The organism is Siccirubricoccus phaeus (assembly GCF_008360935.1).
Lineage (GTDB): Bacteria > Pseudomonadota > Alphaproteobacteria > Acetobacterales > Acetobacteraceae > Siccirubricoccus > Siccirubricoccus phaeus.
Map to the genome: position 1 here is coordinate 1 of NZ_SRXO01000013.1, position 56,968 is coordinate 56,968.

Genomic DNA, 56,968 nt, shown 5'->3' on the forward strand with positions numbered 1-56,968 from the left:
GCCTCGCCTGACCCCGATCCGCCTCGCCCACCGAACAACTCCAACCCGCATCACATTGGAACGGCTACCAAGCCCAGACGAATCGCGCCTATAGACCACGCAACGAAAAATGAGGGGATTCCTGAGGGAGTGAGCTTCCTCCTGCTCGACAGCTACCTGCTGCTCTGGGCGGCGCTGGATGACCCGAAGCTGTCCGCGGAAGCCAGGGAGCTGATCGAGGACCCGACCAATGCCCTCGCCTTCAGCGCCGCCTCGATCTGGGAATTGGCGATCAAGCACCGGGTGCGGCCGGAGGAGGGGCGGGTGGAGCCGCGGCGGCTGCGGCAGCAGCTCCGGCAGGCGGGCTACCAGGAATTGCCCATCACCTCCGAACACGGCCTCGCCGTGATGCGCCTGCCCCTGCTGCACCGCGACCCGTTCGACCGCATGCTGCTGGCCCAGGCCGCGGCAGAGGGCGCCATCCTGCTGACCGCCGATGCCCGGCTCGCCCGCTACCGCGGCCCGGTGCGGCTGGTGGCCTGAGTGCCGCCGGCGGCGCGACGCTGGACAGCCCCCTTCCTCCACGCCACATGCCGCCCGATGGCGCCAGAGCGTGAGGCGGCCGCCTTCGCTCACGCCTCACGCTCCGGCTCATAGTTTCATCGCGTGATTCACGCCGTTCGGGGAGCGCATCTCAGGCGATCACGCTCCGGCCAGGCAATTCGGGACCACAGGCATGAAGATCGACGGCAAGCCCTATCGCAGCGTCTGGGTGGATGAGGATGGCTGGTCGGTCCGCATCTTCGACCAGACGAAGCTCCCCTGGCAGCTCGACATTCTCCGCCTGACGGGGATGGAGGCGGTGGCGCAGGCCATCCGCACCATGCAGGTGCGCGGGGCGCCGCTGATCGGCGCCGTCGCCGCCTATGGCGTGGCGCTGGCGCTGCGCGAGGATGCCTCCACCGCCAGCCTGGAACGGGCGGTGGCGGCACTGGGGGAAACCCGCCCCACCGCCATCAACCTGCGCTGGGCGCTGGACCGGATGCGGGCCGCGCTGCACAACCTGCCCGCCGCGGATCGCGTCGCCGCCGCCTATGCGGAGGCGCTGGCGATTGCCGATGACGATGCCGAGACCTGCCGCCGCATCGGCCAGCATGGCCTGCCCCTGCTGCGGGAGATCGCGGCGAGGAAGGGCCAGGTGAAGGTGCTCACCCATTGCAATGCCGGCTGGCTGGCGACGGTGGATTACGGCACCGCCCTTTCCCCCATCTACCAGGCGCATGACGAGGGCATCCCGATCGAGGTCTGGGTGGACGAGACCCGGCCGCGCAACCAGGGCGCCGCGCTGACCGCCTTCGAACTCGGCAAGCACGGGGTGAAGCATGCCGTCATCGCCGACAATGCCGGCGGCCATCTGATGCAGCATGGCGAGGTGGACATCGTCATCGTCGGCACGGATCGCGTCACCCGCACCGGCGATGTGGCGAACAAGATCGGCACCTATCTGAAGGCGCTGGCGGCGAGGGACAATGGCGTGCCCTTCTGGGTGGCCCTGCCGCATTCCACCATCGATTGGCGCGTCGCGGATGGCGTGGCGGAGATCCCGATCGAGGAGCGCTCCGCCGCCGAGGTGACGGATCTCACCGGCCTGACCGCCGATGGCCGGATCGAGACCATCCGCGTCGCCGCCGCCGGCAGCCCCGCCGCCAACCCGGCCTTCGATGTGACCCCGGCGCGGCTGGTCACCGGCCTCATCACCGAGCGCGGCCGCTGCGAGGCCAGCGAGGCGGGGCTGCGGGGGCTTTACCCGGAAGCCGGCTGACGCCGGCTTCCGCCGGAGAGCGCGGCGGTTCAGCCCACGGGGCCAAAACTCAGACCGGGGGTCCGGGGCCAGGTCCTCGGCGGGGATCGAACGCATGCGTTCGATGGGGGCAGCGCCCCCTGCCTGGGAGTCGGGGGGCAAAGCCCCCGACCTCACGGCCGCGGCGTTTCGCGCGCCGGCTGGCTTTTCAGGTAGCGCGCGATCGCCGCCCGGTCCGCCTCCGGCAGCGATGCGGTGTTCAGCACCACATCCGCCATGGAGGACCGCGCCACCCGCCCCTCCGGCGAGCGCCCGGTAGTGAGCAGCGCGACGAAATCCGCCTCGCTCCAGTGCTCCAGCCGCGCCGGGGTGATGTTGGGCACGAAGCCCGTCCCCTCCTGGTCCGGCCCGCCGGCGAGCCGGGTCGTCTCCTTCACCGCCAGCAGCATATTCCGCGTGCCGTGGCATTCGGCGCAATGCGCCACCGCCTCCACCAGATAGCGGCCGCGATTCCAGGCCGCGTCCTGCGCCGGGTCGGGCGCCAGCGGCGTCTCCTCCAGATAGATCAGCTTCCACAGCCCGATCGGCCGCCGGATGGTCAGCGGGAAGGCCAGGTCATGCGACGGCGCCTGCCCGGGCACCGGCGGCAGGGTGCGGAGATAGGCCCAGAGATCCGCCACATCCTCCGGCCGCATCCGCGCATAGCCGATATAGGGCAGCGCCGGGTAGTAATGCCGCCCATCCGGCGAGACCCCCGCCATCAGCGCATTGGCGAACTCCACCCCGCTCCACCGCCCGATCCCATCCACCGGATCCGGCGAGATATTCGGCGGCCGGAAGGTGCCGAGCGGCGAGGCCAGCGCCATGCCGCCGCCAAGGCGCAGCCGGTCCGGCTGGCCCGGCGAGGCGTGGCAGGAGGCGCAGTCGCCAGCGGCGAAGAGGCGGCGGCCGCGGGCCGCATCCCCCTGCTCGAACATCGCCGCCGCCTCCGGCCCGAAGCGCGGGCGCGGGGCGCTGAGCCACCACAGCGCGGCGCCGGCGGCCAGCCCCGCCGCCAGCAGCAGCCAGGGCCAGCGCCGGCGCATTCAGCCCTCCGGGTGGAGCCGCACCGGGATGGATTTCGCCGCCGGCACATGGCTGCCCTTGGCATGGTGCCAGAGCGGCAGCAGCGGGTTGCATTCCGGGTAATAGGCGGCGGCGCTGCCGCGCGGCAGGTCGAAGGGCACCACCTGCAGCCCGCCGACCCGCCGCTCCACCCCGTCCTTCGCCACCGTCTCCAGCGCCACGCTCTGGCCGGCGGTCAGGCCCAGCGCCTCGATATCCGCCGGATTCAGGAAGACGATGTCGCGGCTGCCATGTACGCCGCGGAAGCGGTCCTCATAGCCATAGATGGTGGTGTTGAACTGGTCGTTGCTGCGCACCGTCATCAGCCGGAAGGTGCCGGGCCCGTCCTCCAGCGGCATGTCTGGATCCATCTCCAGGCTTTCCAGCGCCAGGAAATTCGCCTTCTTCGTCTCGGTCCGCCATTCCCGCTTCCGCGCCGGGTTGCTGCGGACGAAGCCGCCCGGGCGGCGCATCCGCGCATCGTAGTCGGAGAACCATTCGGGATGGCACTCCGCGATGGCGTGCCGGATGCGCGTGTAGTCGTCCACCCAGCCACCCCAGTCCAGCTTCGGATTGGGCGGCAGCGTGGCTTTGGCCAGCCCGGCGATGATGGCGGGTTCGGAGAGGAGATGCGGGCTCGCCGGCTCCCGCTGACCGTGCGAGGGGTGAATGCCGGAGGTGCTGTCCTCCATGGAGACGATCTGCGGTCCGCTCGCCTGGCGGTCGATCTCGATGCGGCTGAGGCAGGGCAGCAGCCAGGCGCTCCGCCCATGCACCAGATGGCTGCGGTTCAGCTTGGTGGTGATCATCACCGTCAGCGGCAGGCGGCGCCAGGCGGGCTCCAGTAACCCACGCTCGGGCAGGGAGCGGGTGAGGTTGCCGCCGAGCTGCAGCACCGCCTTCACCTTCCCCTCGATGACGCCCTTCGCGGCCTCCACCGAATCCAGCCCTTTCCCCCGCGGCGGCTCGAAGGCGAACAGCGCCTTGAAGCGGTCGAGCGGCGCCAGCTCCGGCTTCTCGGTGATCCAGACGGCGCGCTGGCCCTGCACGTTGGAATGGCCGCGCACCGGGCAGATGCCGCCGCCCGGCTTGCCGATATTGCCGCGCAGCAGCAGCAGGTTGGTCAGCATGCGCACCGCCTCCACCCCCTGGCGATGCTGGGTGAGGCCCATCCCATAGACGCCCATGGCGCTATCCGCCGCCACATAGGTCCGCGCCACCTGCTCCAGCGCGGCGCGGGAAAGGCCGCTGCGGGCCTCGATCTCCGGCCAGGGGAAACGCCGCATGGACGCGGCGAATGCCTGGAAGCCATGGGTCTCCTCGGCGATGAAGTGGTCATCCAGCACCGCCTCCCCCGCCGCATCCCATTCCAGCAGCAGCTTGCACAGCCCGGTCATCGCCGCGAGGTCGCCGCCCGGCAAGGGCTGCAGGAATTGCGCGGCGATCTGCCGGGACTGCGTCACCAGCATGCGCGAGGGGCTCTGCGGGTTGGTGAAGCGCTCGATGCCATGCTCGCGCAGCGGGTTGAAGACGATGATCGGCACGCCGCGCTTCACCGCGTCCTCGAGCTGGTGCAGCATGCGCGGGCTGTTCACCGCGGTGTTCTGGCCGAAGATCAGGATGCAGCCGGTGTGGGAGAAATCCTCCAGCGTCGTGGTGCCGACCGGCACGCCGATCGCCTCCGGCAGCGCCACGGAGGTGCTCTCGTGGCACATATTGGAGCTGTCCGGCAGGTTGTTGGTGCCGTAGGCGCGGGCGAAGAGCTGCCAGAGAAAGGCCGCCTCGTTGCTGGCGCGGCCGGAGGCATAGAACACCACCTCCTTAGGGTCGAAGCCGCGCAGCGCCCCGCCGATGCCGGCGAAGGCTTCGTCCCAGGAGGTGGGCACGTAGCGGTCGGTGGCGGCGTCCCAGCGCATCGGCTCGGTCAGGCGGCCGGCCTGTTCCAGCGCGTGGTCGGTCCAGCCTTCCAGCTCCGCCACCGTGTGGCTGGCGAAGAACTCCGGCGCGATGCGGTGGCTGGTCAGGTCCCAGGCGGTGGCCTTGGCGCCGTTCTCGCAGAATTCCGCCAGGTGCGGCGGCTCCGGCTTCGCCCAGGCGCAGGAGACGCACATATAGCCGTCATGCTTGTTCTGCTTGCGCAGCAGCGCGGCGGTGGAGAGGGCATGGCCCTCCCGGCCCAGGATGGTCGCGACTCCCTCGAGCGAGCCCCAGCCGCCCGAGGCCGGGGTGGGGTCGGTGATGTGCAGATCCTGCTCGGGCATGGCGCCTCCTCGCCCCGATCCTTGGCGGGGCCATGCGGCAAAAGCGGCCGGCATGGGCCGCGGTTCCGGCCCGGCAACCGGAGGCCGCGCCGGGCGCTGAAACGGCGCCAGCCGGAGCCTCCCGATGGACCTGCCCGCAAGCCCGCTGCCCGAGCCGCTCCACGCTGTCGCCACAAGCACGCCGGCGGGGCCGGAGGCGCGGCTGGTGGCGGAGGAGGTGGCCGTCGCCATCACCTGCGCCGGCGCCACCTGCGCGGTGATGATGGCGACGCCGACGGCGCTGGAGGATTTCGCCCTCGGCTTCTGCCTGACCGAAGGCATCGTCCGGCAGCCCGGAGAGCTGGAGGGACTCACCGTCATCCCCCGCCCGCGCGGGATCGAGCTGCGGCTGGAGCTGGCGGAGCCCTGCCTTGCCGCCTTCCGCGCCCGGCAGCGCCGCTTGGCCGGGGCGCTGGGGTGCGGCCTGTGCGGGGTGGAAAGCCTGGAAGCGGCGCTGCGCCCCCTGCCGCCGGCGGCCGGCACGCTGCGCCTGCCGCCCGGCGACGTGCCCGCCGCCCTCGCCGCCCTGGCCGACTCCCAGGCGCTGCACCGGCTGACCCATGGGCTGCACGCCGCCGGCTTCTGGCAGCCGGGCAGGGGCCTGGTCGCGGCGCGGGAGGATGTCGGCCGGCACAATGCGCTCGACAAGCTGGCGGGCGCCCTGTGGCGCGCCGGGGCGGCGCCGGGCATGGGGGCGGTGGTGCTGACCAGCCGCGTCTCGGTGGAGCTGGTGCAGAAAGCGGCAATGCTGGGCGCGCCGGCGCTGATCGCCGTCTCGGCGCCGACCGCGCTGGCCATCCGCACTGCCGAGGCATGCGGCCTCACCCTCATCGCCTGCGTGCGCGGCGAGCGCTGGGAGGCCTTCACCCATCCCGGTCGCCTGGGCTGACGGGGCTCTCCCGCCTCAAGGGCAGGGTTTGCGCCCCTCGGGTCGCTGGCTGACGGGGCTCTCCCGTCTCAAGGGCAGGGCTTGCGCCCCTCTGGCCGCCGGCTGACGGGGCTCTCCCGTCTCAAGGGCAGGGTTTGCGCCCCCCGGGCCGCTGGCTGATACGGCCTTCCATGATCAGGTCGCGGCTGCGCCGGATAGCCTCCCAGGCCCGCCGCACCAGCGGGGGATGCCGGTTGGCCCGCGGCACGCCCGCCCCGCTCGCCGCCGGCCCCGCCGCCACCGCCGCCGCCAGCCCCTGCAGCAGGCGCTGCTCATTGAAGGGCTTTTCCAGCAGCATCGCCCCGGGCCAGGGCGCCGGCAGGGCCAGCCGGCCATAGCCGGTCACGAAGAGGCAGGGCACCCGGTGTTGCAGCAAGGCCTCCTCCAGCGGGAAGACCTGCTCGCCCTGCAGGTCGATGTCGAGCACCGCCGCGCCCAGCGCATTGCCCTCCCGCCGCACCGCCGCCAGCCCCGCGGCGAGCGTCGCCACCGGGCCGGTGACGCGGCACCCGGCCTGGGCCAGGGTTTGCGCCATCCAGCCGGCGATGACGGGCCGGTCCTCGGCGACCAGCACGGCGAGGCCACCGAGCGAGGCCGGGACGGAGGAATCTGCGAATCGGTCGTGCTGCATATTCGGGGCAGGTTAACGCAGAAGCGGCCGGGAAGCTGCGCGGCCGCGCCGCAGGCGGTGGGCGCGGCTGCCTGTCTCGCCGCGGGCAATCTGCTGCAGCAAGAGCCGTTCGGGGATGCATCCGGACCGCTGGCCTGCACTGGAACCATGCTGTCCGCGACGGCGTGACCGGGTGCCGCTCCCTGGCCGCGTGCCACGGAGGATGTCACATGACCACCGGCACGGACGGCCCCGAACCCGAAGCCCTGATCCGCCGCATCCTGGATTTCCGCAGCTACAAGCGCCGGGAGCACCCGCCCATCCTGAGCGCGATGGTGCGAGACATCTCCGAGGGGGCCCGCCTGGAGGTGGCGGAGTGAGCGCCGCGCCGCTCAACGCTCCGGCGGCTTTTTGCCCTTCGCTTCCTGCGCCGCCGCCGCGGGCGGCAGCAGCAATCGTCCAGCCGCAGAGCGATGAGGTCGGCGGCCCGCCCCGCCTCCTCGGCAGCGCGGGCAGCGCGGCGCCAGCGCTGCGCGCCATGCCGCCATCCAGCACCAGCTGAGGACCATGGCGACAAGGCGCGGGCCGCGGGCGATGGCGGCGGCGCGGAACAGCGCGTCGATCGCCGGCCCGCACCAGGCTCTCCTGCGGGCCCTGCCGCAGCAGCAGGCGCCGGCAATCCCGACTCACGAGAAGGTGACGCCCGGGAGGGGACAACGTAGATATGCCGAGGAATGAACTTTGCGCCATCGTCGGCCGGGATGGCCGGAAGCGGCCCAGCGCGGTCGAGGATGGCCGGCAGCAGGCTGCGCGCGGCAGGCGCCAGGCGCTGCATGGCCGGAATCGCCGCGGGCGGGTCCGGCGGCGGTCGCGGCACAGCTTTGCCGGAGTGTGGTCGGTTGAGGACGAATCGACCGGCCATGCGACCAAACGAAGAGCTGGAGCGGGATGGGTAAGCGAAGCTCAACCGATCCCGCTCCAATGTCCCGCTTCCGAAGTCCTGCGGACTTCGTTCTCGGGCCGCTAGCTTGTTTTCAGTGGCCTGCTTGTCCGCTGCGTTCACTGGAATCCAGCGAACTTCGCGGGCAGGACGCTGGGATGTCCATGCCCCCTGCGGGGTGCCGAGAAGGAGAAGATCGTGCTGCACCCGGCTTCCCTTCGCCTGCGCCACGGGTCGGCCGCGACTCCGCCGGATGCAGAACGGACCGCGCCGGCCCACCCGCCAGAGGAACGCGGGCAGACTCGATCCGTTTGGTTTGGCAAGGCGCACGCACCGGCTTCCGGCGACCGGGGCTGCGCGGCAGGGATACGGGACCTATGAGCGATGCCACCCGGTTGCGCCGGCTTGAAAGCGAAATTGAGCGATGGCGCGGGGCGGCGGAGGACGCCCAGGCGGAAGCGGAGAGGCTGGCGGCGGAGCGCGACGCCCTCCGCGCCGAGCTGGAGCGGCGCAGCCGGCAATTGCGGGAGTCCGACGCCCTGCTGCGGGAGGCGAGGGCGGATGGCGAGGCCCGCGCCGAGGCGGCGCAGGCCCTGGCGCTGCGCCTGCCCGCGGCCAGGGAGGGCGCGCCCGAGGAGGAGCTGCGCGTCACGATGGAGGAGCTGCAGGCCCTCGCCGAGGAGCTGGAGACCGTCAATCGGGCGCTGGCCGAGAGCAATGAGGTGCTGGAGGCCCGCGTCGCCGAGCGGACGGTGGCGCTGGCCCGGGCCAATGCGCAGCTCCGCGACAGCGAGGAAAGGCTGCGCATGGCGCAGCGCCATGCCGGCGCCGGCACCTGGGACTGGGATATCCGCAACGCCGCTGTGGTCTGGTCGGAAGAATTCTTCGAGCTCTGCGGCCTCGACCGGGGCAAGGTGACGCCGAGCCACGAGGCCTGGCTGGAGCTGGTGCTGCCGGAGGACCGGGAGGCGGCGGCAGCGGCCATCGCGGACGCGCTGCGGCGGCGCGACCCGGATTTCCGGATGGAATACCGAATCGGCCATCCCCGCCGCGGCGAGCGCTGGCTCGCCTCCCGCGGCCGGCTGGTCTGCGATGCCGCGGGCGATCCCGTCCGCCTTCTCGGCCTCGACATCGACATCACCGACCGCAAGCGCGCCGAGCTGACGGTGGCGGAGGCGAATGAGAAGCTGCGGCGGGACGTGGCGGAGGAGGTGAAGGCGCGGGAGGCGGCGCAGGCCCGGCTGTTCCAGACCCTGAAGCTGGAAGCGCTCGGCCAGCTCACCGGCGGCGTCGCGCATGATTTCAACAACCTGCTCTCGGTCATCGTCAGCGGCACCTCGCTGCTGCGGCGGGACCAGGACCAGGCGAAGCGCGAGCGGCTGATGGACGCCATCGAGCAGGCGGCGCGGCGGGGCGCCGACCTGACCAGGCGGCTGCTGACCTTTGCCCGCCGCCAGGCGCTGCGCCCGGCGCCGCTCGACCTGCGGCACTGGCTGCCGGACATGCGGGAGCTGCTGGCGCGGTCGCTGCGCGGTGACATCGCCGTCGAGATCGAGGCGGAAGCGGGGCTCTGGCCGGTCCTCGTCGATGCCGGGGAGCTGGAGCTCGCGGTGCTGAACCTCGCCGTGAATGCGCGGGACGCCATGCCGCGCGGCGGCCGCCTGCGGCTGCGGGCGGAGAATGCCGAGCTGCGGCGCGGCGCCGACCCGGACGGGCTGGAGGGGCGCTTCGTCCGGCTGGCCGTGCAGGATGATGGCACCGGCATGCCGCCCGAGGTGCTGGCGCATGCCTTCGAGCCCTTCTTCTCGACCAAGGAGGTCGGCCGCGGCACCGGGCTCGGTCTTGCCCAGGTCTATGGCTTCGCCCGGCAAAGCGGCGGCGCGGCGCGGATCACCAGCATCGCCGGCCAGGGCACGGCGGTGACGCTGCTGCTGCCGCGCAGCGAGGCCGCGCCCGAGGCGGCGGCGGAAGAGGCACCCGCCGCCGCTACCGCCAGGCCTGCGGCCACGGCGCCGAGGCGCGGGCCGGGGCTGAACATCCTGCTGGTCGAGGATGACGACGATGTCGCGGTGCTGACGGCGGAGATGCTGCACCATCTGGGCCATACCGTGTCCCGGGTCGAAAGCGGGGCGGCGGCGCTGAAGGCGCTTGCCGGCGGGGTGGCGGCGCAGCTCGTGCTCTCGGATGTGGTCATGCCCGGCGGCTGGGATGGCCTCGATCTCGCCCAGGCGATGCGGGAGGAGGGGTGGCCGATCCCGGTGCTGCTCTACAGCGGCTATGGCGGGGCGCCGGCGCGGGTCGCGGCGGCCGGCCTGCCGCTGCTGCGCAAGCCCTTCTCCCTGCCGGAGCTGGAGCGCGCCGTGCTCCTCGCCTTCCGCGAGCGGCAGGGGGAGGAGAAGCGGGCGGCCGGCTGAGCCCCGCCCGAGCCGGCCCGGCGCCGGCGGCGCCCTGCGTTTTCCTTTGACAGCCCCGCCCCGCCGGGGCCGACTGTTCGGATAACGACAAGGCTGCGGCCGCGGCGCTGGCGCCAGCGGCGGCTGGAGGAAACGCCGATGCCCGAGGACCGCCATTGGACCCCCGTGCCCAGGCCCGCGGGGCGGCGGCCGCGCCTGCGGCCCGCACGGCGCCGCCTGCTGCTGATGGGGCCTGGCCTGGCCCTGGCGGCGGTGGCGCCGGGCCTGGCCCAGCCCCGCTATCCCGCCCGCCCGGTCCAGCTCGTCGTGCCCTGGGCGGCCGGCGGCGGCACCGATGCGGTGGCGCGGATGATCGCCTCCCTGCTGGAACGCGATCTGGGCCAGCCCTTCGTCGTGGTGAACCGCACCGGCGGCGCCGGCGTGGTCGGCCATGCCGCCACCGCCACGGCGCGGCCGGATGGCCATACCATCGGCATGCTGACGCTCGAGATCGCCATGCTGCACTGGATCGGCCTGACCGAGCTGACGCCGCGCAGCTACACCCCGATCGCGCTGATGAACCAGGACCCTGCCGGGGTGCTGGTCAACGCATCCTCGCCCTATGAGGACGTCGCCGGCCTGGCGAAGGCGTTGCAGGCGGCGCCGCCGCGTCGCTTCAAGGGCAGCGGCTCCGGCCGGGGCGGGAGTTGGCACCTCGCCTTCGTCGGCTGGTTGCGGACGCTTGGCCTCGGCGCCGACCATGTGCTCTGGGTGCCGGTGGAGGGCGCCTCGCTCGGCATGCAGGAGCTGGCGGCGGGGGGCGTCGATCTCGCCGCCTGCTCGCTGCCGGAGGGCAAGGCGATGATCGATGCCCGCCGCGTCCGGCCGCTGGCGGTCATGGCGCCGGAGCGGATCGGCGCCTTCGCCGAGGTGCCGACGCTGAAGGAGGCGCTGGGCGTGGATTACGCCGCCGGGCTGTGGCGCGGCATTGCCGGCCCGCCGGGCCTGCCGGAGGAGGTGCGGCAGGTGCTGGGCGCCGCACTCGCCCGCGTGGCGCGCGCCGAGGAATTCACCGCCTTCATGGCCGCCCGCGGCTTCGGCACCAGCTTCGCCGATGCCGCGGGCTTCGCCGCCTTCATGGATCGCTCGGACGCGGCGATGGGCCAGGCGCTGCGGGATGTGGGGCTGGCGAAGGGCTGAGCCCGGCCTCCGGCGGCGCTTCCGGCGCCGCCGCGCCGGGCGGCGGCACGGCGGCGGCCTGCAACGCGGCGAATTCCCGCCTGGCGTCGCAGATCCAGCACATGCTCAGCCGCCCTGCGGGAACAGCCGGGCGGAGGCCAGCCGTGCCCCCTCCGCCATGCTGCGGAACTTGGCCCAGACCACGTCAGGGGTGATCCGGCCGCGCCCCGCCGAGGTATCGAAGCCGCAATCCGTGCCGGCCAGCACCCGGCGCGGATCGCCCACCGCCTGCGCCACGCGGATGAGGCGCTCGGCGATCACCTCCGGGTGCTCGACGAAATTGGTCAGGGTGTCGATGACCCCGGCGACCATGAGCTGGTCCTCGGCGAGCGGCGTGCGTTCGAGGCAGCGCACCTCATGCGCATGGCGCGGATTGGCGAAGGGCAGCACCAGCCCGCCGACATTGGCCCGCAGCAGGATGGGCAGGATGTCCTCCAGCGGCACGTCCTGGTCGTGCGGCGCCTCGTAATTGCCCCAGCAGACATGTAGCCGCACCTGGTCGCGCGGGATGCCGGCAAGGGCGGCGTTGATCGCCGTCACCACCCGTTCGACGAAGCCGAGGAAATCCGCGAGCGGCCGGTCGCGGTAGGAGCAGTGCCGCTCCAGCGCCAGGTCGGGGCAGTCGAGCTGCAGCACGAAGCCATGGTCGATGATGGCGCGGTATTCCACCGCCAGCGCCTGGGCCAGGGCCGCCAGATAGGCCTCCTCCGTGTCGTAGTGCCGGTTCTGCACGATGGAGGCGACGATGCCGGGGGAGGGGGCGGTGAGGAAGGCTTCGGTATACTGCCCGGCCAGGGGCTGCAGGGTGGCGGCGAAATCCGTGCATTCCGCGGTGATGACGCTGGGGTCGGCATAGGCGACAGGCCCGATGGCGGCGGGCAGCAGGGCGGTGTTGCTGACCGCTTCCTTGGTGCCGGCCTGGCGGGTGAATTCCGCCTTGAACTCCGGATAGGCGTCGATATCGGCGAAGGTGGCGCGCTGGCTCTCGCCGCCGATGCCGGTGAGGCGGTGGCGGAGATAGAGGGCGAAGGAATCCCGCTGCTGCTCCCCGTTGTTGATGACGTCGAGCCCGGCCTCGAGCTGCGCCGGGACGATGCGGTGCAGCGCCTCCCGCCCCGCCGCTTCCATCGCCGCCATGTCCACCGCCTCCCCCCGCACCCGCCTGGCGTAGAGCTGGGTCAGCGCGGGCGGCCGGGGCAGGCTGCCGGTATGGGTGGTGAGGATGCGGGTCTCCGAGGCTTGCATGGGTTCCCTCCGATGCCGCTCCGGCAGGGCTGCGGAGCGCTTGCCCGCCACCCTAGAGCAGATCGCCGGAGGGCGGCATCGCCCGGAGGCGTGAATCTGCTCTACCATCCATAAGCTAGAGCGGTTTCGCGCTGCACAGTCAGCGTGAAACCGCTCTAGCCCGGACCTTCCGCCACATCGACCTCCGAGGGGGGGGCTGCGGGCGCTCACCCGGCCTGGGCGACGACCTCCGCCATCACCGCCTCGAACATCTCCGGGGTCAGGCGCCGGGTGGAGGTGTTGTAGCGGCTGACATGGTAGCTATCCGCCAGCTTCACCCCGCCCGGCAGCGCATGCACCGCGCCATGGCCGAAGGGGATGCGGCTGGGCTTCAGCCCCAGCGCCCGCAGCAGCGCCGCATGCGCCAGCACGCCGAGGGCCAGCACCACGCGGAGCCGGGGCATCGCCTGCAGCTCCCCGGCCAGGAACTGGTTGCAGGCCTTCACCTCCGCCGGCTCCGGCAGGTTGGCCGGCGGCACGCAGCGCACCGCATTGGTGACGCGGCAGCCGGTCAGCACCATGCCGTCATCCGGCCTTTCCTGGTACTCGCCCTGGGCCAGGCCGAATTTCAGCAAGGTGGCGTAGAGCAGCTTGCCGGCATGGTCGCCAGTGAAGGGGCGGCCGGTGCGGTTGGCGCCGCGCTGGCCGGGGGCCATGCCCAGCACCAGGATGCGCGCCTCGGCCGGGCCCCAGCTCGGCACCGGGGCGTTGTGCCATTCCGGGAAGGCGGTGCGGTTGGCGCTGCGCAGCGCGACGAGGCGGGGGCAGAGCGGGCAGTCGCGCCCGGGCGCGGGCGCGGTGCCCATGCCGGCCGCCTTCGCTCCGGCCATGCTCATTCCGGCAGGTCCGGCAGCTCCCGGTAAGGGTCGGCCGGGGTGGCGCGGGCCGGCACCGGCTGGCGCGGCGCGGCGGCGGGGCTGCGCGGCCGCGGTTCCACCTGGCGGCGGGTGATGAACTCGGCCAGCTCCGCCAGATCCAGGAAGGCATCGGCCTGGCGCCGCAGCTCATCGGCGATCATCGCCGGCTGGGTGCGGATGGTGGAGACCACCGTCACCCGGACGCCGCGGCGCTGCACCGCCTCCACCAGCCGGCGCAGGTCGCCATCGCCGGAGAAGATCACCACATGGTCGAGATGCGGGCAAAGGTCGAGCACATCGACGGCCATTTCGATGTCGACGCTGCCCTTCACCCGGCGGCGGCCATGCGTGTCGGTGAACTCCTTGGCCGGCTTGGTGACGACGGCATAGCCGTTATAGCCCAGCCAGTCGACCAGCGGCCGCAGCGGGGAGTATTCCTCGGTCTCCAGCAGCGCCGTGTAGTAGTAGGCCCGGACCAGATACGCCCGCTGGCGGAAATGGCCCAATAGGTTCTTGTAATCCACATCGAAGCCAAGAGTCCGAGAGGCGGCATAGAGGTTCGCGCCATCGATGAAGAGGGCGACTCGTTCGATACGTTCAGGCGACAAGCGAGGGCTCGTGGGGTTCTGGGGCGGGCCGAATTGGCAATTGGGGATACTAGGCCGGTGACGAGGATTAGGAAGCACGAAAATGTGACCCTGATCGCGCTTGGGGCGAATTTGTCGGGACTGCGGAATGAGGCCCCGATCGAGACCTGCCGGGCCGCGGCGGCGGCGCTGGACCGGCTGCCAGGGCTGCGGCTGCGGGCGGTTTCCCGCTGGTACCGTACCCTGCCGGTGGAGTCCCCGCCAGGGGCCCCGCTCTTCGTCAATGGCGTGGCGCGGCTGGAGGGGGAGGTGCCGGACCCGGCGGCGCTGCTGGCCGCGCTGCACGCCATTGAGGCAGCGGCGGGGCGGGAGCGGCCCTTTCCCAATGCGCCGCGGCGGCTGGACCTGGACCTGATTGCGGTGGGCGATCTGGTGCGGGCGGCGCCCGACCCCATCCTGCCGCACCCGAAGGCGCATCTCCGCCGCTTCGTGCTGGACCCCCTGGCGGATGTGGCGCCGGACTGGGTGCATCCGGCGCTGGGGCGGAGCCTGGCCGAGCTTCGCGCTGCCCTGGCGGGCGACCCGGCCCCGGAACCGATCCCAGACTAGGGGTCCTGGCGTTCGGCACGGGGCGGCTGGTTCGCCGGCGGGGCAAGCTCGGGCCGGGGGCCGGGGCCAACCCCTGGCGCCGGGCGGGTGGCGGCGCTGCCGCCAACGGGCAGAGCCCCGACCCTTGGCCATGCCGCGCTGCGGCATGGCGCTTGCACTTCAGCCCCGCCCTGTCTATCTGGAAGGTTCACCGAATCGCAGGCTGCCCCTCCCCCAGGGGCGGCGCCTGCCCATTCAACCGAGATGAGGCCGGCATGGCGCGCGTCACCGTCGAAGACTGCATCATCAAGATCCCGAACCGGTTCGAGCTGGTGCTGCTGGCCGCCCAGCGCGCCCGCAACATCAGCCGGGGCGAGGAGCTGACGATCGACCGGGACAACGACAAGAACCCGGTCGTCGCCCTGCGCGAGATCGCCGACGAGACCATCCCGCTCGATGCCATCGAGGCGGATCTCATCAAGTCGCTGCAGCGTGCCCCGGAGCCGGAGCCGGCGGAGGAGGAGGTGCTCGACCTCATCGCCACCGACGAGAACATCTTCGGCGTCATGGATGTCAACGAGGAGCTACCGGCCGAAGGCCAGGGCCTCGACGATTTGTCGCCCGACGACATCGAAGCGGCCATCGCTGCCGAGCTGGGCAGCGGCCGCCGCTGAGGCAGCAGCATTGAGCGGGAGCGACATCGGGCCGCGTTCCGCCCCGGTGCCGCTTGCGCCGGAAGGGGTGGCGGCCGGGGTCGCTGCCGCCGCGCCGCCGGGCCTCGCCGAAGCCGCCGCGCTGGTCCAGCGCGTCGCCGCCTACGACCCGAAGGCCGATCTCGCTTTGCTGGAACGTGCCGGCCGCGTCGCGGCCGAGGCGCATGCGACGCAGCAGCGGGACAATGGCGACCCCTATATCACCCATCCCCTCGCCGTCGCCGGCATCCTGGCGGATTACCGGCTGGACAGCGCCAGCATCGCCACCGCCCTGCTGCATGACGTGGCGGAGGACACCGCCGTCGGCCTCAAGGAGATCGAGCGGCAATTCGGCGCCGAGGTGGCGCGGCTGGTGGACGGCGTCACCAAGCTGACGCGGATCGAGCTGCAGTCGGAAGGCACCAAGCAGGCGGAGAACCTCCGCAAGCTGGTGCTGGCGATGAGCGAGGATATCCGCGTGCTGCTGGTGAAGCTGGCGGACCGGCTGCACAATATGCGCACGCTGCATTTCGTGCCGCAGATGGCGCGGCGGCAGAAGACGGCGCGCGAGACCATGGAGATCTTCGCGCCGCTCGCCGAGCGCATCGGCATGGATGCGCTGAAGACCGAGCTGGAGACGCTCGCCTTCCAGGAGCTGCATCCCGAAGCCCGCCAGACCATCGCCGCCCGCCTGACCTTCCTGCGCGGCCAGGGCGCCAATCTGATCCGCGAGATCGAGGCCGATCTGAAGCGGGTGCTGGCGGCGCATGACGTGGCGGCGCTGGACGTGACGGGGCGGGAGAAATCGCCCTACTCCATCTGGCGCAAGATGCAGAAGAAGAACGTGGCCTTCGAGGCGCTCTCGGACGTCATGGCCTTCCGCGTCCTCGTCGAGGACCGCGCCGCCTGCTACGCCGCGCTGGGCGCGGTGCATGACGCGTATCGCGTGGTGCCAGGGCGGTTCAAGGACTACATCTCCACCCCCAAGACCAATGGCTACCAATCGCTCCACACCGGCGTGACGGTGCCGGAGCGACGCAACGCCAAGATCGAGGTGCAGATCCGCACCCGCGAAATGCATGAGGTCGCGGAGTACGGCGTCGCCGCGCACTGGATCTACAAGCAGGGGCCGGAAGGCTCGGGCGGCAGGCGCTACCCCTGGGTTCGGGCGCTGCTGGACATTCTGGAGAATGCCGAGGGCGCGCAGGAATTCCTCGACCACACCAAGCTGGAACTGCACCGCGACCTGGTCTTCTGCTTCTCCCCCAAGGGCGATCTGATCGAGCTGCCGCGCGGCGCGACGCCGGTGGATTTCGCCTATGAGGTGCACAGCCAGGTCGGCGATAGCTGCGTCGGCGCCAAGGTCAACGGCAAGATCGTGCCGCTGCGTCACCAGCTCGAGAATGGCGACCAGGTGGAGATCATCACGGCGCGGGGCGGCCAGCCCAACCCGGCCTGGGAACGCTTCGTCGTCACCGGCAAGGCGCGGGCGCGCATCCGCCGCTTCGTGCATGCGCGGCAGAAGGAGGAGAATCGGGAAAGCGGCCGCGCCGCCATCGTGAAGGCCTTCCGCCAGGAAGGGCTGGACGCGACGGAGAAGCTGCTGGAAGGCGCGCTGAAGCCGCTGAAGCAGCCGGGGCTGGAGGAGCTCTACGCCGCGGTCGGCGCCGGCACCCTTTCGCCAAAGGAGGTGCTGCATGCGGCGGTGCCGGAGCTGCGCATCCCGCCGCGTGCGGTGGACACCTCCGCGCTGGTGCGGCCGCGGGCGCGGATCGGCGTCAGCCCGCTGCTCGGCCGGCCGGGCGGGGAGCGCGGCCGGGCGCCAGGCCAGAACGCCATCCCGATCACCGGGCTGGTCAGCGGCATGCCCTACCATTTCGCCGGCTGCTGCCATCCGCTGCCCGGCGAGCGCATCGTCGGCATCGTCACCACGGGCAAGGGCGTGACCGTGCATGCCGCGGACTGCCACACGCTGGAGAATTTCGCGGCGACGCCGGAGCGTTTCCTCGACATTGACTGGGACGAGACGGTGGGGGGCGGCCGGATCGGACGCATCATCGTGGAGACCCGCACGCGGAATTCGGCGCTCGCCGCGCTGACGGAATGCGTGGCGCAGCAGGATGGCGCCGTCGCCGGCCTCAAGGTCCAGCACCGCGACAGCGAATCGCTGGAAGTGGCGCTGGATGTGGAGGTGAGCGATCTGCGGCATCTGGAACGCATCATGGCGGCGCTGCGGGCGCCGGCGGATAATCTTCGGGTGGAACGCGCGCGCGGATGATCCTCGGCCTGGGCAATGACACGGTGGATATCCGCCGCATCGAGCAGACCATCGCCCGGCATGGCGACCGCTTCCTGGAACGGGTCTTCACCGCGCTGGAACGGGCCAAGGCGGAGCGGCGGACGGAGCGCATCCGCGCCGCGACCTATGCCAAGCGCTTCGCCGCGAAGGAGGCGGCGTCGAAGGCGCTCGGCACCGGTTTCCGGGCGGGGGTGTTCTTCCGCGATCTGGGCGTGGTGAACCTCCGCTCCGGCCAGCCGACCATGGTGATGACCGGCGGCGCAGCGGCGCGTCTGGCGAGCCTGGTGCCGCCGGGGATGGCGCCGCGCATCGACCTGACGATGACCGATGAATACCCCTACGCCAACGCCATCGTCATCATCTCCGCCCTGCCGCTTCCGGCCGAGGCGGCGAGCCGGTAGCCTTCCGCCGAAGCACCTGCACGCCGACCGGACACGCTCGGCGTGAAGGCGCGCTTCGGAAGGTAAGCGGGAGGGACGCGCGATGAATGCACTGGATCTGCAGGGCCGCGTCGCGGTCGTCACCGGTGGGGCGCGGGGCATCGGCCTCGCCATCGCCGAGCGGGCGGTGGCGAGCGGCGCCAAGGTGGCGATCTGGGATGTGGATCTGGCGGAGGCCGAGGCGGTGGCGTCCCGGCTGGGCGGCTTCGCGGCGAAAGTGGACGTGACCGAGGAGGCGGCGATCCTCGCGGCGCTGGCCGGCACGGAGAAGGCGCTGGGGCCGGTCGATATTCTCGTGGCGAATGCCGGCATCACCGGGCCGAACGCGCCGGTGGAGAGCTACCCTGTCGATGCCTGGCGGCAGGTGATCGAGATCGATCTGACCGGCGTCTTCCTCTGCTGCCGCGCGGTGGTGCCGGGCATGCGGGCGCGGGATTATGGCCGCATCGTCAACATCGCCAGCATCGCGGGGAAGGAGGGCAACCCGAACGCCGCCGCCTATTCCGCCGCCAAGGCCGGCGTCATCGGCCTGACGAAGTCGCTGGGGAAGGAACTGGCGACGACCGGCGTGCGGGCGAATTGCGTGACGCCGGCGGCGGCCAAGACCGACATCTTCAAGCAGATGACCGAGGCGCAGATCGGCTACATGCTTTCCAAGATCCCCGCCGGCCGCTTCGCGCTGGTGGAGGAGATCGCGGCGCTGGTCTGCTGGCTGGCCTCGGAGGATTGCAGCTTTTCCACCGGCGGCGTGTTCGACGTCTCCGGCGGGCGGGCCACGTATTAGAGCAAACGCCAATCAGGTGGAATCACCTGATTGGAGTAATTTGCTCGCTTGAACAAGGACCTGGAGCATTCTCCATGCACCTTTGTGCATGGAGAATGCTCTAGTGTCCCGATTCCGAAGTCCTGCGGACGTCGGTCTCGGGCCACTGGCTTTTGTTTTCAGTGGCCTGCTTGTCCGCTCCGTTCGCTGGACATCCAGCGAACTTCGCGGGCAGGACACTAGAGCGGTTTCACGCTGACTGTGCAGCGCGAAACCGCTCTAGCTTATGGATTGTAGAGCAGATTCACGCCTCCGGGCGATGCCGCCCTCCGGCGATCTGCTCCAGTCAGTTCCCACGGCGCCGTGCGGCGCCCCGGAGGCGCTGCCTTCCCGGCGCTTCGCGCGGCTTCCACGGCGAGGCCGCGGCAGAGCACCGCCAAAGAGGCAATGTCAGGCCAGCAGCGCGGTGGCGAGGGCGGCGGTGCCGATGATGAGGGCACCGCCGCCGGCCAGGCGATGCGCCAAGCCAGGCGCGGCCATGCGGCGGGTGAGGACCATGGCTAGGCCGGCGATGGCGGCCTGAGAGAGCAGCAGGGTCAGCAGATAGGTCAGCACGGTGCCGAAGGGCGAGCCGGCAACGGCCTCGGCATAGGCATGGCCGTGGAACAGCCCGGCCAGGGCGAAGGCGGGGGCCAGCCAGAAGGTCAGCGCGGGCAGTCGCCCGGGCGCCAGCAGCAGCGCCACGCCGGCGCCGAGGACGCTGAGCGCCACCACCGCCTCCACCGGCCCGATGCCGGTGCCGGCGAGATGCAGCAGCGCCCCTGCGACGCCGGCGCCGAGGAAGGCGGCCAGGGCGGCGAAGCCGGCCCGGCCGGGCAGGGTCGCGGCCAGCAGCCCGCCGGCCAGCAGGAAGGCCAGATGGTCCAGCCCGATCACCGGATGGGCAAGGCCCGAGGCGATGCTCTGCCACAGACTCTGCGGCGCCGCGCCGCCCATGGCGTGGTGCGCGAAGGCCGGCGCCGGCAGCAGCGCCAGGGCATAGGTGAGGCGGCGAAGCATGGTGTGGGCGTCCCCTCAGGATTGGCGCCGGATGTTCGCCGTAAGTGAGGCGTGGGGCAAGGATGGGGGGCATTGCCTTGGCTCCCGCACCTCCGCCGCCTTCCCCCGCGGGGGCTGGACCTGCCGACTCACGGCGGGGTCCGGGGGGAAGCTCTTCCCGCCGGCAGGGTGCAGGGGCAGAGCCCCTGCCGGGGGCTGGGGGCGGAGCCCCCCGGGCGTCTACGCCGCCCGCTGCCGCAGGATGGCCAACCCCCTGCGGAACGCCTCCGCCATCTGTTCCGGCGGCATGGCGCCGCTGAACACCACATGCCCGTCCAGCGCGAAGGTCGGGACGCCGGAGAGCCCCGCCCGGCGGAAGCTGTCATCCTGCTGCCGCACCTCGGCCTCGCCCGCCTCGCTGTCCAGGTAGGCAGCTACCTTCGCGGCCTCCATCCCGGCGGCGCCCGCCACCGCGGCCAGCACGGCGCGGTCGCCGATATCCTGGCCCTCCTGGAAATAGGCCCGGAACAGCGCCTCCACGACGGCGTTCTGCACCGCCCCGCCCTGCTGCCCGGCCAGGGCGATCACCCGGTGCGCATCGACGGTGTTCGGTGTCCGCCGCATCAGCCTGTGCTGGAATTCCAGCCCCGCCGCCCGGCCCGCCGCCGCCACCCGAGCATCCGCCGCCTGGGATTTTTCCAGCCCGCCGAATTTCGCCGCCCGGTAGGCGTCGCGGTCCACGCCTGCCCGCGGCATCTCCGGGTTGAGCTGGAAGGGGTGCCAATGCACCTCGAAATGCTCGCCCTGCTCGGCGAGCTCCGCCAGCGCGCCTTCCAGGTTGCGCTTGCCCACCCAGCACCAGGGGCAGATGGCGTCGGAGACGATGTCGATGCGCGCCGTGGCGCGCTGCAGCGGCAGCGCCGCCGCGGTGGCCTCGGCCGGCACCTCGCACCCATCCGGGCCGCAGACCGCGCCCGTGTCCATCCGGTCTTCCATCGGCCTTCTCCCCGATCCTCGCTTCACACTTCGTAGCCCACCGCATTGCGCGCAAGCCCGTCGAACAGATCCAGCATCCGGGCGCGCCAGGCGAAGACCGGGTCGCTTTCCTCCAGCAGGCGGAAGGGGCTGGTGCAACGGGCCCATTGGAAGGCGCCGAAGACGATGTAATCCGCATAGGCGGGCGCCGCGCCGGCCAGGAAGGGCTGCGCCCGCAAGGTCAGCCGCACCGGCTGCAGCGCCTTGCGGAATTCCGCCACCTGGCGGTCGCGCTCCGCCACCCATGCTTCCAGCGAGGTGCCGAAGCGCTTCTCCCGGCTTTCGCGGAAATAGGCCTTATCCTCCTCCCGGATCACGTCCAGGATGTCCCGCACCACCATCCGGGCGATCCAGGGGTGCAGGGCGCTGTCCGCCCAGGAATTCAGGAAGCGCACCGCCGCCTGCGCCGCCGGGCCGCCGAACAGGCTCGGCCGGTCCGGGTAATGCGCTTCCAGCCAGCAGGCGATGTCCCAGGATTCGTGCAGGACATGGCCATTGTCCACCAGCACCGGCACCAGCCCCTGGCCGGAGAAGGCCAGCTTCTCCTTCTCGGTGAAGTGCCAGGGGATGGTCTCCACCGGCAGGCCCTTATGCGCCAGCGCCATGCGGGTGCGCCAGCAGAAGGGGCTGAAGCGCCGTGCCGGGTCCGCCCCGGCCAGGTCGTACAGGATACGGGTCATCGGCAGATCCTCCGTCAGCGATCCTGACCCATTCCCCGGCGGCGCGGCAGCCCCAGCGCAGCGGAAACGATGATCGTTGCAACTCGCTTAGGATAATGCGTTCCAGATATTGTGTTGCCGGGTCCGGGCCGGGCAGGCTGGCCGGCAGCTTCCGCCGGGCCGGGCGTACCCTCGCAGGGGCGTGGCAGCCAGGGCGGTGGTCCGGCCGGCGCGAAGCGTCCCAGGACGGGGAGGGGTGGGAAGATGCGGACGCAGGTGGGAATCGTGGGCGCCGGGCCGGCCGGGCTGCTGCTGGGCCATCTGCTGCACCGCGCCGGCATCGAGAGCGTGGTGCTGGAAAGCCGCTCCCGCACCCATGTCGAGGAGCGCATCCGCGCCGGGCTGCTGGAACAGGGCACGGTGGACGTGCTGACGGAGACCGGCGTCGGCGACCGGCTGCACCGCGAGGGGCTGGTGCATGAGGGGCTGGAGCTGCGCTTCGACGGCGAGGGCCATCGCATCCCGCTGACCAGCCTGACCGGCAGGCGGGTGACGATCTATGGCCAGCAGGAGGTGCTGAAGGACCTGATCGCCGCCCGCCTCGGCGCCGGCGCGCCGCTGCAGTTCGAGGTGGAGCAGGTCGCGCTGCACGACCTGGAGAGCGACTACCCCTCCATCACCTATGTGCATGAAGGCGCGGCGCAGACCCTGCATTGCGACGTCATCGCCGGCTGCGACGGCTTCCACGGCATCTGCCGGGAGAGCATCCCGGCGGGCGTGCTGCGGGCCTATGAGCGGGTCTATCCCTTCGCCTGGCTCGGCATCCTCGCCGCCGCGCCGCCGGCCTCGCCGGAGCTGATCTATGCGCGGCATGAGCGCGGCTTCGCCCTGGCGACGATGCGGAGCGAGACGCTCTCCCGCCTCTATCTGCAATGCCGGCCGGAGGAGGATCTGGCCGCCTGGTCCGACGACCGGATCTGGGCGGAGCTGCATGCAAGGCTGGCGCATCGCGATCTCGGCTCCCCGGTGAAGGAGGGGAAGATCCTGCAGCGCGGCGTCACCGCCATGCGCAGCTTCGTGGTGGAGCCGATGCGCTTCGGCCGGCTGTTCTTGGCGGGGGATGCGGCGCATATCGTGCCGCCGACCGGGGCCAAGGGGATGAACCTGGCGGTGGCCGATATCCGCGTGCTGGCGCATGCGCTGCAGGCCTTCTACCGCGGCCGTGGCATGGGGCTGCTGGAGGCCTATTCGGCGAAGGCGCTGGCGCGGGTGTGGAAGGCGCAGCGCTTCTCCTGGTGGATGACCTCCCTGCTGCATAGCTTCGATGGCGAGGACCCGTTCGAGCACAAGGTGCAGGTGGCGGAGCTGGACTACATCTGCGGCTCCGCGGCGGGGGCGATGACGCTGGCGGAGAATTATGTGGGGTTGCCTCTGGCGTTGGGTTGAGAGGGGCTCTGCCCCTCTCAAACTCTCCCCGCAAAGGGCCGAAAGGCCCTTTGAACCCCTGAGTTTTGGACCCGACGGTCGAGACGCCAAACTCAAGGTTTCAAAGGCCCTTCGGCCTTTGGCGGGATCGGACGCACTGCGTCCGATGTTCGAGAGGGGGCAGCGCCCCCTCTCGGCACCTCAGTCGAAATCCGGCCCCGGTATCGCCAGATAGGCGATCCGCTTCGCCTCCTGCCTGCCCCGCGTCACCGTATCCAGGATCAGCCCGCAGGCGAAGGCGAGGAAGGAGAGCAGCGCCAGTCCGGTGGACAGCACCGCCGTCGGCAGCCGCGGCACCAGCCCGGTGGCGAGGAAGGTTTGCAGCAGCGGCACCGCCAGCACGACGGAGGCCAGCAGCAGCAGCGCGCCCGCGATGGAGAAGAACATCAGCGGCCTTTCCCGCTGCACCAGGATGAGGATGGTGCGCAGGATGCGAAACCCGTCCCGGTAGGTGCTGAGCTTGCTGGCGGAGCCGGCGGGGCGTTCCTTGTAGGCGGTCTTCACCTCGCCCACCGGCAGCTTCAGCTCCAGCGCGTGTACGGTGAACTCCGTCTCCGTCTCGAAGCCGGAGGCAAGCGCCGGGAAGCTCTTCACGAAGCGGCGGGAGAAGACGCGGTAGCCAGAGAGCATATCGCTGATGCGGTCGCCGAAGACGCGGCGCACCATGCCGGTCAGCACGGCGTTGCCGAGCTGGTGGCCGGGGCGGTAGGCCGCCGCCGCCTGCGCCTCCGCCGTCACCCGCACGCCGGTGACCATGTCCAGCCGCTCGGCGAAGAGCAGGCGCAGCATCTCCGGCGCGGCGGCGGCCTCGTAGGTGTCGTCGCCATCGACCAGCACATAGGCATCGGCCTCGATATCGGCGAACATGCGGCGGACCACATGGCCCTTGCCCTGCAGGCTCTCCCGCCGGACCACGGCGCCGGCCTCGCGCGCCGCCTCCACCGTCCGGTCCCTGGAATTGTTGTCATAGACGTAGATCGCGGCCTGCGGCAGGGCGGCGCGGAAGGCGGCGATGACGCGGGGGATCGCCACTTCCTCATTGTAGCAGGGGATGAGGACGGCGATGCGGGGCGCCGCGCCAGCCGGCATGGGCGTGGCGGCGGGGCGCGCCCCGGCGAGGGAATCGGGCAAGACACTCTCCTGCGTCCCCGGCAGGGGAGCCGGGATCACGCGCAGGATAGCGCCGGAAAATGGAGTTTCCAGGGCGCCCGGCCGCACCGGACCGCGTCTCCGGCGCCCTGGCGAGGACCGGCAAGACGCGCACCGGCGCGGAGACGATGTCCTCGGGGGCAACCTGGCCGAACCGGGCCGCCCGGTGCCTGTCGCGGTTTCGCCGCGGCAGGCTGTGCGCAGCGCCGATCGCCCCGCGCCATCGGGGGCCCCACGACGGCGCGCAGCGACGTCGTGCGGAGCCAGAGCGTGATCGGTTGAGGTCGAATCGACCGAAACCGTGAATCACGCGACGAACAATGAGCTAGAGCGGGGCAGGTGAGCGCAGCTCAACCGATCCCGCTCTAGAGTGCGTTCTTCATCCCGGCGACGGTCAGCAGGGTACGGACCAGGATGGTGAAGTCGAGCCAGGGGGACCAGGTCTCGATATATTCCAGGTCGCTTTCCACCCGGCGGATCAGCTTCTCCTCCGTCTCGGTCGGGCCGCGCCAGCCGCGCACCTGGGCAAGGCCGGTGAGGCCCGGCTTCACCCGGTGCCGCGCCGCGTAGCGCGCCACCACCTGCTCGAAGGGCCTGCCGCCGGCGCGGGTGCCGGGGGCGTGCGGGCGCGGGCCGATGAAGGACATCTCGCCGCGCAGCACGTTGAAGATCTGCGGCAGCTCATCCAGCGAGGTGCGGCGGAGGATGGCGCCGACGCGCGTCACCCGCTTGTCGCCCCTGGTCACCTGGCGCTCCGCCAGATGGTCGGTTTGCTCCACATACATGGTGCGGAATTTCAGCACGTGGAATTCGTTGTTGTTGAAGCCGGTGCGGCGCTGGCGGAACAGGATGGGGCCGGGGCTGTCCAGCCGCACCGCCAGCGCGATCAGCGCCATCGGCACCGCCGCGATCAGCAGGGCGCCGATCGCCAGCAGGTAATCCTCCGCCGCCTTCACCACCGCGGCGCCGCCGCTGATCGGCCGGTCCGCCAGCCGGTGCAGGCGCAGCCGCTCCGGCCCGCGGCCGCAGCGATAATGCAGCAGGTCGGGCGCCAGCCGGACATCCACCGGATAATCCGCCAGCACCTGCATCACCGAGGTGACGCGGGCCTCCTCCGTCCAGGGCAGGGCGAGGATCACCTGCTCCACCGCGCCGCGGCGGATGAGCTGGCAGAGCGCATCGAGGTCGCCGAGCCGTGGCAGGCCGGGAATGCCGGGCGCGTCGCGCCTGCCATGGTCATCCGCCACCTGGCCGATCAGCCGGAGCCCGGATTCCGGCTGTTGCGCCACGGCCGCGGCGAAGCGGACGGCCTGCGGCCCATCCCCCACCACCACGGCGCGCTGCCGGACCCGGGTGGCGATGGCGCGCAGGCCGGAGCCGGCGGCGGCGCGGCCGGCCAGCAGCAGCGGCAGAGCGAGGGCGAACCAGAGCCCGGCGAGCTCCAGCGGGAAGGCGTGGCCGGCACCGAGCGCGGTGGCCGCCCCGGCCATGCCGGCCAGGGTCAGGGCCAGCCCGGCCAGGGCAGGCGGGCTGGCGCGGCGGGCGCCGAACAGCCGCCCCGGCGCATAGGCGCCGAGGCCCGCGGCGAGCAGCGGCATGGCGACGGCGACGCAGCCGATCAGCGCCAGCGAAGGCAGGCGGAAAGGCAGCGGCGCCGATTGCAGCAGCACTCCGGCCAGGGCGGTGGCCAGGGCGTCGCTGGTGCCGACCAGCAGCCCGGCCAGGGCTGGTGGCAGTGTCGTGGGCAGCGGCACCGCCGCCGGGCGCATCCCGGCCAATGGCACCAGGCTGCCGGCCAGGCCGGCCCAGCCGGCATCGCCAGCCGCGGCGGAGAGCAGCTGGGCCTCCGGCCCGCGCGGCTCGGCCGGCATCAGCCTGCCCATGCGGCCAGGCTCCGGCGGCGCCGGGTCAGGCGGGGGCAGCACGGGGGAAGGCTCGGTCTGTCGCACATCTCACCCACCGGTTGCTGTCAGGTCGCAAGGGGCCGGGCTTCGCCGCCGCGGGCGAAGACGAAGCGCCGGCTGAGGAGGAAATTACCCACCATGCCCGCCAGGGATCCTGCTGCGACCCCGAGCACAGGATGCGCGGCAGCCACGGGCAGGTTGGTGATCATCAGGGCATAGGTGCCGTAGTTGCAGGCGAAGCCCACCAGGTTCACCAGCAGGAACAGCGCCCAGCGCCGTCCCATGGCGTCCCGCGGCGCGTGCCGCCAGGTCCAGGCGCGGTTCAGCAGGAAGGTGGTGGTGGCGCCGAACAGGTAGGACAGCGCCCGCCCGAACCAGGGCCCGAGGCCGAGCGCGATCGCGGCCGTCAGCACCCCGGAATCGACCAGGAAGCCGGCGACGCCGACCACGCCGAAGCGGAAGAATTCCCCGCCCAGACGGACGAGCCTGTGCTCGGCCAGGGCGGGGGGAAGTTGGAACAGTGCGGTCATCGGCTGCATCCTGGGGTCAGTCATCTACGCAAATGCCGCGGTGCACACAAACCACGCCATGGTGACGTCACGCACTCCGGATGGGCTAAGTGCCCGCATGCGCATCACGTTCGAAGGAGTCGCCGAACGCAGCGTTAATCTCTGCACGCAGCAGTCACTGCATCCCCGGTCGTGATCCACCCTTGCGTTCCGTCGCGGGATGCGGTTTCCCAAATCGGCTTCACAGAGACGGGACCGGATCGCCATGGATCGTCGCAGCTTCCTCCTCGGCGCCGCCGGCGCGGCCGCCTTGCCGCTCGCGGCACCTGCTACCGCGCAGGGCGCGCGGCTGCTGAAATTCATCCCCCAGGCGGATGTCGCGGTGGTCGACCCCATCGTCACCACCGCCTATGTCACCCGCCACCATGGCTTCCTGATCTATGACACGCTCTATGGCGTGGATAACGACTTCCGGCCGCAACCGCAGATGGCGGAAGGCCATGTGGTGGAGGATGGCGGCCGCCGCGTCACCATCACCCTGCGCCAGGGGCTGAAATTCCATGATGGCGAGAAGGTGCGGGCGCGCGACGCCGTCGCCAGCGTGAAGCGCTGGGCAGCGCGGGACGCGATGGGCCAGGCCATCATGGCGAACCTCGATGAGCTGGTAGCAGAGGATGATCGGCGACTCACCTTCCGGTTGAAGAAACCCTTCGCCCTGCTGATCGACGCGCTGGCCAAGCCGGCCTCGCCGGTCTGCTTCATCATGCCGGAGCGCATCGCGAACAGCGACCCGAACACGCCGATCCGTGACAACATCGGCAGCGGCCCCTTCCGCTTCGCGGCGAATGAGCGCGTGCCGGGCAGCCTGGTGGTCTATGAGAAATTCGCCGACTACACGCCGCGCAGCGGCGGCACGCCGGAATTCACCTCCGGCCCCAAGGCGGCGAATTTCGACCGCGTGGAATGGCACGTCATCCCCGATGCCGCCACCGCCGCCGGCGCGCTGCAATCCGGCGAGATGGATTGGTGGGAGCAGCCGACCGCCGACCTCCTGCCGCGCCTCTCCCGCATGCGCAATGTGGTGGTGGAGCAGTATGACCGCACCGGGCTGATGGGCCTTTGCCGCTTCAACCATCTGCACCCGCCCTTCAACAACCCCGCCATCCGCCGCGCCCTGCTCGGCGCCGTCAACCAGGCGGACTACATGACGGCCGTCATCGGCACCGACCAGTCCATGTGGCGCGACGGCGTCGGCTTCTTCCCGCCCGGCACGCCCTTCGCGTCGGAGGCCGGGCTCGATGTCCTCACCGCGCCGCGCGACTATGAGAAGGTGAAGCGCGATCTCGCCGCCGCCGGCTACAGGGGCGAGAAGGTGGTGCTGATCGCCGCCTCCGACTTCCCGAGCCTCAATGCGCTCGCCCAGGTCTGCCATGACATGCTGCAGAAATCGGGCATGAATGTGGACTATGTCTCGACCGACTGGGGCAGCGTGGTGACGCGGCGCGCCAACCGCAACCCGCCGGACCAGGGCGGCTGGAGCATCTTCCTCACCTTCTTCACCGGGCTCGATTTCTTCAGCCCGGCCGGGCATCTCGGCCTGCGCGGCAACGGCGCCAACGCCTGGTTCGGCTGGCCGACCATGCCGAAGCTGGAGGAGCTGCGGCAGGCCTGGTTCGACGCGCCGGACCTTCCCGCGCAGCAGAAGATCGCGGCGGAGATTCAGGAGGAGGGATTCCGTGAGGTGCCCTACCTGCCGGTCGGCCAGTATTTCCAGCCCTGGAGCTACCGCAGCAACCTCACCGGCGTGCTGAAGGGGCTGCCGATGTTCTGGAACGTCAGCAAGGCCTGATCCCGCCCCGGGGCCGCCGGCGGCGTCTTGCCGCCCCGGCGGTTCCGCGCTTCACTCCCCGAAACGGCCGGGGCGGCCGCCGGGGAGACCAGAATGCATCGTCGGGATCTGCTGCGCGGCACCGCCGCTGCGGGCGCCGTGGGCACGTTGCCGCAATTTGCCATTGCCCAGCCGGGGGCGAACCGGGTGCTGAAATTCATCCCGCAATCGGATCTCGGCATCCTCGATCCCCACGTCACCACCGCCTATGTCACCCGCCACCACGCGTTCATGGTGTTCGACACGCTCTACGGCATGGACGGCGAATTCGGCATCCAGCCGCAGATGGCGGCAGGCCATGTGGTGGAGGAGGAGGGCCGGCGCTGGACCATCACGCTGCGCCCCGGCCTGCTCTTCCATGATGGCGAGAAGGTGCGGGCGCGGGATTGCGCCGCCAGCATCCGCCGCTGGGCCATGCGCCACCCGCTGGGGCAGGAGCTGCTGGCGCGGCTGGATGAGCTTTCGACGCCCGACGACGCCACCCTGGTCTTCCGCCTGAAGCGTCCCTTCCCGCTGCTGGCGGAGGCGCTGGGCAGCCTCGTCACCCCCTGCTGCATGATCATGCCGGAGCGCATCGCCGCCGCCGCCGATCCCGCAAGGCCGGTGACGGAGATGATCGGCAGCGGCCCCTTCCGCTTCAAGGCAGATGAGCGGGTGCAGGGCAGCCGCTTCGTCTATGAGCGCTTCGAGCGCTACGTCCCGCGCGAGAGCGGCACGCCGTCCTGGACCGCCGGCCCGAAGCGCGTGAACATCGACCGCGTCGAATGGATCGTGACGCCCGACCCCGCCACCGCCGCCGCCGCGCTGCAGAATGGCGAGACGGATTGGTGGGAGGTGCCGACCAGCGATCTGCTGCCGGTGCTGAAGCGCAACCGCAATATCGTGGTGGATCTGCCCAACCCGACCGGGCTGATGGGCTATGGCCGCTTCAACCACCTGCACCCGCCCTTCGACAATCCGGGGGTGCGCCGCGCCTTGCTCGGCGCCATCAACCAGGCGGACTACATGACCGCCGTGACCGGCACCGACCGCAGCCTGTGGCGCGATGGGGTAGGCTTCTTCCCGCCCGGCACGCCGCTGGCGAGCGATGCCGGCATGGGCACGCTGACCAGCACTCCGGACTATGACAAGGTCAAGCGCGACCTTGCCGCCGCCGGCTACAAGGGCGAGAAGGTCGTGCTGCTGGCGGCGACCGATTTCCCCACCCTGAACGCGCTCTGCCAGGTGGGTGCCGACATGTTCCGCAAGGCGGGCATGAATGTCGATTTCGTGGCCATGGACTGGGCGAGCGTCGTCGCCCGCCGCGCCAATCGCAACCCGCCGGAGCAGGGCGGCTGGTCCATCTTCTTCACCTTCTGGACCGGGCTCGACGTCATCAATCCCGGCGTCAACCAGCCGATTCGCGGCAATGGCGCACAGGGCTGGTGGGGTTGGTCCAGCAGCGAGAGGCTGGAGGCGCTCCGCCAGCAATGGTTCGACGCGCCGGATCTCGCGGCCCAGCAGGCGGCGGCACGGGAGATGCAAGCGGTGGCCTTCGAGGAGGTGCCGACCCTGCCGCTGGGCCAGTATTTCCAATCCACCGCCTATCGCCGCACCCTGACCGAGGTGCCGAAGGGCATGCCGCTGTTCTGGAACCTGAAGAAGGGCTGACCATGATCCGTCGCCGTGAATTGCTGGGGGGCGGCGCCGCCGCTGCCCTTGCCGCCCCTTTGGCCGCACCCCGCTTCGCCAACGCCCAAGGCGCCGCCGGCCGGGTGCTGAAATTCGTGCCCCAGGCCAATCTGACGAGCCTGGACCCGATCTGGACCACGGCCAACGTCACCCGCAACCATGCTTGGCTGGTCTATGACGTGCTCTACGGCATGGACGCGAATTTCCAGCCGCAGCCGCAGATGGCCGCCGGCCATACGGTGGAGGAGGATGGCAGGCGCTACACCTTCACCCTGCGGAGCGGGCTGAAATTCCACGATGGGGAGCCGGTCCGCGCCAGCGATTGCGTCGCCAGCGTGAAGCGCTGGATGAAGCGGAATTCCAACGGCCAGAAGCTGGAGCCGGCGGTGGAGGAGCTGGTCGCGCTGGACGATTTGCGCCTGCAATTCCGGCTGAAGCGGCCCTTCCCGCGGCTGCTCGCCTCGCTCGCCAGCCCCTCCAACCCCGCCGCCTTCATCATGCCGGCGCGGATCGCCGCGACCGATCCCTATCAGCAGATCCGCGAGACGGTGGGCAGCGGCCCCTTCCGCTTCCTGGCCAATGAGTACAATTCCGGCAGCTTCGTCGCCTATGCCCGCAACCCGGACTACCAGCCGGTGCCGAGCGGCACGCCGAGCCTGACGGCGGGGCCGAAAATCGCCCATTTCGACCGCGTCGAGTGGCACATCATCACCGATCCCGCGACCGCCTCCGCCGCACTGCAGAATGGCGAGATCGACTGGTACGAGCAGCCGCCGCCGGAGATCCAGCAGCTTTTCCGCCGCAACCGCCAGATTGCGGTGGAGCCGATCGACAGCCTGAAGAACCCGGCGATCCTGCGCTTCAATCACCTCCATCCGCCTTTCAATGACAAGAAGATGCGCCAGGCGCTCCTCCCGGCGGTGAGCCAGGAGGATTACATGACGGCGATCGTCGGCCCGGACCCGCAGCTCTGGTCGCAGATGGGGGTCTTCACCCCGGGCACGCCGCTGGCGACCGATGTGGGGATGGAGGCGCTGACCGGCCCGCGCAGCGTCCAGAAGGCGAAGGATTTGCTGAAGGCGGCGGGCTACACCAACCAGCCCATCCGCCTGATCGGCCCGACCGACATCCTGGCGCCCTCCGCCATGACCCAGGTGGCGGGCGACATGCTGCGGCGGCTGGACGTGAACCTCGATTTCGTGCTGACCGATTGGGGCAGCGTGGTGCAGCGCCGGGCCAGCCGCGAGCCGCTGGACAAGGGCGGCTGGAGCATCTTCCTCACCGCCTTCGCCAGCTTCGAGATGGCCGATCCCTCGGGCAATTTCCCGCTGCGCGGCCATGGCGCCTCGGCCTGGTTCGGCTGGCCCACCATCCCGAGGCTGGAGGAGCTGCGCGACGCCTGGTTCGACGCGCCGGACCTCGATGCGCAGAAGAAGCTGGCGCGGGAGATCCAGCTCACCGTGCTGGATGAGGTGCCCTATATCCCGGTCGGCGCCTATACCTCGATGACCTCCTTCCGGCGCAACCTGACCAACCGCGTGCCGGGCTTCGCGCTGTTCTGGAATCTGCGTCGTGCGTAGCGCGCGGGCGGTGCATTCATGATCGGGCGGCGCGGATTGCTGGCGGCGGGGGCAGCCGCCGGTTTCGCCATGCCGGCCCTGGCGCAGCGGCCGCGGTTGCTGCGCTTCGTGCCACAGGCGGATCTCTCCTCCCTGGACCCGGTCTGGACGACGTCCAACGTCACCCGGAACATGGGCTACATGGTGTACGACACCCTCTATGGCAGCGACGCGGGTTTCCGCCCGCAGCCGCAGATGGCGGCGGGCCATGAAGAGGCGGAAGACGGCCGCCGCATCACCATCACCCTGCGCGAGGGGCTGAAATTCCACGATGGCGAGCCCGTGCTGGCGCGCGACGCGGTGGCCAGCGTCAGGCGCTGGATCGGCCGCCACGCCATGGGCCAGAAGCTGCTGCCGCTGGTGGAGGAGATCGCGGCGCTGGACGACCGGCGCCTGCAATTCCGCCTGAAGAAGCCCTACCCGCTGTTGCTGGAGGCGCTGGGCAGCCCGGTGGCGCCGCCCTGCTTCATCATGCCGGAGCGGCTGGCGAAGACCGACGCCTTCACCCAGCTCCGCGAGGTGGTGGGCAGCGGCCCCTACCGCTTCCTGCCGAATGAATTCATCGCCGGCAGCGGCGCCGCCTTCGCCCGCAACGAGGCCTACACCCCGACGCCGGTCGCCGCCAGCGGCTACACGGCAGGGCCGAAGGTCGCGCATTTCGACCGGGTGGAGTGGAAGATCATCCCCGATGCGGCCACCGCCGCGGCAGCGATGCAGGCCGGCGAGATCGACTGGTACGAGCAGCCGCCGCCGGAGATCCAGCAGCTTCTCCGCCGCGGCCGCACCGTGGCGATCGAGCCGATGGACCCGCTGCCGATGATGGCGCTGATGCGCTTCAACCATCTGCAGCCGCCCTTCGACAACGCCGCCATCCGCCGCGCCCTGCTGCCGGCGATCGACCAGCAGGATTTCATGCAGGCGGCGGTCGGGACGGATGCCTCGCTCTACCAGGCGGATGCCGGCTTCTTCACCCCGGGCGGGCCGATGGCCAGCGATGCCGGCCTCGAGCCGTTGCGCGGGCCGCGCAGCCTCGAGCGGGCGAAGGCGCTGCTGAAGGAGGCGGGCTACACCAACCAGCCCATCCGGCTGATGGGGCCGACCGACATCCTGGTGCCCGCGGCGCTGACCCAGGTGGCGATCGACCTGTTCCGCCGACTCGGCGTGAACCTGGACGTGGCGCTGACCGATTGGGGCACGGTGGTGCAGCGGCGGAACAACAAGGGACCGCTGGAACAGGGGGGCTGGAGCGTTTCCATGTACGCCTTCAGCTCCATGGATTTCCTGACGCCCGCCACCAACCCGACCTTGCGCGCCAATGGCGAAGGCGCCTGGGCCGGCTGGCCGAACATCCCGAAACTGGAAGCCTTGCGCGACGCCTGGTTCGAGGCGCCGACGCTGGAAGCCCGCCAGGGCCTGGCGCGGGAGATGCAGGTGCTGGCGATGCAGGAACTGCCCTATATCCCGGTCGGCGCCTATCGCTCCCAGACCGCGGTGCGGCGGGACCTGGCGGATCGGGTGCGGGGGCTGGCGCTGTTCTGGAACATCAAGCGCGTCTGACGGGGGCACATATGCAGCGGCGTTCCATCCTCACGGCGGCGGCGGCCTCCGCGCTGCCGCGCTTTGCCATCGCGCAGCCCGCCGGCGCCCGCGTGCTGCGCTTCGTCCCCCAGGCCGATCTCGGCGGGCTGGACCCCATCGCCATCAGCTCCAACGTCATCCGCAACCATGGCTACATGGTCTATGACACGCTCTACGGCGTGGATGCGCAATTCCGGCCGCAGCCGCAGATGGCGGCGGGGCATGTGCTGGAGGAGGACGGCAGGAGCTGCACCATCACCCTGCGCCCGGGGCTGAAATTCCACGATGGGGAGCGGGTGACGGCGAATGACTGCGTCGTTTCCCTCAACCGTTGGATGCGCCGCTCCCCCATGGGCCAGGCCGTGGCGGCGCGCACCGACGAACTCGCGGCGCTCGACGATCTCCGCCTGCGCTTCCGCCTCAAGCGTCCCTTCGCCCTGCTGATCGACGCGCTGGCGGTGCCGGCCAACCCGCAGGCCTTCATCATGCCGGCGCGCATCGCCGCGACGGACGCCTTCCAGCAGATCCGCGATCCCACGGGCAGTGGCCCCTTCCGCTTCGTGATGAGCGAGTTCCGCCAGGGCAGCCGCGCCGTCTGGGAACGCAACCCGGAGTACAGCCCCACCCCCAACGCCGCCCAGGGAATGACGGCGGGGCCGAAACTCGTGCATTTCGACCGCGTCGAGTGGAACATCATCCCGGATGCCGGCACCGCCGCCGCGGCGCTGCTCGCCGGGGAGGTGGATTGGTTCGAGCAGATGGCGCCGGAGATCCAGACGCTGCTCGGCCGCAACCGCAATCTGCGGCTGGAGCCGATCGACCCGCTGCCTTTGCCCGGCCAGTTCCGCTTCAACCACCGCCAGCCGCCCTTCGACAACCCGGCCATCCGCCGCGCCTTCCTCCACGCCATCAGCCAGGAGGATTTCATGACGGCGATCGTCGGCCCCGACCCGTCGAAATACGAGGCGAATGTCGGCTTCTTCACCCCCGGCGGGCCGATGGCCAACGATGCCGGGCTGGAGCCGCTGAAGGGCCCGCGCAGCATCACGCGGGCGAAGCAGGCGTTGAAGGAGGCGGGCTACAATGGTCAGCCGGTGCGGCTGCTCGGCACCACCGACATCAACTCCACTACCGCCCAGGCGCAGGTGGCGGCGGATCTGCTGAAGCGGCTGAACCTCAACCTGGATGTGGTGCTGACGGATTGGGGCACCGTCGCGCAGCGGCGGATGAACAAGGGGCCGCTGGATCAGGGCGGCTGGTCCATCGCCTGCTTCGCCTCCTCCGGCATGGATTTCATCAACCCCGTCACCCATGCCCAGCTTCGCTCGGATGGCGAGGCCGCGGCGCCCGGCTGGCCCGATTTGCCGAAGGTGGAACAGCTTCGCGCCGCCTGGCTGGAAGCGCCGGACCTTGCCGCACAGCAGGCGCTGGCGCGCGAGATCCAGGTGGAGGCGATGCAGGGCCTGCCCTACATTCCGACCGGCGCCTACTACTCCATCACCGCGCATCACCGGAACCTGGTGGACCGGGTGAAGGGTTTTGCGATCTTCTGGGGTATCCGGAGGGCCTGACCCATGAATCGCCGCCAGTTCCTCGCGCTTGCCGCCGCCCTGCCGCTGCCCGCCTTGGCGCAGCCCTCGGCGACGCGGCCCATCCGCTTTGTGCCTCAGGCGAATCTCACCTCCCTGGACCCGATCTGGACGACGGCGACCGTCACCCGCAACCACGGCTATATGGTCTATGACACGCTCTTCGGCATGGATGCGGGGTTCCGGCCGCAGCCGCAGATGGCGGAGGGCGCCACCACCGAGGAGGAGGGCCGCCGCGTCACCATCACGCTGCGCCCCGGCCTGCGCTTCCATGATGGCGAGGCGGTGCTGGCCAAGGATGCCGTCGCCTCCATCCGCCGCTGGATGAAGCGCAGCCCCTTCGGCCAGAAGACGGAATCGCTGACCGAGGAGCTGGTCGCCGCCGATGACCGGCGCCTGGTGTTCCGGCTGAAGCGGCCCTTTCCGCTGCTGCTCGCGGGCCTTGGCAATCCCTCCTCCCCGGTCTGCTTCATCATGCCGGAGCGGATCGCGGCGACCGACCCCTTCCAGCAGATCCGCGAGGCCATCGGCAGCGGCCCCTACCGGTTCAAGGCGGATGAGTTCGTCAGCGGCAGCCGCGTCGTCTATGAGAAATTCGAAGGCTATGTCCCGGCGCCGGGCGGCACGCCCAGCCTGATCGCCGGGCCGAAGCAGGTGCATATCCCGCGCGTCGAATGGCACATCATCACGGATTCCGCCACCGCCGCGGCGGCGCTGCAATCCGGCGAGATGGACTGGGTGGAGGAGCCGACGCCGGAGCTGCAGCAGCTTCTCCGCCGCAACCGCGCCATCGCGGTGGAAAGGCTGGACGAGCGCGCGGTGTGGAACCTGCTGCGCTTCAACCACCTGCATCCGCCCTTCGACGACCCGGCCATGCGCCGCGCTTTGCTGCCGGCCATCCAGCAGCGCGATTTCTCCATGGCGATCGTCGGGCCGGATCCGGCGAATTGGATCGAGGATGTCGGCATCTTCACCCCCGGCACGCCGCTGGCCAACGCGGCGGGGCTGGAACCGCTGCTGGGGCCGCGCAGCCTGGATCGCGCCAGGGCGCTGCTGAAGGAGGCGGGCTATACCAACCAGCTCGTCCGCATCATCGGCCCCGCCGATATCCAGACCCCGGCCGCGCTGACCCAGGTGACCGCGGATGTGCTGCGCCGCCTCGGCATGAATCTCGACCTGGTGCTCGCCGATTGGGGTACGGTAGTGCAGCGCCGGGCGAGCCGCGAGCCCTTGGACAAGGGCGGCTGGAGCATCTTCTGCACCGGCTTCCAGGGCTTCGACACGGCCAACCCCGCCGGCCATTTCCCGCTGCGCGGCAATGGCGCCGGCGCCTGGCCCGGCTGGCCCAGCAGCCCGAAGCTGGAGGAGCTGCGCGACGCCTGGTTCGAGGCGCCGGACGCCGCCGCTGAGCGCAGCATCGCCGAGGAGATGCAGCGCGTGGCGATGACGGAACTGCCCTTCATCCCGCTCGGCGGCTATTATGCCAACACCGCGCTGCGGCGGGAACTGCGCGGGCGGATTTCCGGCTTCCCGATGTTCTGGAACCTGCAACGCGGCTGAGGACGCCACCCATGCAGCGACGTGACCTGTTCAAGGCCGGCCTGGCCGCTGCAGCCATGCCTGCGCCGGTGCTGGCGCAGGGGGCGGCGAAGACGCTCCGCGTCATCCCCCAGGCCAACCTCACCAGCCTGGACCCGGTCTGGACCACCGCCGTCGTCACCCGCAACCACGCCTTCCTGGTCTATGACCAGCTCTGCGCCCAGGATTCCAAGGGCGAGATCAAGCCGCAGATGGCAGCGGGCTGGGAGACGGCAGCCGATGGCCTCACCTGGAATTTCACCCTGCGCGAAGGGCTGCGCTTCCATGATGGCGAACCCGTGCTGGCGAAGGATTGCGTTGCCAGCATCAGGCGCTGGGCGCGGCGCGACCCTTTCATGCAGGCGCTCTGGCCCGGCGTGGCGGCGGTGGAGGCGCTGGACGACCGCCGCTTCCGCTTCCGGCTGAACAAGCCGATCCCGCTGCTGCCGCTGGCCCTCGGCCAGACGCAATTCCCCTGCTTCATCATGCCGGAGCGCATTGCGCAGACGGATGCCTTCCAGCAGATCCGCGACCCGATCGGCAGCGGCCCCTTCCGCTTCCGCCCCGATGAGTGGAATCCCGGCCAGCGCGCGGTCTGGGAGAAATTCGACCGCTACCAGCCGCGGCAGGAGCCGGTGGACGGCCTTGCCGGCGGCCGCGCCCCGAAGCTCGACAGCGTCGAGTGGACCGTCATCTCCGATTCCGGTACCGCCGCCGGCGCCATGACGGCGGGGGAGCAGGATTACTGGGAATACCCGCTGCACGATTTGCTGCCGCTGCTGCGGCGCAGCCGCCAGGTGGTGGTGGAGCAGCGGCTGCTGGAGGGCACCTACGGCATCTGCCGCTTCAACTGCCTGCAGCCGCCCTTCAACAACCCCGCCATCCGCCGTGCCGTCGCCATGGCGGTGGACCAGCGCGACTACCTGCGCGCCGTGGCGGGCAACGAGGCCGGCGGCTGGGAGGCCTGCGAGGGCGTCTTCACCTGCCACACCGCACTGGCCAACGAAGCGGGCAGCGAGATCCTGAAGACCCGCGACCTGGACAAGGCCAAGGCCGCGCTCGCCGCCGCCGGCTACAAAGGCGAGAAGGTGGTGCTGATCACCCCGGGCGACTACCCGCAGATCAACGCCCTCTCCCTCGTCACCGCCGACCTGATCCGCCGGCTCGGGATGAACCTTGAACTCGTCGCCGCCGACTGGGGCACGCTGATCCAGCGGCGGACCAGCAAGGAGCCGGTGGAGCGCGGCGGCTGGAGCATCATCCACACCACCTCCTCCGGCCAGAGCCTGACCCTGCCGGTCTTCCACCTCTTCCTCCGCACCAATGGCCCGCAGGCCTGGTTCGGCTGGCCGGAGGATGCAGAGATCGAGCGGCTGCGCACCGCCTGGACGGAAACCGGCGACCCGGCCGAATCGAAGCGGATCGCCGAGGCGCTGAACCGGCGGGCGATGGAGGTGATGGCCTATATCCCGCTCGGCTTCTACTGGCAGCCTTCCGCCTGGCGGCGCAATGTCACCGGCATGTTCCGCGCCCCGGCGACGGTGTTCTGGAACGTCTCCAAGGCGTAATCCCCGGTTGCGCCCGCGGCCCGGCTGGGGCAAGGGGGCGGCCCTGGCGCCATCTCCGGTCGGGTGAGGCCACCCGGCCGGGCATGGCTCCTGAGTACATTGTCTCTAGGCGCCGCCGGAGGATCTCGGAGCATGCATCGTCGGAGCCTGTTGCAGGGCGCGGCCCTGGCGCTGGCCGCCTCGCGCCTGGCCGCACCATATCTGGCCCTGGCGCAGGGCAATGCCCGCACCCTGCGCTTCGTGCCGCAGGGCAATCTGGCGACGCTCGACCCGGTCTGGAGCACAACGACCATTGCCCGCAACCATGGGCTGCTGGTCTATGACACGCTCTTCGGGTTAGGGCGGGACTTCCAGGCAAAGCCGCAGATGGCGCAGGCGCATGAGGTCTCGGCCGATGGGCTGACCCATACGATCACCCTCCGCCCGGAACTCTACTTCCATGATGGCGAGCAGGTGCGGGCCCGCGACTGCATCGCCTCCATCGTCCGCTGGTCGAAGCGGGATGTCCTCGGCCAGCGCCTGGCGGCGCTGCTGCAGGAGATGCGCGCGCCGGCCGACGACAGGCTGGAGATCGTGCTGAAGCAGCCCTGGCCGGGCCTGCCCTGGGCGCTCGGGAAACCCTCCGCCAATATCTGTGCCATCATGCCGGAGCGGATCGCCGCGACCGATCCCTTCACCCAGATCACCGATCCGGTGGGCAGCGGCCCCTTCCGCTTCCGCCGCGCCGAATGGGTGCCGGGCAGCCTCGCCGCCTATGAGCGCCACGTGCATTACGTGCCACGGGACGAGCCGGCGGATTTCCTCGCCGGCGGCAAGGCGGTGAATTTCGACCGCATCGAATGGCGCGTCATGCCGGACCCCGCCACCGCCGCCGCCGCGCTGCAGGCGAATGAGGTGGATTGGTGGGAAACGCCGCTCGCCGATCTGCTGCCGGTGCTGCGGCGGAGCGACGAGATCGCGGTGGAGGTGGTGAACACTGCCGGCGCGCTCGGCATGCTGCGATTCAACCATCTGCACCCGCCCTTCGACAATCCCGCCATCCGCCGCGCCGTCCTCCCGGTCATCGACCAGCGCGCCTTCATGCAGGCGGCGCTGGGCGAGGACCAGGCGCTATGGACCGTGCCGGCGGGGGTCTTCACCCCGGGCACGCCGCTGGCGAACGAGGCGGGGCTCGAGGTGCTGACCGGGCCGCGCGACCCGGAGGCGGCGAAGCGCGCCCTGGCGGCCGCCGGCTACCGCAACCAGAAGGTGGTCATCCTCGCCCCCAGCGATTTCCCCACGCTGAACGCCCTGACCGAGGTGGCGGCGGATGCGCTCCGCCGCATCGGCATGAATGTCGATCTGCAGGCGATGGATTGGGGCACGCTGGTGCAGCGCCGGGCGAAGAAGGAGCCGCCGGAGCAGGGCGGCTGGAACGCCTTCTGCACCACCTGGGAAGGGCTGGACGTCGCGGTGCCCGGCAGCCACCAGCCGCTGCGCGGCAATGGGCCGGAAGGCTGGATCGGCTGGGCCACCAGCCCGAAGCGGGAGGCGCTGCGCGAAGCCTGGTTCGCCGCGCCCGACCAGGCGGCGGAGAAGCGCATCGCCGAGGAGATGCAGATGCTGGTCTGGGAGGAAGCACCCTTCATTCCGCTCGGTCTGTTGCGGCCGCCCCAGGCCTATCGGAGCAGCCTGACCGACCTTGTCACCGGCGGCCCGCCGCTCTTCTGGGGCGTGAAGCGGGGCTGAGGCCAGGCCAGGGGCCGGCAGGCTGGCACGCCACATGCAAGCCAAGGGACGGGTGGCATGGCCGCTGCCCCACCGGCAGCGAGCCCGGCGGCTTCGGACGCTGGCGTAATGCCCAAGGGTGAGGCAGGGTGGCACGGAACCGGGCGCAGGGAACGGCGCCGGGGCTGGGAGCTGGGGGCGAAAAGACGATGGAGCGCAGGAATTTCCTCAAGGTGACGGCAGCCGCCGGCGCGCTCGGCGGCATGGCCGGCCTGGCCGGTCCGGCGCTCTCCCAGGGGGCTGCGGCGCGCACCCTGCGCTTCGTGCCGCAGGCGAATCTGGCGAATTTCGACCCGATCTGGGGCACCCAGTACGTCGTCCGCAACGCCTCCGCCATGGTGTGGGACACGCTCTACGGCGTGGACGAGAAGCTCGCCGTGCAGCGGCAGATGGCGGAGGGCGAGGAAGTCTCCTCCGACGGGCTGACCTGGACCATCCGGCTGCGCCCCGGGCTGAAATTCCACGACAATGAGCCGGTGCTGGCCAAGGATGTGGTCGCCAGCCTCACCCGCTGGATGCCGCGCGACCCGATGGGGCAGATGCTGAAGGCGATCCAGCAGGAGCTGGTGGCGGTGGATGACCGCACCCTCCGCTGGGTGCTGAAGAAGCCCTATCCCAAGCTGCTCTACGCGCTGGGCAAGACCAATACGCCGATCTGCTTCATCATGCCGGAGCGGATCGCCAGGACCGACAGCTTCACCCAGATCAGCGATTATGTCGGCAGCGGGCCGATGCGCTTCCTCCGCAACGAATGGGTGCCCGGCGCGCGCGCCGTCTTCGCCAAATTCGACGGCTATGTGCCGCGGCAGGAGCCGGCCTCCTGGCTCGCCGGCGGCAAGCGGGTGATGGTGGACCGCGTCGAATGGCATGTCATGCCGGACCCCGCCACCGCCTCCGCCGCGCTGCAGAATGGCGAGGTGGATTGGTGGGAGAACCCGATCACCGACCTGATCCCCACCTTGAAGCGCAACCGCAACATCGCCGTCGACATCGCCGACCCGCTCGGCAACATCGGCAGCTTCCGCATGAACTACCTGAACGCGCCCTTCAACAATCTGAAGGCGCGGCAGGCCGTCCTCATGGCGATGAGCCAGGAGGACTACATGCGTGCCCTGGTCGGCGACGACAACAACCTGTGGAAGCCACTGCCCGGCTATTTCACCCCGGACACGCCGCTTTATTCCGAGGAAGGCGGCGAGATCCTCAAGGGGCCGCGCAACCTGGACGCCGCGAAGAAGCTGCTGGCCGAAAGCGGCTACAGCGGCCAGCCGGTCACCTGCCTGGTGGCGCAGGACCAGCCGATCACCAAATCCATGGGCGACGTGACCGCCGATCTGCTGAAGCGGCTCGGCATGAATGTGGATTTCGTGGCGACGGATTGGGGCACGGTCGGCCAGCGCCGGGCGATGAAGAACCCGGTGGGCCAGGGCGGCTGGTCCATGTTCCACACCTGGCATGCCGGCGCGGATTGCGTGAACCCGGCGGCCTACAACGCCCTTCGCGCCAATGGCGACGGCGCCTGGTTCGGCTGGCCCGATGTGCCGGCGGTGGAGCAGGCGGTCGCCGAATGGTTCGACGCACCCGACCTCGCCGCCGAGAAAGCGGTGATCGGCAAGCTGAATCGCGTTGCGCTGGAGAATGTGGTCTATGCCCCTACCGGCTTCTTCCTTGGCTACCAGGCCTGGCGGCGCAACGTCAGCGGGGTGGTGAAGGGGCCGCTGCCCTTCTTCTGGGGCGTGTCGAAGTCCTGAAGCGCGGGGAGTAACGCGCAATGTTCGCTTATGTCGTGCGACGAATCCTGGCGACGATCCCGGTCATGGCGATCGTCGCGCTCTTCGTCTTTTCCCTGCTCTACATCGCGCCGGGCGACCCGGCGGCGGTCATCGCCGGCGACCAGGCGACGCCGCAGGATGTGGAGCGCATCCGCGCCTCCCTCGGCCTCGACCGGCCCTTCCTGGTGCGCTTCGGCGAATGGGTGTTCCGTATCCTGCAGGGCGACCTCGGCGTCTCGATCTTCACCAACCTGCCGGTGACGACGATGATCCAGCAGCGGCTGGAGCCGACCTTCTCGCTGATGATCCTGACGCTCTGCCTCGCCGTCACCATCGCCGTGCCGATGGGCGTGGTCGCGGCCTGGAAGCAGGGCACCTTGATCGACCGCGCGGTGATGGGCTTCGCGGTGATGGGCTTCTCCGTCCCGGTCTTCGTCGTCGGCTACCTGCTGGCCTATGTCTTCGCGCTGGAGCTGGACTGGCTGCCGGTGCAGGGCTACACCGCCTTCAGCAACGGCCTCTGGCCCTGGCTGGAGAACCTCATCCTGCCGGCCATCGCGCTGGGCGGCGTCTATATCGCCCTCATCGCCCGCATCACCCGGGCGACGATGCTGGAGGTGCTGCAGCAGGACTACATCCGCACGGCGCGGGCCAAGGGGGCGGGGCAGCGCAGCATCCTCTTCCTGCATGCGCTGAAGAATGCCGCGGTGCCGATCGTCACCGTCATCGGCATCGGCGTCGCGCTGCTGATCGGCGGCGCGGTCGTCACCGAAAGCGTCTTCGCCATTCCCGGCCTCGGGCGGCTGACGGTGGACGCCATCCTGCGGCGGGACTACCCGGTCATCCAGGGCGTGATCCTGCTGTTCAGCTTCATCTACGTGATCGTCAACCTGGCGATCGACCTGATGTACACCCTGTTCGATCCGAGGATCCGGTACTGATGGCTTCCGCAACCGTCCTTGCCCGGCCCGAGCTGACGCGCGAGAGCGTCAGCGCGGCGCCCCAGATGCCGGATGTGCTGCCCCCGGTGAAGGCCCGGAAAGGGTTCATCGGCTTCCTCCGGCGCAACCCCACCATCGCGGTCGGCGGCGGGCTGCTGCTGATCATGCTGGCCATCGCGGTCTTCGCCCCGCTGCTCTGGACGGTGGACCCCACCGCCCTGGCGCCGGCGCGGCGCACCCGCGAGCCTTCCGCCATGTACTGGTTCGGCACCGACATGCTGGGGCGGGACGTCTATTCCCGCGTGCTCTACGGCGCCCGGGTCTCGCTGCTGGTCGGCTTCTCCGTGGCGATCCTTTCCTCCGTCATCGGCCTGGCCATCGGCATGGTCTCCGGCTTCATCCGCTGGGCGGACAGCATCGTCATGCGGATCATGGACGGGCTGATGTCCATCCCGCCCATCCTACTGGCCATCGCGCTGATGGCGCTGACGCGGGGCTCGGTGCAGAACGTCATCATCGCCATCACCATCGCGGAAATCCCCCGCGTCTCCCGCCTCGTCCGCGGCGTGGTGCTCTCGCTGCGGGAGCAGCCTTACGTGGATGCCGCGGTGGCGGCCGGCACCCGCACGCCGGTCATCATCTGGCGGCACATCCTGCCGAACACCCTGGCGCCGATCACCGTGCAGGCCACCTATATCTGCGCCAGCGCCATGATCGTGGAGGCCATCCTCTCCTTCATCGGCGCCGGCACGCCGCCCATCATCCCCTCCTGGGGGAACATCATGGCGGAAGGCCGGGCGCTCTGGCAGGTGAAGCCCTATATCGTCTTCTTCCCCGCCATCTTCCTCTCCATCACCGTCCTCGCCGTGAATCTGCTCGGTGACGGGCTCCGCGACGCGCTCGATCCGCGCATGGCGAAAAGGCTCTGACCCCAATGGCACTGCCCGGTCCGCGGAGCGGACAACCGCTCCTTGAAGTCGAGAATCTGCAGACGCATTTCCGCACGAAGGATGGCGTGAACCGCGCCGTCGATGGCGTCTCCTTCCATGTGAATGCGGGGGAGACGGTCGCCATCGTCGGCGAATCCGGCTGCGGCAAGTCGGTCACCTCCATGTCCATCCTGCGGCTCATTCCGGAGCCGCCGGGCAAGATCGCCGGCGCCATCCGGTTCCAGGGCAAGGACCTGCTGAAGCTCTCCGACCGGGAGATGCGGCAGATCCGCGGCAACGAGATCAGCATGATCTTCCAGGAGCCGATGACCAGCCTGAACCCGGTGCTGACCGTGGGGCGGCAGATCGGCGAGACGCTGCGGCTGCACCAGGGGCTCTCGGCCAGGGAGGCGGAGCAGAAGGCGATCGAGATGCTGACCCTGGTCGGCATCCCGGAACCGGCGCGGCGGGTACGGGAATACCCGCACCAGCTCTCCGGCGGCATGCGCCAGCGGGTGATGATCGCCATTGCGCTGGCCTGCAACCCGAAGCTGCTGATCGCCGACGAGCCGACCACCGCGCTCGACGTCACCATCCAGGCGCAGATCCTGGAGCTGATGCGGGACCTCAAGCACCGCGTCGGTGCCGCCATCGTCCTCATCACCCATGACCTCGGCGTGGTGGCGGAGGTCGCGGAGCGCGTCATCGTCATGTATGCCGGCCGGAAGGTGGAGGAGGCGGAGGTCGGCCCGCTCTTCCGCACGCCGCGCCACCCCTATACCCAGGGGCTGCTCGGCTCCATGCCGAAGCTCGGCTCCTCCCTGCATGGCGAGGAGACGCGGCTGGCGGAAATCCCCGGGCTGGTGCCCAGCCTGAAGGCGAAGATTCCCGGCTGCGTCTTCGCCACGCGCTGCCCGCACACCACGGATCTCTGCCGCCAGGTGGCGCCGGCGCTGGAGGAGAAGGCGCCCGGCCATGTCGCCGCCTGCCACTACGCCCTGAAGGAGGAGGCGCTCGCGGCATGACCAGGCTCCTCGAAGTCAGCGACCTGAAGAAGCATTTCCCGATCAAGGCCGGCTTCTTCGGCGGCACCACCGGCTATGTCTATGCGGTGGACGGCGTCTCCTTCGGCATCGACAAGGGCGAGACCCTGTCGCTCGTCGGCGAATCCGGCTGCGGCAAGTCGACCGTCGGCAAGGCGATCCTCCGCCTGTTCGACATCACCGCCGGCCAGGTGGTGCTGGACGGCAAGCGGATCGACGACATGCCCGCCGGCTCCCTTCGCCCCCTGCGGCGCCGGGTGCAGGTGGTGTTCCAGGACCCCTTCAGCTCGCTGAACCCGCGCATGAAGGTGAAGGACATCCTGGCGGAGCCGATCCGCAATTTCGGCCTGGCGAAGGATTCGAAGGAGCTGGACGAGCGGGTCGCCAAGCTCATGGACACGGTCCGGCTGCCGCGGGATGCGGTGAATCGCTGGCCGCATGAATTCTCCGGCGGCCAGCGCCAGCGCATCGGCATCGCCCGCGCCCTGGCGGCGGAGCCCGACCTCATCGTCTGCGACGAGGCGGTCTCCGCCCTCGACGTCTCGGTGAAGGCGCAGATCGTCAACCTGCTGCAGGATCTGCAGGCGGAGCTGGGCCTCGCCTTGCTGTTCATCTCGCACGACCTGGCCATTGTCGAGCATATGACGCATCGCGTGGCGGTGATGTATCTCGGCAAGATCGTGGAGGTGGCGCCGAAGCGCAGCCTCTTCGCCGCGCCGAAGCACCCCTATACCCAGGCGCTGCTCTCCGCCGTGCCGGTGCCGGAGCCGGGGGCGAGCCGCCAGCGCATCATCCTGAAGGGCGACGTGCCGAGCCCGATCAACCCGCCCAAGGGTTGCCGCTTCCACACCCGCTGCCCCTATGCCTTCGACCGCTGCCGGGTGGAGGAGCCGAAGCTGGCGCAGCCAAGCACGGCCGGGGCAGGGCATGTCGCCGCCTGCCACCTGCACAGCCTGCCGGAGGCGGAGAACCCGCTGGCGGCGGCGGTCGGGGAGTTGGTCGTCCCGGCCTGAAGGCTGGGACGGCGCACGCGACGGATGGCCACGCCGCCGCCGATCTGGGTGGAGGTGCGGGAGCGGCGCAGCCTGTTCGGCCGCGTGGTGAAGCGCTTCTTTTTCGGGTTCCAGCTCTTCATGGTGGTGCTGAGCCTCGGCACCTGTGCCGTGGTCAGCAATTACCTCTCCGGGCCGGATCCGGAGGTGGCGATGGGCGCCGGCATGTTCGGCGTTTCCGCCTTCGCCATCCTCTGGACCATGTGGCCGCTCGGCACGGTGCTGCTGGGCATTCTGGTGCTGGTGACCAGGGGTAGGAAACGGCTGATTCCAGCGCCCGGCAGCGCGCCACCCGCCGGGCCGCCTGGTGCGCCGCCGCATCGCCCCGGCGGCAGCGTGCCGGAGGCGGGTCCGCGCCGCTGATCCGCGCGCCGTCATGCCGTGACGCTTGACGGCGCGCGGGGCCGGGGCAACCTTTCCCCCAGGCGCGCGGCCCCCCTGGCCGCGCCGGCTCAGGGCTTTTGGGAGGCGCGGCATGCCGCAAGTGACGCTGACCGTGAATGGCAAGACCAGCACGGTCGAGGTGGAGGGCCGGACCCTCCTCGTGGAGCTGCTGCGCGAGAAGCTGCGGCTGACGGGCACCCATGTGGGCTGCGACACCAGCCAGTGCGGCGCTTGCGTGGTGCATGTGAATGGCGACAGCGTGAAATCCTGCACCATGCTGGCGCTGCAGGCGGAGGGCGCGGAGGTCACCACCATCGAGGGGCTGGCGAAGCCGGACGGCACGCTGCACCCGATGCAGGAGGCCTTCCGCGAATACCACGCGCTGCAATGCGGCTTCTGCACCCCTGGCATGGTGATGTCGGCCATCGACCTGGTGCAGAAGCACCCGCAGGGCCTCTCCGAGAAGGAGATCCGCGAGGGGCTGGAGGGCAATCTCTGCCGCTGCACCGGCTACCACAACATCGTCAAGGCCATCGCCGCGGCGCAGGAGGTCATGCATGGCCGCCGCTCGGAACTGGCCTCGGCCGCCGAATAGGGAAGATCGAGGGAGGCTTTGCCTCTCTCCCTGGGCGCGGCGCGCCCCCTCCACCCCTGGAGGTCAGGCGCCAAGAACTTGGTTTCCAAAGGCCCTTCGGCCTTTGGTGGGGCTGGGAGGGGGCGCGCCTTAGGGCGCGACGCCCCTCCCGGGAATCGACAAGAAGGGCCCGGCGCAACGACGCCAGGCGGGTGGGGAGGCAGGGACCATGAATGCGGTGACACCCTTCGAGGGCATCGGCGCCAGTGTGAAGCGCAAGGAGGATCTGCGCTTCCTCTCCGGCCGCGGGCAGTACACGGACGACATCAACCGGCCCGGCCAGGCCTATGCCTATATCCTCCGCAGCCCGCACGCCCATGCGCGCATCGCCGGGATCGACACGGCAACAGCGGCGGCGATGCCGGGGGTGCTGGCGATCTATACCGGTGCCGACACGGCAGGGCTCGGCAGCATCCCCTGCGGCTGGCAGATCCACAACAAGGACGGCTCGCCGATGGCGGAGCCGCGGCACCCGATGCTGGCCGAGGGCAAGGTGCGCCATGTCGGCGACCAGGTCGCGGTCGTCATCGCCGAGAGCCGCGCCCAGGCCAAGGACGCCGCGGAAGCGATCGGCGTGGACTACGACGTCCTCCCCGCCGCCCCGACGCTGGACGCCGCCCAGGTCCCCGGCGCCCCGCTTGTGCATGACGGCGTCGCCGGCAACATCTGCTATGACTGGCATATCGGCGACAAGGCGGTGAACGACGCGGCCTTCGCCGCCGCCGCCAAAATCGTCACCTTCGAGACCACCAACAACCGCCTGGTGCCGAACGCCATGGAGCCGCGCGCGGCGATCGGCGACTACGACACCACCACGGGCGAGTACACGCTCTTCACCACCAGCCAGAATCCACATGTCATCCGGCTGCTGATGGGCGCCTTCGTGCTGCAGATCCCGGAGGCGAAATTGCGCGTCGTCGCCCCCGATGTCGGCGGCGGCTTCGGCAGCAAGATCTACCATTATGCCGAGGAGGCGATCGTCACCTGGGCCGCCGGCAAGCTCGGCCGCCCGGTGAAATGGACCTGCGAGCGCACCGAAAGCTTCATGAGCGATGCACACGGCCGGGACCATATTACGAAGTGCTCGCTGGCGCTGGATGCGAACGGCAAATTCCTCGGGTTGCGCGTGCATACCCAGGCCAATATGGGCGCCTATCTCTCCACCTTCGCGCCCTGCGTGCCGACCTATCTCTACGCCACCTTGCTGGCCGGCGTGTACACCACGCCGACCATCTATTGCGAGGTGACGGCGGTCTTCACCAACACCGTGCCGGTGGATGCCTATCGCGGCGCGGGCCGGCCGGAGGCGACCTATCTGCTGGAGCGTCTGGTGGACATCGCCGCGGCGGAGACGGGGATTGATCGCGTCGAGATCCGCCGGCGCAATTTCATCCCGAACGACGCTTTCCCCTATCAGACGCCCGTCGCCCTGCAATATGACAGCGGCAACTACACCGCGACCCTCGACGCCGCGCTGCAAGCCGCGGATTGGGCCGGCTTCGAAGCCCGTCGTGCCGAGGCGGCGAAGCACGGCAAGCTGCGCGGCATCGGCTGCTCCACCTATCTGGAGGCCTGCGGCATCGCGCCCTCCGCCGTGGTCGGCTCGCTCGGCGCCCGCGCCGGGCTGTACGAGGTGGGCACCATCCGCGTGCATCCCACGGGCAGCGTCACCGTCCTCACCGGCGCCCACAGCCATGGCCAGGGGCATGAGACCACCTTCGCCCAGCTCGTCGCGGACCGGCTCGGCGTGCCCGTGGCGCAGGTGGATGTGGTGCATGGGGACACCGCCAAGGTGCCCTTCGGCATGGGCACCTATGGCAGCCGCAGCCTCGCCGTCGGTGGCAGCGCCATGTTCAAGGCGATGGACAAGATCATCGCCAAGGGCCGGAAGATCGCCGCCCATCTGATGGAAGCCTCGGTCGAGGACATCGAATTCGACCGCGGCACCTTCCGCGTCGCCGGTACGGACCGCACCAAGGCGCTGGCCGAGATCAGCCTCGCCGCCTATGTGCCGCATAATTACCCCATCGAGGAGCTGGAGCCGGGCCTCGAGGAAACCGCCTTCTACGACCCGAAGAACTTCACCTATCCGGGCGGCTGCCACATCGCGGAAATCGAGATCGACCCTGAGACCGGGAAGGTCAGCGTGGTGAATTTCACCGCGGTGGACGATGTCGGCCGCGTCATCAACCCGATGATCGTGGAAGGCCAGGTGCAGGGCGGCGTCGCCCAGGGCATCGGCCAGGCGCTGCTGGAGCACGCCGTCTATGATGCCGACGGCCAGCTCCTCTCCGGTTCGATGATGGACTATACCATGCCGCGGGCCGATGATCTGCCGCTGGTCGGCGTGGCGACCCACACCACGCTTTGCACCCACAACCCGCTCGGGGTGAAGGGCTGCGGCGAGGTCGGGGCCATCGGCTCCCCGCCCGCGGTGATGAATGCGGTGGTGGATGCCTTGAAGAGCTACGGGGTGCGCCATATCGAGATGCCGGCGACGCCGGCGAAGATCTGGGGCATCCTCCATGCCGGCCGGAAGCTGGCCGCGGAATAGCACCGGGACGGACGCCGCGGGAATGCAGCCCGCGGCCGCGCCGGCCGGCGGACGAGCAGAGGGAGTTGGACGATGTATGATTTCGCCTACCACAAGCCCGCCTCGGTCGCCGATGCGGTGAAGCTCCTCTCGGCCGATCCGGATGCGCGGCCGATCTCCGGCGGCCAGACCCTGCTGCCGGCGCTGAAGCACCGGCTGAACAAGCCCAGCGCCATCATCGATCTCTCCGGCATCGCCGAGCTGCGCGGCATCCGGCGGGAGGGCGACAAGCTGGTCATCGGCGCCCTCACCAAGCATGTGGAAGTGGCGGACAGCGCCGAGGTGAAATCCGCCATCCCGGCCCTCGCCCAGCTCGCCGGCACCATCGGCGACACCCAGGTGCGCAACCGCGGCACCATGGGCGGCAGCGTCTCCAACAACGACCCGGCGGCGGACTACCCCGCGGCGGTGCTGGCGCTGGACGCCACTATCGTCACCGACAAGCGCCGCATCGCCGCGGATGAGTTCTTCCTCGGCATGTTCACCACGGCGCTGGAGCCGGGCGAGCTGCTGGTGGCGATCGAATTCCCCATCCCGGAGAAGGCCGGCTACGCCAAGATGAAGAACCCGGCCAGCCGCTACGTCATGGCCGGCGCCTTTGTCGCCAAGACCAAGTCCGGCGTGCGCGTCGCCATCAACGGCGCCGGCCCCTGCGTCTTCCGCCAGACGGAGATGGAGCAGGCCCTGACCGCAAATTGGTCGCCGGATGCCGTCGCCAGCATCAAGCAGCCCGCCGACGACCTCAACAGCGACATCCATGGCAGCGCCGAATACCGCGCGCACCTGGTCACGGTGATGGCGAAGCGCGCCGTCGCCGCCGCGGGCTGAAGCGGCGATGCGCCGCCGTGGTCTGATCCTCGGCGGCGCGCTGCTGCCGCTGGCGGCCCGCTCCCAGGGGGCCTGGCCCCAGCGCCCCATCCGCATCGTCATCCCCTACCCGCCGGGCGGCGCCAGCGACATCATCGCCCGGATGCTGGCGCCGCACCTGACCGAGAGCCTCGGCCAGACTGTGGTGGTGGAGAACCGCCCCGGCGCCAATGGCTTCATCGCCGGGGAGCTGGTGGCCCGCGCCGCGCCGGATGGCTACACCCTGCTGATGGGCAATGCCGGGCCGAACGGCATGGGCCCGGCGCTCTATGGCAGCCGCACCCCCTATGACGCGCTGCGCGACTTCGCCCCGGTCATGGCGGTCTCCGTCGTGCCGCAGATCATGGCGGTGCATCCCCAGGTGCCGGTGCGCAATGTGCCGGAATTCCTCGCCTATGCGAAGGAGCTGAACGGGCGGATGAGCTACGGCTCGGCCGGGGTCGGCTCGGCCGGGCATATGGCGATGGAGCTGCTGAAGAGCCTGACCGGCGTGCAGCTCACCCATGTGCCCTATCGCGGCAGCTCGCCCTCCACCGCCGACCTCATCGCCGGCGTGATTCCGGTGAACTTCGATACCGTGCCGGTGCTGCTGCCGCATCATCGCGGCGGCAGGGTGCACGGCATCGCCGTTTCCTCGAAGGAGCGGGTGCCGGAGGCGCCGGAGCTGGCGGCGATCGCCGAGACGATACCGGACTTCGAGACGGTGAGCTGGGGCGGCATCCTTGCCCCCGCCGCCACGCCGAAGCCGGTGATCGCGCAGTTGAACGCCGCGCTGCGCACCGCCATGGCGCGGCCGGATGTCGGCGGGGCGCTGGCCGCCCAGGGCATCCAGCCGCAAAGCGGCCCGCCCGAGGCCTTCGGCGCCTATGTCGAGGCCGAGCTCCGCAAATGGACCGAGGTGGTGCAGCGCATGGGGCTGCGGCCGGAATAGCCGGTCCCCGGCGACGCAGCCGGGCTCCGCCAGCGGCGCGGCATCGCGCGGCATGACAGGCTGCGTCCTGGGATGGAATCCTGGCATCGGAACCGGGCGCCGCGGATGAGGCGGCTCCCGCCGCGGCGAGGTCCCGGGCACCGGAGCCGGGTGTCGCGGCCGGCGCGGCGCATCGCCCGCACTCCGAACGGTCGAGCCCTGGACTTCCGCCCGGGCCGGCGCAAGGCTGCGGGCATAAGGCCGCATGACGGCCGGGAGGAAGGGTCATCATGCCGCAACCGCGCCGCCCCGTCACCGAAGCTGCCGCCTGGACGCGCCTGGAGATGGAGGCCGATCCAGGCTGGCGCTTCCAGCTTTCGCCGCCGCAGATCGCGGAGCTGGATGCGGCCCTGGCCGCGGTGCAGGCGCGCGGCCTGGCGCTGCCCGCGGTGACGCGGGAGGATTTCCCGCTGCCCTCCTGGGCCGGGCTGCTGGCCGCCATCCGCGCCCAGCTCAGCACCGGCCGCGGCCTCGCGCTGCTGCGCGGCCTGCCGGTGGAGCGGTACACGGAAGAAGAGGCGCGCCTCGCCCATTGGGGCATCGGCACCTATCTGGGCGAGGCGGTGACGCAGAATGCGGCGGCGGAGCTGATCGCCGGCGTCTATGACCGCGGCCAGACCTATGGCGGCGATGTCCGCGCCTACCAGGTGCGGGCGGAGCTTTCGATGCATTGCGATAATTCGGACATCGTCGCGCTGTTCTGCCTGCGCCAGGCGAAATCCGGTGGCGAGACGCTGCTGACCAGCGCGCTCTCCATCTACAACCGGCTGCTGGCGGAAATGCCGGAGGCGCTGCCGCTGCTGGAAGCCGGCTTCCCCTATGACCGCAAGGGGGAGGAAGGGCCGGGCGAGCCGCCTATCAGCGCGCCCATCCCGGTCTTCGCCCGGGCCAGCGACGGCACGGTCAGCGCGCGCTATGCCCGCTCCTACATCACCAGGGCGGAGCAGCGCAGCGGCATCCCGCTGCCGCCGGCGGGCAAGGCGGCGCTGGACGCCTTCGACCGCATCGCGCTGGACCCCGCGCTGCTGCTGGAATTCCACCTGCGGCCGGGGGAGATCCAATTCGCCAACAACTACACCGTGCTGCATGCCCGCCGCGGCTTCGAGGATGACCCGGAACCGGAGCGGCGGCGGCTGATGCTGCGGCTGTGGCTGCAGAATGATTCGCTGCGGCGGGTCGAGGATACGCAGCTTCGCTTCGGCTTCACCCGGTTCGGGAATCACGGGCGGACGGCGCGAGAGTTGCTGGCGGCGTAGAGCCAGGGGCGCCGCCCCTGGAACCCCGGCAGAGGGCGCTGCCCTCTGCACTCCCGCCGGGGACCGGACCGGTCCCCGGACCCCGGTCTGAGCTTTGGGCGCGACGGTTCAACCTGCCGACTCACGGCGGGGGCCGGGAGGAAGCTCTTCCCGCGGCGGAGGTGCAGGGCGCGGGCACTGCCGCGACGACCTCCTGCTGAGGGGGTGGGAACGAAGCCCCTATCTTCCTCCCGCTTCCCCGGCGCGGCATCCTGCCTCCCGCACCAGGGCAGGAGAGAGCATGCAGATCGACGACCCGGCGGTGATCGCCGAGGCCCGCGCCGTCTTCGACCGCTACGAAGCCGCCATCGCCGCCAATGACGGCGCCGTGCTGAACGACACCTTCTGGGCCGATCCGCGCACCGTGCGCTTCGGCATCACGGAGATCCTCTACGGCATCGCGGCGATCATGGCCTTCCGCAGCTCCGTCGCCCGCTACGCGCCGCGGGCCACGCGGAAGGTGCACATCACCGCCTTCGGCCAGGACTTCGCCTGCACCCACCTGGAATATGAGCGCCAGGATACCGGCCTGATCGGGCGGGAGACGAAGATCATGGTCCGGCTGCCCGAAATCGGGTGGAAGGTGGTCTCCGCCCATGTCTCCCTGCTGGCGCCGAGCGATCCCGGCCGCGTCCAGAAGGGCTGAGTCACCCCTCCTCGCCTCGGCGCCAGCCGCTATGCTGCGCCGATGCAGACCGTCGAATGCTTTTCCGCGCTGTCGAGTCCCTGGATGCATGTCGCCGGGCCGCAGCTCTGCGCCGTCCCTGACCGGCATTGCGCACAACTCGTGCGCCGCGCCTCCGGGTTCCCCCGACTGGCCCCGCCGACGCCGGCCGGCGCGAAGGTGCAGCGGGCGTGACCCATACCGTCATCATCGGCGCCGGCATCCTCGGCGCCTGCACTGCGCTGGAGCTGCTGAAGGCCGGCCACAAGGTCACCATCCTCGACCCAGGCCCGCCAGGCGGGGAGCAGGCGGCGAGCTACGGCAATGGCTGCTGGCTCAGCCCCGCCTCCGTCATCCCGCCGGCCCTGCCGGGGCTGTGGAAGAAGGTGCCGGGCTTCCTCGCCGATCCGCTCGGACCGCTCGCCATCCGCTGGTCCTATTTCCCGCGCGTGCTGCCCTGGCTGCTCCGCTACCTCGCCTCCGGCTGGACCGAGGCGCGGGTGCACCGCACCGCCATCGCCCTCCGCGCCCTGGTGCAGGACGCCCCCGCCCTGCATGCCGCGCTGGCCGAGGCCGCCGGCGTCGGCCATCTCATCCAGCGCCGCGGGCTGATGTACATCTACCCCGACCGCCGGGACTTCGAGGCCGAGGCCCTCGCCTGGCGCCTCCGCCGCGCCGTCGGGGTGAAATGGGTGGAGCTCTCCGCCGAGGAGCTGCGCCAGCGCGAGCCGGAGCTGGACCCGCGCTACCGCTTCGCGCTGGTGGTGGAGGAGGGCGGGCATTGCCTCGACCCTGGCGCCTATGTCGCGGCGCTGGTGGCGCTGGCCGAGGCGGAGGGGGCGCAGCGCCTCGCCGCCCGCGCCACCGGCTTCCGCATCGAGGCCGGGCGGCTGCGCGCCGTCAGGACCGAAGGTGGGGAGGTGGCCTGCGACCGTGCCGTCATCGCCGCCGGCGCTTATTCCAGGCCGCTCGCCGCCGCTGCCGGGGATGACGTGCCGCTGGAGACGGAGCGGGGCTACCACGCCGTCATCCAGGGGGCGGCGACCGGGCCGCGCACCCCGATGATGCCCTCAGACGGCAAGATGAGCGTGACCATGACCGCCGGCGGGCTGCGCTGCGCCGGCCAGGTAGAGATCGCCGGGCTGGAAGCCGCCCCGAATTGGCAGCGGGCGGCGATCCTGCGTGACCATCTGCTGCGCAGCTTCCCCGGCCTGCCGCGGGAGCTGCCGGCGGAGCGGGTGCGGTTCTGGATGGGCCACCGCCCCAGCATGCCGGACGGGCTGCCCTGCCTCGGCCCCGCCCGGGCGACGCCGGATGTCGTGCACGCTTTCGGCCATGGCCATGTCGGCCTGGCGGCGGCACCGCGTTCCGCGCAATTGGTGATGCAAATCCTGACTGGACAAGCGCCTGCGGTTGAGACGAAACCATATGCTGCGAGTCGATTCGGATGATTTACCGCTCGCATTGCGGTCGTCGGAGTGTCACACTCAGCGTCTAGTGGTCCGCTTTCCGCGGGGCCACGCGACACTGACACGGATAATAAAAAGTGCCTTCCGACATCGATCCGCAGGGCGGAGACGGGCCCATCGAGGCCCAGGTCAAGTGGTATAACGCCCGCAAGGGCTTCGGCTTCGTGCTGGGCCCGGACGGACAGGATGTGTTCTTCCACGCCTCGGCCCTGACCGAGGCGGGCATCGAGCCGCCCGAGACCGGGGATACGCTGGTCTGCGAAATCGGCGCCGACCGCCAGGGACGCCGCCTTGTCACCCGCATCATCGAACGCAAGCCGGGCGATGGCAGCGCCGCCGGCGCCCGCCCGCCGCGTCGCGAATTCGGCGGCGGCGGCTTCGGGGATCGGCCGCCGCGGCGGGATTTCGGTGCCGGCGGCGGGTTCGGGGACCGGCCGCCGCGCCGCGATTTCGGCGGTGGCGGTGGGTTCGGGGACCGGCCGCCGCGGCGGGATTTCGGCGGTGGCGGCGGTGGCTTCGGCGCCCCGCGGCGGGAATTCGGGGCCGGCGGCGGCTTCGGCGGCCCGCGTCCGGGCGGGTTCGGGGACCGGCCGCCGCGGCGCGACTTCGGCGATCGCGATGCGGGTGGCCCGACCTACGCGCTGAACGGTACGGTGAAGTGGTTCGACCAGGTGCGCGGCTTCGGCTTCGTCACCCCGGATGATGGCGGCCAGGATGTCTTCCTGCATTCCTCCGTGCTGCAGCGCGCGGGGCGGCAGGATGTGCAGCAGGGCGAGAAGGTCGCGCTGGATGTGCGGGACGGCCAGCGGGGTCGTCAGGCCGTGAACCTGAAATAGGCCGCCTTCCGGGTCTGGCTGGGCCGCCATCCGCAAGGGTGGCGGCCTTTTTTGTGGCTGGGGGGCGGCGCCGGGCGGCGGCGGCTTTTGGTCTTCCTTCATCGCGGCTGGGGCAGGGTGGGGCATGCTGGCCGTCCTCCTCCTGCTGCTGTCGCTTGCCCTGCCGGCCGGTGCGCAGGAGGACCCGCCTGCCTGCACCGCGGAGCGGGAGGGCATGGCCGCCTGTTTCGAGGAGAAGCTCTGCCTCTGCCGGTTCCAGCCAGGCGGGCAGCTTACCGGCAGGCCGTCCGGCCATCGCTGGGATTGCGGGGCGCTGCGGCCGCGCTGCGGCGTGCCGCCGGCCGGGCCGCCGCCTGCGGCGGTGATACCGGGCTATGGCGGCTATGCGCCGCCCTATGGCGGGGCCGGACCCGCCCCCTGGAGTGGCCCAGAAGGGGGCGGCCCCGGCGGCTATCCCGGCACCTATCCGGGCGGCCATTCCCGGATCCTGCCAGGCCCGCCCGCCCCGTCCCGGTAGACCCCCGGCCGTCATTCTCACGGCGGGTGCGGCCAGGGCCGAGCCCTTATTTGGCCGGAACGGGCTCGGGGAAGGGGGGCCCGCGGCGCGTCCCGGCCGGTGCCGTCGCTGTTCCGGCCGGAAGATGGCTGCGCCGCCCGCGCCTCACGCTCACGCCCTGAAGCGCCGGCTCAGGAATGTGCGACCCGTAGCGGCCCGACGCGGTCAGCGATACGGCCCGGACCCTGGCTGGTGAACGCGCCCCGGACGATCACGCTCTACCCGAAGCGCCTTGGCCGCAGCCCCGCCTGGAACCAGCAGATCATCGAATAGATATCGTACACCGGCAGCCCCAGCGCGTCCTGCAGCGCCGCGGCATAGGGCGGCATGTTGGTGCATTCCAGCACGATGGCGCCGACCTCCGGATGCGCCGCCACCAAAGCGCGGCCGGCGTCCAGTATGTCCTGCTCGGCCAGAACCACATCCATGTCCTGCGTCTCGGCCTTGATCAGCACGCGGAAGAATTCCCGCCCGCCCTCCGTGCCGGCGATCGGCGTGTCCAGTGGCACCCCGGCCGCTTCCAGATGGCGCGGCGTCAGCCCGGATTTGTTCACCGTCACCACGCCGACGCGCTTGCCCGGCGGCAGTGTCGCCTGCACCCAGGGCACCTGCATCAGGGAGGAGGTGGCGACCGGCACCGCCACCGCCTCCGCCAGCTCCCGCTGGAACAGGCTGAGGAAGCCGCAATTGGTGGTAATCGCCTCGGCGCCGAGATCCACCAGGTCGCGCGCCGCCTCGATGAAGGGCGCCAGCAGCCCGGGCGCGCCCTGCACCACCACCCGCTCCGGCGTCGCGCCGCGCACCACGCGGAACAGCACCGGGAAGGGCCAGGTGGTGCCGTTGCCCATATCGCCGGGGATGCGGGGGAAGCGCGCCTCCAGCATCAATATGCCGAGCGGCGCGCCGTAGATGGATTTGCCGCCGCGGGCGAGGCGGGGCGGGGATGAATCGCTTTCCATGGCGGCAGCTTAGGCCGCAGACTTCGCCGCACAATCCGAAAGGGACATGCCGGAATGCCCCGCCGCCTTGCCGCCCTGCTGCTCGCCCTGCTGCTCGCCGCCCCCGTCGCGGCGCAGGAAGCGCCCTGGCCGAACCGGCCCATCACCATCCTCGGCGGCTTCC

49 protein-coding genes (1 of these 49 cut by a window edge) are annotated in these 56,968 nt (G+C 70.6%); 36 read left to right on the forward strand and 13 right to left on the reverse strand.

Annotation, left to right across the window (positions count from 1 at the left end):
* Window positions 1–129 precede the first annotated feature (129 nt).
* Window positions 130–522: a type II toxin-antitoxin system VapC family toxin gene (locus E5N76_RS17850; protein WP_149538688.1), complete on the forward strand. Its 393-nt coding sequence runs from the start codon at window positions 130–132 to the stop codon at window positions 520–522.
* Between the two features lie 193 nt (window positions 523–715).
* Window positions 716–1,801, forward strand: coding sequence for an S-methyl-5-thioribose-1-phosphate isomerase (gene mtnA, locus E5N76_RS17855; protein WP_149538689.1), 1,086 nt, complete (start codon window positions 716–718; stop codon window positions 1,799–1,801).
* 152 nt (window positions 1,802–1,953) lie between these two features.
* On the opposite strand, the gene E5N76_RS17860 is transcribed toward mtnA, so the two are convergent.
* Together E5N76_RS17860 and E5N76_RS17865 are read right to left on the reverse strand one after the other, a co-directional pair.
* A complete protein-coding gene (locus E5N76_RS17860; RefSeq protein ID WP_149538690.1) occupies window positions 1,954–2,865 on the reverse strand; it encodes a c-type cytochrome in 912 nt (303 codons plus the stop codon).
* A complete protein-coding gene (locus tag E5N76_RS17865) occupies window positions 2,866–5,145 on the reverse strand; it encodes an FdhF/YdeP family oxidoreductase (protein WP_149538691.1) in 2,280 nt (759 codons plus the stop codon).
* Between the two features lie 124 nt (window positions 5,146–5,269).
* Here E5N76_RS17865 and fdhD point away from each other — a divergent pair, with 124 nt between their 5' ends.
* A complete protein-coding gene (gene fdhD / locus E5N76_RS17870; protein WP_149538692.1) occupies window positions 5,270–6,073 on the forward strand; it encodes a formate dehydrogenase accessory sulfurtransferase FdhD in 804 nt (267 codons plus the stop codon).
* A 121-nt stretch (window positions 6,074–6,194) separates the two neighbouring features.
* On the opposite strand, the gene E5N76_RS17875 is transcribed toward fdhD, so the two are convergent.
* Complete coding sequence (locus E5N76_RS17875) at window positions 6,195–6,743, reverse strand: response regulator (RefSeq protein WP_149538693.1); 549 nt, start codon at window positions 6,741–6,743, stop codon at window positions 6,195–6,197.
* 209 nt (window positions 6,744–6,952) lie between these two features.
* On the opposite strand from E5N76_RS17875, the gene E5N76_RS29605 reads away from it, so the two are divergent.
* From E5N76_RS29605 to E5N76_RS17885, 3 genes are all read left to right on the forward strand, one after another.
* Window positions 6,953–7,102 (forward strand): hypothetical protein, encoded by a 150-nt coding sequence (locus E5N76_RS29605; RefSeq protein WP_187830245.1) that lies wholly within the window; start codon window positions 6,953–6,955, stop codon window positions 7,100–7,102.
* Window positions 7,103–8,039: 937 nt separating this feature from the next.
* Window positions 8,040–10,076 (forward strand): ATP-binding protein, encoded by a 2,037-nt coding sequence (locus E5N76_RS17880; RefSeq protein ID WP_187830246.1) that lies wholly within the window; start codon window positions 8,040–8,042, stop codon window positions 10,074–10,076.
* A 138-nt stretch (window positions 10,077–10,214) separates the two neighbouring features.
* Window positions 10,215–11,255 carry a tripartite tricarboxylate transporter substrate binding protein gene (locus E5N76_RS17885; RefSeq protein WP_235907757.1) on the forward strand — a complete coding sequence of 347 codons (1,041 nt, stop codon included), beginning with the start codon at window positions 10,215–10,217 and terminating at the stop codon, window positions 11,253–11,255.
* Window positions 11,256–11,360: 105 nt separating this feature from the next.
* Here E5N76_RS17885 and E5N76_RS17890 read toward each other — a convergent pair whose 3' ends face one another.
* The 3 genes from E5N76_RS17890 to E5N76_RS17900 form a co-directional block, all read right to left on the reverse strand.
* Window positions 11,361–12,539: a uroporphyrinogen decarboxylase/cobalamine-independent methonine synthase family protein gene (locus E5N76_RS17890; protein WP_187830247.1), complete on the reverse strand. Its 1,179-nt coding sequence runs from the start codon at window positions 12,537–12,539 to the stop codon at window positions 11,361–11,363.
* 206 nt (window positions 12,540–12,745) lie between these two features.
* On the reverse strand, window positions 12,746–13,414 hold the full coding sequence (locus E5N76_RS17895; protein WP_149538696.1) for a uracil-DNA glycosylase: 669 nt from the start codon (window positions 13,412–13,414) through the stop codon (window positions 12,746–12,748).
* Window positions 13,411–14,043, reverse strand: coding sequence for a LabA-like NYN domain-containing protein (locus E5N76_RS17900; protein ID WP_149538697.1), 633 nt, complete (start codon window positions 14,041–14,043; stop codon window positions 13,411–13,413). Before E5N76_RS17900 ends, E5N76_RS17895 begins: the two co-directional genes overlap by 4 nt.
* Before the next feature lie 84 nt (window positions 14,044–14,127).
* Here E5N76_RS17900 and folK point away from each other — a divergent pair, with 84 nt between their 5' ends.
* The 5 genes from folK (at window position 14,128) to E5N76_RS17925 (ending at window position 18,825) form a co-directional block, all read left to right on the forward strand.
* On the forward strand, window positions 14,128–14,631 hold the full coding sequence (gene folK / locus E5N76_RS17905) for a 2-amino-4-hydroxy-6-hydroxymethyldihydropteridine diphosphokinase (protein WP_149538698.1): 504 nt from the start codon (window positions 14,128–14,130) through the stop codon (window positions 14,629–14,631).
* Between the two features lie 254 nt (window positions 14,632–14,885).
* A complete protein-coding gene (gene rpoZ / locus E5N76_RS17910; protein ID WP_149538699.1) occupies window positions 14,886–15,284 on the forward strand; it encodes a DNA-directed RNA polymerase subunit omega in 399 nt (132 codons plus the stop codon).
* Between the two features lie 10 nt (window positions 15,285–15,294).
* Window positions 15,295–17,580: a RelA/SpoT family protein gene (locus E5N76_RS17915; protein WP_408021713.1), complete on the forward strand. Its 2,286-nt coding sequence runs from the start codon at window positions 15,295–15,297 to the stop codon at window positions 17,578–17,580.
* Window positions 17,577–18,002, forward strand: a complete 426-nt coding sequence (gene acpS, locus E5N76_RS17920; protein ID WP_149538701.1) for a holo-ACP synthase — start codon at window positions 17,577–17,579, stop codon at window positions 18,000–18,002. The genes E5N76_RS17915 and acpS overlap by 4 nt, the downstream gene beginning before the upstream one ends.
* Before the next feature lie 82 nt (window positions 18,003–18,084).
* On the forward strand, window positions 18,085–18,825 hold the full coding sequence (locus E5N76_RS17925; protein WP_149538702.1) for an SDR family NAD(P)-dependent oxidoreductase: 741 nt from the start codon (window positions 18,085–18,087) through the stop codon (window positions 18,823–18,825).
* Between the two features lie 429 nt (window positions 18,826–19,254).
* Here the strand turns inward: E5N76_RS17925 and E5N76_RS17930 are convergent, their stop codons facing one another.
* The 3 genes from E5N76_RS17930 to E5N76_RS17940 form a co-directional block, all read right to left on the reverse strand.
* Entirely contained in the window at window positions 19,255–19,863 is a 609-nt protein-coding gene (locus tag E5N76_RS17930) for a HupE/UreJ family protein (RefSeq protein WP_149538703.1), read from the reverse strand.
* A gap of 219 nt (window positions 19,864–20,082) precedes the next feature.
* A complete protein-coding gene (locus E5N76_RS17935; protein WP_207792014.1) occupies window positions 20,083–20,838 on the reverse strand; it encodes a DsbA family oxidoreductase in 756 nt (251 codons plus the stop codon).
* 23 nt (window positions 20,839–20,861) lie between these two features.
* Window positions 20,862–21,557 (reverse strand): glutathione S-transferase family protein, encoded by a 696-nt coding sequence (locus tag E5N76_RS17940; RefSeq protein WP_149538704.1) that lies wholly within the window; start codon window positions 21,555–21,557, stop codon window positions 20,862–20,864.
* Between the two features lie 243 nt (window positions 21,558–21,800).
* Between E5N76_RS17940 and pobA the strand changes: the two genes are divergently transcribed.
* Window positions 21,801–22,982, forward strand: a complete 1,182-nt coding sequence (gene pobA / locus E5N76_RS17945; RefSeq protein ID WP_149538705.1) for a 4-hydroxybenzoate 3-monooxygenase — start codon at window positions 21,801–21,803, stop codon at window positions 22,980–22,982.
* A gap of 180 nt (window positions 22,983–23,162) precedes the next feature.
* On the opposite strand, the gene E5N76_RS17950 is transcribed toward pobA, so the two are convergent.
* From E5N76_RS17950 to E5N76_RS17960, 3 genes are all read right to left on the reverse strand, one after another.
* On the reverse strand, window positions 23,163–24,110 hold the full coding sequence (locus tag E5N76_RS17950) for a glycosyltransferase family 2 protein (protein WP_149538838.1): 948 nt from the start codon (window positions 24,108–24,110) through the stop codon (window positions 23,163–23,165).
* Between the two features lie 425 nt (window positions 24,111–24,535).
* Entirely contained in the window at window positions 24,536–26,053 is a 1,518-nt protein-coding gene (locus E5N76_RS17955; RefSeq protein WP_149538706.1) for an exopolysaccharide biosynthesis polyprenyl glycosylphosphotransferase, read from the reverse strand.
* 86 nt (window positions 26,054–26,139) lie between these two features.
* On the reverse strand, window positions 26,140–26,604 hold the full coding sequence (locus E5N76_RS17960) for a GtrA family protein (RefSeq protein WP_235907758.1): 465 nt from the start codon (window positions 26,602–26,604) through the stop codon (window positions 26,140–26,142).
* Window positions 26,605–26,848: 244 nt separating this feature from the next.
* Here E5N76_RS17960 and E5N76_RS17965 point away from each other — a divergent pair, with 244 nt between their 5' ends.
* The 23 genes from E5N76_RS17965 to E5N76_RS18075 all read left to right on the forward strand — a co-directional run bounded on the left by E5N76_RS17965 (window position 26,849) and on the right by E5N76_RS18075 (window position 55,807).
* Window positions 26,849–28,432 carry an ABC transporter substrate-binding protein gene (locus E5N76_RS17965; protein WP_149538707.1) on the forward strand — a complete coding sequence of 528 codons (1,584 nt, stop codon included), beginning with the start codon at window positions 26,849–26,851 and terminating at the stop codon, window positions 28,430–28,432.
* A 93-nt stretch (window positions 28,433–28,525) separates the two neighbouring features.
* The gene (locus tag E5N76_RS17970; RefSeq protein WP_149538708.1) at window positions 28,526–30,121 is read left to right on the forward strand and encodes an ABC transporter substrate-binding protein; all 1,596 of its coding nucleotides are present in this window, start codon (window positions 28,526–28,528) and stop codon (window positions 30,119–30,121) included.
* A gap of 5 nt (window positions 30,122–30,126) precedes the next feature.
* Window positions 30,127–31,722, forward strand: coding sequence for an ABC transporter substrate-binding protein (locus tag E5N76_RS17975; RefSeq protein ID WP_408021714.1), 1,596 nt, complete (start codon window positions 30,127–30,129; stop codon window positions 31,720–31,722).
* An 18-nt stretch (window positions 31,723–31,740) separates the two neighbouring features.
* Complete coding sequence (locus E5N76_RS17980; RefSeq protein ID WP_149538710.1) at window positions 31,741–33,318, forward strand: ABC transporter substrate-binding protein; 1,578 nt, start codon at window positions 31,741–31,743, stop codon at window positions 33,316–33,318.
* Between the two features lie 11 nt (window positions 33,319–33,329).
* A complete protein-coding gene (locus tag E5N76_RS17985; RefSeq protein WP_149538711.1) occupies window positions 33,330–34,910 on the forward strand; it encodes an ABC transporter substrate-binding protein in 1,581 nt (526 codons plus the stop codon).
* Window positions 34,911–34,913: 3 nt separating this feature from the next.
* Window positions 34,914–36,488 carry an ABC transporter substrate-binding protein gene (locus E5N76_RS17990; RefSeq protein ID WP_149538712.1) on the forward strand — a complete coding sequence of 525 codons (1,575 nt, stop codon included), beginning with the start codon at window positions 34,914–34,916 and terminating at the stop codon, window positions 36,486–36,488.
* 11 nt (window positions 36,489–36,499) lie between these two features.
* Window positions 36,500–38,074, forward strand: a complete 1,575-nt coding sequence (locus E5N76_RS17995) for an ABC transporter substrate-binding protein (RefSeq protein ID WP_149538713.1) — start codon at window positions 36,500–36,502, stop codon at window positions 38,072–38,074.
* Between the two features lie 132 nt (window positions 38,075–38,206).
* On the forward strand, window positions 38,207–39,802 hold the full coding sequence (locus tag E5N76_RS18000) for an ABC transporter substrate-binding protein (RefSeq protein WP_149538714.1): 1,596 nt from the start codon (window positions 38,207–38,209) through the stop codon (window positions 39,800–39,802).
* Window positions 39,803–39,990: 188 nt separating this feature from the next.
* A complete protein-coding gene (locus tag E5N76_RS18005) occupies window positions 39,991–41,592 on the forward strand; it encodes an ABC transporter substrate-binding protein (protein ID WP_149538715.1) in 1,602 nt (533 codons plus the stop codon).
* Window positions 41,593–41,612: 20 nt separating this feature from the next.
* Window positions 41,613–42,554, forward strand: a complete 942-nt coding sequence (locus E5N76_RS18010) for an ABC transporter permease (protein ID WP_149538716.1) — start codon at window positions 41,613–41,615, stop codon at window positions 42,552–42,554.
* A complete protein-coding gene (locus E5N76_RS18015; RefSeq protein WP_149538717.1) occupies window positions 42,554–43,483 on the forward strand; it encodes an ABC transporter permease in 930 nt (309 codons plus the stop codon). Before E5N76_RS18010 ends, E5N76_RS18015 begins: the two co-directional genes overlap by 1 nt.
* 5 nt (window positions 43,484–43,488) lie before the next feature.
* The gene (locus E5N76_RS18020; protein ID WP_149538718.1) at window positions 43,489–44,508 is read left to right on the forward strand and encodes an ABC transporter ATP-binding protein; all 1,020 of its coding nucleotides are present in this window, start codon (window positions 43,489–43,491) and stop codon (window positions 44,506–44,508) included.
* Window positions 44,505–45,539 carry an ABC transporter ATP-binding protein gene (locus tag E5N76_RS18025; protein ID WP_149538719.1) on the forward strand — a complete coding sequence of 345 codons (1,035 nt, stop codon included), beginning with the start codon at window positions 44,505–44,507 and terminating at the stop codon, window positions 45,537–45,539. Before E5N76_RS18020 ends, E5N76_RS18025 begins: the two co-directional genes overlap by 4 nt.
* Window positions 45,540–45,563: 24 nt before the next feature.
* Window positions 45,564–45,941 (forward strand): hypothetical protein, encoded by a 378-nt coding sequence (locus E5N76_RS18030; RefSeq protein WP_149538720.1) that lies wholly within the window; start codon window positions 45,564–45,566, stop codon window positions 45,939–45,941.
* A 112-nt stretch (window positions 45,942–46,053) separates the two neighbouring features.
* The gene (locus E5N76_RS18035) at window positions 46,054–46,557 is read left to right on the forward strand and encodes a (2Fe-2S)-binding protein (RefSeq protein ID WP_149538721.1); all 504 of its coding nucleotides are present in this window, start codon (window positions 46,054–46,056) and stop codon (window positions 46,555–46,557) included.
* Window positions 46,558–46,765: 208 nt separating this feature from the next.
* On the forward strand, window positions 46,766–49,150 hold the full coding sequence (locus tag E5N76_RS18040) for a xanthine dehydrogenase family protein molybdopterin-binding subunit (RefSeq protein WP_149538722.1): 2,385 nt from the start codon (window positions 46,766–46,768) through the stop codon (window positions 49,148–49,150).
* A gap of 72 nt (window positions 49,151–49,222) precedes the next feature.
* On the forward strand, window positions 49,223–50,017 hold the full coding sequence (locus E5N76_RS18045; protein WP_149538723.1) for an FAD binding domain-containing protein: 795 nt from the start codon (window positions 49,223–49,225) through the stop codon (window positions 50,015–50,017).
* A gap of 7 nt (window positions 50,018–50,024) precedes the next feature.
* Entirely contained in the window at window positions 50,025–50,987 is a 963-nt protein-coding gene (locus tag E5N76_RS18050; RefSeq protein ID WP_149538724.1) for a Bug family tripartite tricarboxylate transporter substrate binding protein, read from the forward strand.
* A gap of 269 nt (window positions 50,988–51,256) precedes the next feature.
* Window positions 51,257–52,282, forward strand: coding sequence for a TauD/TfdA family dioxygenase (locus tag E5N76_RS18055; RefSeq protein WP_149538725.1), 1,026 nt, complete (start codon window positions 51,257–51,259; stop codon window positions 52,280–52,282).
* A 280-nt stretch (window positions 52,283–52,562) separates the two neighbouring features.
* Window positions 52,563–52,967, forward strand: coding sequence for an AtzH-like domain-containing protein (locus tag E5N76_RS18060; RefSeq protein ID WP_149538726.1), 405 nt, complete (start codon window positions 52,563–52,565; stop codon window positions 52,965–52,967).
* 209 nt (window positions 52,968–53,176) lie between these two features.
* Window positions 53,177–54,436 (forward strand): NAD(P)/FAD-dependent oxidoreductase, encoded by a 1,260-nt coding sequence (locus tag E5N76_RS18065; protein ID WP_149538727.1) that lies wholly within the window; start codon window positions 53,177–53,179, stop codon window positions 54,434–54,436.
* 95 nt (window positions 54,437–54,531) lie between these two features.
* Complete coding sequence (locus E5N76_RS18070) at window positions 54,532–55,290, forward strand: cold-shock protein (protein WP_149538728.1); 759 nt, start codon at window positions 54,532–54,534, stop codon at window positions 55,288–55,290.
* A gap of 124 nt (window positions 55,291–55,414) precedes the next feature.
* Window positions 55,415–55,807, forward strand: a complete 393-nt coding sequence (locus E5N76_RS18075) for a hypothetical protein (RefSeq protein WP_149538729.1) — start codon at window positions 55,415–55,417, stop codon at window positions 55,805–55,807.
* A gap of 257 nt (window positions 55,808–56,064) precedes the next feature.
* Here the strand turns inward: E5N76_RS18075 and E5N76_RS18080 are convergent, their stop codons facing one another.
* Window positions 56,065–56,805, reverse strand: coding sequence for an aspartate/glutamate racemase family protein (locus E5N76_RS18080; protein ID WP_149538730.1), 741 nt, complete (start codon window positions 56,803–56,805; stop codon window positions 56,065–56,067).
* A 54-nt stretch (window positions 56,806–56,859) separates the two neighbouring features.
* Here E5N76_RS18080 and E5N76_RS18085 point away from each other — a divergent pair, with 54 nt between their 5' ends.
* Window positions 56,860–56,968, forward strand: the beginning of a protein-coding gene (locus tag E5N76_RS18085; protein WP_149538731.1) for a Bug family tripartite tricarboxylate transporter substrate binding protein. It continues 875 nt past the right edge of the window; 109 of the gene's 984 nt are visible here — the first part of the coding sequence; its start codon is at window positions 56,860–56,862; its stop codon lies beyond the right edge, outside the window.

Coding starts and splice junctions, on each gene's coding strand:
- fdhD (WP_149538692.1), top strand. CDS start 5,270: ATGGACCTGCCCGCAAGCCCGCTGCCCGAGCCGCTCCACGCTGTCGCC.
- E5N76_RS17980 (WP_149538710.1), top strand. CDS start 31,741: ATGATCGGGCGGCGCGGATTGCTGGCGGCGGGGGCAGCCGCCGGTTTC.
- E5N76_RS18015 (WP_149538717.1), top strand. CDS start 42,554: ATGGCTTCCGCAACCGTCCTTGCCCGGCCCGAGCTGACGCGCGAGAGC.
- E5N76_RS17880 (WP_187830246.1), top strand. CDS start 8,040: ATGAGCGATGCCACCCGGTTGCGCCGGCTTGAAAGCGAAATTGAGCGA.
- E5N76_RS18075 (WP_149538729.1), top strand. CDS start 55,415: ATGCTGGCCGTCCTCCTCCTGCTGCTGTCGCTTGCCCTGCCGGCCGGT.
- rpoZ (WP_149538699.1), top strand. CDS start 14,886: ATGGCGCGCGTCACCGTCGAAGACTGCATCATCAAGATCCCGAACCGG.
- mtnA (WP_149538689.1), top strand. CDS start 716: ATGAAGATCGACGGCAAGCCCTATCGCAGCGTCTGGGTGGATGAGGAT.
- E5N76_RS17985 (WP_149538711.1), top strand. CDS start 33,330: ATGCAGCGGCGTTCCATCCTCACGGCGGCGGCGGCCTCCGCGCTGCCG.
- acpS (WP_149538701.1), top strand. CDS start 17,577: ATGATCCTCGGCCTGGGCAATGACACGGTGGATATCCGCCGCATCGAG.
- E5N76_RS18040 (WP_149538722.1), top strand. CDS start 46,766: ATGAATGCGGTGACACCCTTCGAGGGCATCGGCGCCAGTGTGAAGCGC.
- E5N76_RS18055 (WP_149538725.1), top strand. CDS start 51,257: ATGCCGCAACCGCGCCGCCCCGTCACCGAAGCTGCCGCCTGGACGCGC.
- E5N76_RS17965 (WP_149538707.1), top strand. CDS start 26,849: ATGGATCGTCGCAGCTTCCTCCTCGGCGCCGCCGGCGCGGCCGCCTTG.
- E5N76_RS17960 (WP_235907758.1), bottom strand. CDS start 26,604: ATGACCGCACTGTTCCAACTTCCCCCCGCCCTGGCCGAGCACAGGCTC.
- E5N76_RS18020 (WP_149538718.1), top strand. CDS start 43,489: ATGGCACTGCCCGGTCCGCGGAGCGGACAACCGCTCCTTGAAGTCGAG.
- E5N76_RS18030 (WP_149538720.1), top strand. CDS start 45,564: ATGGCCACGCCGCCGCCGATCTGGGTGGAGGTGCGGGAGCGGCGCAGC.
- E5N76_RS18080 (WP_149538730.1), bottom strand. CDS start 56,805: ATGGAAAGCGATTCATCCCCGCCCCGCCTCGCCCGCGGCGGCAAATCC.
- E5N76_RS17860 (WP_149538690.1), bottom strand. CDS start 2,865: ATGCGCCGGCGCTGGCCCTGGCTGCTGCTGGCGGCGGGGCTGGCCGCC.
- E5N76_RS17995 (WP_149538713.1), top strand. CDS start 36,500: ATGCAGCGACGTGACCTGTTCAAGGCCGGCCTGGCCGCTGCAGCCATG.
- E5N76_RS18025 (WP_149538719.1), top strand. CDS start 44,505: ATGACCAGGCTCCTCGAAGTCAGCGACCTGAAGAAGCATTTCCCGATC.
- E5N76_RS18060 (WP_149538726.1), top strand. CDS start 52,563: ATGCAGATCGACGACCCGGCGGTGATCGCCGAGGCCCGCGCCGTCTTC.
- E5N76_RS18035 (WP_149538721.1), top strand. CDS start 46,054: ATGCCGCAAGTGACGCTGACCGTGAATGGCAAGACCAGCACGGTCGAG.
- E5N76_RS18000 (WP_149538714.1), top strand. CDS start 38,207: ATGCATCGTCGGAGCCTGTTGCAGGGCGCGGCCCTGGCGCTGGCCGCC.
- E5N76_RS17935 (WP_207792014.1), bottom strand. CDS start 20,838: ATGGAAGACCGGATGGACACGGGCGCGGTCTGCGGCCCGGATGGGTGC.
- E5N76_RS17990 (WP_149538712.1), top strand. CDS start 34,914: ATGAATCGCCGCCAGTTCCTCGCGCTTGCCGCCGCCCTGCCGCTGCCC.
- pobA (WP_149538705.1), top strand. CDS start 21,801: ATGCGGACGCAGGTGGGAATCGTGGGCGCCGGGCCGGCCGGGCTGCTG.
- E5N76_RS17955 (WP_149538706.1), bottom strand. CDS start 26,053: ATGGGCAGGCTGATGCCGGCCGAGCCGCGCGGGCCGGAGGCCCAGCTG.
- E5N76_RS18050 (WP_149538724.1), top strand. CDS start 50,025: ATGCGCCGCCGTGGTCTGATCCTCGGCGGCGCGCTGCTGCCGCTGGCG.
- E5N76_RS17875 (WP_149538693.1), bottom strand. CDS start 6,743: ATGCAGCACGACCGATTCGCAGATTCCTCCGTCCCGGCCTCGCTCGGT.
- E5N76_RS17885 (WP_235907757.1), top strand. CDS start 10,215: ATGCCCGAGGACCGCCATTGGACCCCCGTGCCCAGGCCCGCGGGGCGG.
- E5N76_RS17895 (WP_149538696.1), bottom strand. CDS start 13,414: ATGAGCATGGCCGGAGCGAAGGCGGCCGGCATGGGCACCGCGCCCGCG.
- E5N76_RS17940 (WP_149538704.1), bottom strand. CDS start 21,557: ATGACCCGTATCCTGTACGACCTGGCCGGGGCGGACCCGGCACGGCGC.
- E5N76_RS29605 (WP_187830245.1), top strand. CDS start 6,953: ATGACCACCGGCACGGACGGCCCCGAACCCGAAGCCCTGATCCGCCGC.
- E5N76_RS17890 (WP_187830247.1), bottom strand. CDS start 12,539: ATGCAAGCCTCGGAGACCCGCATCCTCACCACCCATACCGGCAGCCTG.
- E5N76_RS17865 (WP_149538691.1), bottom strand. CDS start 5,145: ATGCCCGAGCAGGATCTGCACATCACCGACCCCACCCCGGCCTCGGGC.
- E5N76_RS17950 (WP_149538838.1), bottom strand. CDS start 24,110: ATGCCGGCTGGCGCGGCGCCCCGCATCGCCGTCCTCATCCCCTGCTAC.
- E5N76_RS17970 (WP_149538708.1), top strand. CDS start 28,526: ATGCATCGTCGGGATCTGCTGCGCGGCACCGCCGCTGCGGGCGCCGTG.
- E5N76_RS18045 (WP_149538723.1), top strand. CDS start 49,223: ATGTATGATTTCGCCTACCACAAGCCCGCCTCGGTCGCCGATGCGGTG.
- E5N76_RS17930 (WP_149538703.1), bottom strand. CDS start 19,863: ATGCTTCGCCGCCTCACCTATGCCCTGGCGCTGCTGCCGGCGCCGGCC.
- E5N76_RS18010 (WP_149538716.1), top strand. CDS start 41,613: ATGTTCGCTTATGTCGTGCGACGAATCCTGGCGACGATCCCGGTCATG.
- E5N76_RS17925 (WP_149538702.1), top strand. CDS start 18,085: ATGAATGCACTGGATCTGCAGGGCCGCGTCGCGGTCGTCACCGGTGGG.
- E5N76_RS18005 (WP_149538715.1), top strand. CDS start 39,991: ATGGAGCGCAGGAATTTCCTCAAGGTGACGGCAGCCGCCGGCGCGCTC.